53 protein-coding genes and 1 tRNA gene (2 of these 54 cut by a window edge) are annotated in these 56492 nt (G+C 66.9%); 27 read left to right on the top strand and 27 right to left on the bottom strand.

Annotation, left to right across the window (positions count from 1 at the left end; translation table 11 throughout):
- The 7 genes from NCW75_10390 to NCW75_10360 form a co-directional block, all read right to left on the bottom strand.
- Positions 1 to 1063, bottom strand: the 5' portion of a protein-coding gene (locus NCW75_10390; GenBank protein ID UYV11705.1) for an AAA family ATPase. 1076 nt of this gene lie to the left of the window's left edge; only the first 1063 of its 2139 coding nucleotides appear in the window; the start codon lies at positions 1061 to 1063; its stop codon lies beyond the left edge, outside the window.
- Positions 1060 to 1773 carry an EpsI family protein gene (locus NCW75_10385; protein UYV11704.1) on the bottom strand — a complete coding sequence of 238 codons (714 nt, stop codon included), beginning with the start codon at positions 1771 to 1773 and terminating at the stop codon, positions 1060 to 1062. The genes NCW75_10390 and NCW75_10385 overlap by 4 nt, the downstream gene beginning before the upstream one ends.
- A 20-nt stretch (positions 1774 to 1793) precedes the next feature.
- Complete coding sequence (locus tag NCW75_10380) at positions 1794 to 2684, bottom strand: exosortase/archaeosortase family protein (protein ID UYV11703.1); 891 nt, start codon at positions 2682 to 2684, stop codon at positions 1794 to 1796.
- Positions 2681 to 3901 (bottom strand): glycosyltransferase, encoded by a 1221-nt coding sequence (locus NCW75_10375; protein ID UYV11702.1) that lies wholly within the window; start codon positions 3899 to 3901, stop codon positions 2681 to 2683. Before NCW75_10375 ends, NCW75_10380 begins: the two co-directional genes overlap by 4 nt.
- Before the next feature lie 3 nt (positions 3902 to 3904).
- Positions 3905 to 5269, bottom strand: coding sequence for a nucleotide sugar dehydrogenase (locus tag NCW75_10370; protein ID UYV11701.1), 1365 nt, complete (start codon positions 5267 to 5269; stop codon positions 3905 to 3907).
- Between the two features lie 71 nt (positions 5270 to 5340).
- Complete coding sequence (locus tag NCW75_10365; GenBank protein ID UYV11700.1) at positions 5341 to 5829, bottom strand: hypothetical protein; 489 nt, start codon at positions 5827 to 5829, stop codon at positions 5341 to 5343.
- Entirely contained in the window at positions 5826 to 6299 is a 474-nt protein-coding gene (locus tag NCW75_10360) for a hypothetical protein (GenBank protein UYV11699.1), read from the bottom strand. The genes NCW75_10365 and NCW75_10360 overlap by 4 nt, the downstream gene beginning before the upstream one ends.
- 184 nt (positions 6300 to 6483) lie before the next feature.
- Between NCW75_10360 and NCW75_10355 the strand changes: the two genes are divergently transcribed.
- Together NCW75_10355 and NCW75_10350 are read left to right on the top strand one after the other, a co-directional pair.
- A tRNA-Phe gene (locus NCW75_10355) sits at positions 6484 to 6556 on the top strand.
- A gap of 126 nt (positions 6557 to 6682) precedes the next feature.
- Positions 6683 to 8053: a hypothetical protein gene (locus tag NCW75_10350; GenBank protein ID UYV11698.1), complete on the top strand. Its 1371-nt coding sequence runs from the start codon at positions 6683 to 6685 to the stop codon at positions 8051 to 8053.
- 82 nt (positions 8054 to 8135) lie between these two features.
- On the opposite strand, the gene NCW75_10345 is transcribed toward NCW75_10350, so the two are convergent.
- The 3 genes from NCW75_10345 to NCW75_10335 all read right to left on the bottom strand — a co-directional run bounded on the left by NCW75_10345 (position 8136) and on the right by NCW75_10335 (position 9964).
- Positions 8136 to 8921, bottom strand: coding sequence for a spondin domain-containing protein (locus NCW75_10345; protein UYV11697.1), 786 nt, complete (start codon positions 8919 to 8921; stop codon positions 8136 to 8138).
- Between the two features lie 120 nt (positions 8922 to 9041).
- Positions 9042 to 9332, bottom strand: coding sequence for a hypothetical protein (locus tag NCW75_10340; GenBank protein UYV11696.1), 291 nt, complete (start codon positions 9330 to 9332; stop codon positions 9042 to 9044).
- On the bottom strand, positions 9329 to 9964 hold the full coding sequence (locus NCW75_10335; protein ID UYV11695.1) for a sigma-70 family RNA polymerase sigma factor: 636 nt from the start codon (positions 9962 to 9964) through the stop codon (positions 9329 to 9331). The genes NCW75_10340 and NCW75_10335 overlap by 4 nt, the downstream gene beginning before the upstream one ends.
- 102 nt (positions 9965 to 10066) lie before the next feature.
- On the opposite strand from NCW75_10335, the gene NCW75_10330 reads away from it, so the two are divergent.
- Both NCW75_10330 and NCW75_10325 read left to right on the top strand, forming a co-directional pair.
- Positions 10067 to 13714 (top strand): mechanosensitive ion channel, encoded by a 3648-nt coding sequence (locus tag NCW75_10330; GenBank protein ID UYV11694.1) that lies wholly within the window; start codon positions 10067 to 10069, stop codon positions 13712 to 13714.
- A complete protein-coding gene (locus NCW75_10325; protein UYV11693.1) occupies positions 13711 to 14712 on the top strand; it encodes a hypothetical protein in 1002 nt (333 codons plus the stop codon). The genes NCW75_10330 and NCW75_10325 overlap by 4 nt, the downstream gene beginning before the upstream one ends.
- Here NCW75_10325 and NCW75_10320 read toward each other — a convergent pair.
- Together NCW75_10320 and ligA are read right to left on the bottom strand one after the other, a co-directional pair.
- Positions 14709 to 15233, bottom strand: a complete 525-nt coding sequence (locus tag NCW75_10320; GenBank protein ID UYV11692.1) for a hypothetical protein — start codon at positions 15231 to 15233, stop codon at positions 14709 to 14711. The genes NCW75_10325 and NCW75_10320 overlap by 4 nt on opposite strands.
- A gap of 78 nt (positions 15234 to 15311) precedes the next feature.
- A complete protein-coding gene (ligA, locus tag NCW75_10315) occupies positions 15312 to 17513 on the bottom strand; it encodes an NAD-dependent DNA ligase LigA (protein ID UYV11691.1) in 2202 nt (733 codons plus the stop codon).
- A gap of 28 nt (positions 17514 to 17541) precedes the next feature.
- Here ligA and NCW75_10310 point away from each other — a divergent pair, with 28 nt between their 5' ends.
- Positions 17542 to 18417: a bifunctional 5,10-methylenetetrahydrofolate dehydrogenase/5,10-methenyltetrahydrofolate cyclohydrolase gene (locus NCW75_10310; protein ID UYV11690.1), complete on the top strand. Its 876-nt coding sequence runs from the start codon at positions 17542 to 17544 to the stop codon at positions 18415 to 18417.
- Positions 18418 to 18423: 6 nt separating this feature from the next.
- Here NCW75_10310 and NCW75_10305 read toward each other — a convergent pair whose 3' ends face one another.
- Positions 18424 to 19101 (bottom strand): hypothetical protein, encoded by a 678-nt coding sequence (locus NCW75_10305; protein ID UYV11689.1) that lies wholly within the window; start codon positions 19099 to 19101, stop codon positions 18424 to 18426.
- Between the two features lie 146 nt (positions 19102 to 19247).
- Positions 19248 to 20261, bottom strand: a complete 1014-nt coding sequence (locus tag NCW75_10300) for a tetratricopeptide repeat protein (GenBank protein ID UYV11688.1) — start codon at positions 20259 to 20261, stop codon at positions 19248 to 19250.
- 371 nt (positions 20262 to 20632) lie between these two features.
- Between NCW75_10300 and NCW75_10295 the strand changes: the two genes are divergently transcribed.
- Together NCW75_10295 and NCW75_10290 are read left to right on the top strand one after the other, a co-directional pair.
- Complete coding sequence (locus NCW75_10295; protein UYV11687.1) at positions 20633 to 21337, top strand: hypothetical protein; 705 nt, start codon at positions 20633 to 20635, stop codon at positions 21335 to 21337.
- A 21-nt stretch (positions 21338 to 21358) separates the two neighbouring features.
- On the top strand, positions 21359 to 22126 hold the full coding sequence (locus NCW75_10290) for an SDR family NAD(P)-dependent oxidoreductase (GenBank protein UYV11686.1): 768 nt from the start codon (positions 21359 to 21361) through the stop codon (positions 22124 to 22126).
- A gap of 57 nt (positions 22127 to 22183) precedes the next feature.
- Here the strand turns inward: NCW75_10290 and NCW75_10285 are convergent, their stop codons facing one another.
- Both NCW75_10285 and NCW75_10280 read right to left on the bottom strand, forming a co-directional pair.
- Complete coding sequence (locus NCW75_10285; GenBank protein UYV11685.1) at positions 22184 to 22525, bottom strand: FKBP-type peptidyl-prolyl cis-trans isomerase; 342 nt, start codon at positions 22523 to 22525, stop codon at positions 22184 to 22186.
- Positions 22526 to 22594: 69 nt separating this feature from the next.
- The gene (locus tag NCW75_10280; GenBank protein ID UYV11684.1) at positions 22595 to 24334 is read right to left on the bottom strand and encodes an FKBP-type peptidyl-prolyl cis-trans isomerase; all 1740 of its coding nucleotides are present in this window, start codon (positions 24332 to 24334) and stop codon (positions 22595 to 22597) included.
- Positions 24335 to 24435: 101 nt separating this feature from the next.
- Here NCW75_10280 and pdxA point away from each other — a divergent pair, with 101 nt between their 5' ends.
- Positions 24436 to 25452: a 4-hydroxythreonine-4-phosphate dehydrogenase PdxA gene (gene pdxA / locus NCW75_10275; GenBank protein ID UYV11683.1), complete on the top strand. Its 1017-nt coding sequence runs from the start codon at positions 24436 to 24438 to the stop codon at positions 25450 to 25452.
- Between the two features lie 31 nt (positions 25453 to 25483).
- Positions 25484 to 26902: an MATE family efflux transporter gene (locus NCW75_10270; protein ID UYV11682.1), complete on the top strand. Its 1419-nt coding sequence runs from the start codon at positions 25484 to 25486 to the stop codon at positions 26900 to 26902.
- A gap of 131 nt (positions 26903 to 27033) precedes the next feature.
- On the opposite strand, the gene NCW75_10265 is transcribed toward NCW75_10270, so the two are convergent.
- The gene (locus NCW75_10265) at positions 27034 to 27765 is read right to left on the bottom strand and encodes a hypothetical protein (protein UYV11681.1); all 732 of its coding nucleotides are present in this window, start codon (positions 27763 to 27765) and stop codon (positions 27034 to 27036) included.
- A gap of 185 nt (positions 27766 to 27950) precedes the next feature.
- Between NCW75_10265 and NCW75_10260 the strand changes: the two genes are divergently transcribed.
- The gene (locus NCW75_10260) at positions 27951 to 28889 is read left to right on the top strand and encodes a tetratricopeptide repeat protein (protein ID UYV11680.1); all 939 of its coding nucleotides are present in this window, start codon (positions 27951 to 27953) and stop codon (positions 28887 to 28889) included.
- Between the two features lie 251 nt (positions 28890 to 29140).
- Here NCW75_10260 and NCW75_10255 read toward each other — a convergent pair whose 3' ends face one another.
- Entirely contained in the window at positions 29141 to 29434 is a 294-nt protein-coding gene (locus NCW75_10255; protein UYV11679.1) for a (2Fe-2S)-binding protein, read from the bottom strand.
- On the bottom strand, positions 29434 to 30045 hold the full coding sequence (locus tag NCW75_10250; GenBank protein ID UYV11678.1) for a sulfur transferase domain-containing protein: 612 nt from the start codon (positions 30043 to 30045) through the stop codon (positions 29434 to 29436). Before NCW75_10250 ends, NCW75_10255 begins: the two co-directional genes overlap by 1 nt.
- Positions 30046 to 30110: 65 nt before the next feature.
- Between NCW75_10250 and asnS the strand changes: the two genes are divergently transcribed.
- Complete coding sequence (gene asnS, locus NCW75_10245) at positions 30111 to 31508, top strand: asparagine--tRNA ligase (GenBank protein ID UYV11677.1); 1398 nt, start codon at positions 30111 to 30113, stop codon at positions 31506 to 31508.
- On the opposite strand, the gene NCW75_10240 is transcribed toward asnS, so the two are convergent.
- Positions 31505 to 32860 (bottom strand): bifunctional folylpolyglutamate synthase/dihydrofolate synthase, encoded by a 1356-nt coding sequence (locus tag NCW75_10240; GenBank protein ID UYV11676.1) that lies wholly within the window; start codon positions 32858 to 32860, stop codon positions 31505 to 31507. The genes asnS and NCW75_10240 overlap by 4 nt on opposite strands.
- On the opposite strand from NCW75_10240, the gene NCW75_10235 reads away from it, so the two are divergent.
- From NCW75_10235 to NCW75_10225, 3 genes are all read left to right on the top strand, one after another.
- The gene (locus NCW75_10235; protein ID UYV11675.1) at positions 32859 to 33692 is read left to right on the top strand and encodes a TIGR00730 family Rossman fold protein; all 834 of its coding nucleotides are present in this window, start codon (positions 32859 to 32861) and stop codon (positions 33690 to 33692) included. The two genes, NCW75_10240 and NCW75_10235, sit on opposite strands and share 2 nt — an antisense overlap.
- Positions 33693 to 33843: 151 nt before the next feature.
- On the top strand, positions 33844 to 34287 hold the full coding sequence (locus NCW75_10230; GenBank protein ID UYV11674.1) for an integration host factor subunit beta: 444 nt from the start codon (positions 33844 to 33846) through the stop codon (positions 34285 to 34287).
- A gap of 158 nt (positions 34288 to 34445) precedes the next feature.
- A complete protein-coding gene (locus NCW75_10225; GenBank protein ID UYV11673.1) occupies positions 34446 to 34709 on the top strand; it encodes a ferredoxin family protein in 264 nt (87 codons plus the stop codon).
- Positions 34710 to 34721: 12 nt separating this feature from the next.
- Here NCW75_10225 and NCW75_10220 read toward each other — a convergent pair whose 3' ends face one another.
- From NCW75_10220 to NCW75_10210, 3 genes are read right to left on the bottom strand one after another with little or no spacing between them, the layout of a single operon-like run.
- On the bottom strand, positions 34722 to 35246 hold the full coding sequence (locus NCW75_10220; protein UYV11672.1) for a DUF421 domain-containing protein: 525 nt from the start codon (positions 35244 to 35246) through the stop codon (positions 34722 to 34724).
- Between the two features lie 42 nt (positions 35247 to 35288).
- Entirely contained in the window at positions 35289 to 35855 is a 567-nt protein-coding gene (locus NCW75_10215) for a hypothetical protein (protein UYV11671.1), read from the bottom strand.
- Positions 35856 to 35914: 59 nt separating this feature from the next.
- The gene (locus NCW75_10210) at positions 35915 to 36172 is read right to left on the bottom strand and encodes a hypothetical protein (GenBank protein ID UYV11670.1); all 258 of its coding nucleotides are present in this window, start codon (positions 36170 to 36172) and stop codon (positions 35915 to 35917) included.
- Between the two features lie 243 nt (positions 36173 to 36415).
- Between NCW75_10210 and NCW75_10205 the strand changes: the two genes are divergently transcribed.
- The 3 genes from NCW75_10205 to NCW75_10195 are packed head-to-tail and all read left to right on the top strand — an operon-like array spanning position 36416 to position 37781.
- The gene (locus NCW75_10205; GenBank protein UYV11669.1) at positions 36416 to 37060 is read left to right on the top strand and encodes a hypothetical protein; all 645 of its coding nucleotides are present in this window, start codon (positions 36416 to 36418) and stop codon (positions 37058 to 37060) included.
- On the top strand, positions 37060 to 37314 hold the full coding sequence (locus tag NCW75_10200; GenBank protein UYV11668.1) for a hypothetical protein: 255 nt from the start codon (positions 37060 to 37062) through the stop codon (positions 37312 to 37314). Before NCW75_10205 ends, NCW75_10200 begins: the two co-directional genes overlap by 1 nt.
- Positions 37311 to 37781: an LEA type 2 family protein gene (locus NCW75_10195; GenBank protein ID UYV11667.1), complete on the top strand. Its 471-nt coding sequence runs from the start codon at positions 37311 to 37313 to the stop codon at positions 37779 to 37781. The genes NCW75_10200 and NCW75_10195 overlap by 4 nt, the downstream gene beginning before the upstream one ends.
- A 6-nt stretch (positions 37782 to 37787) precedes the next feature.
- Here the strand turns inward: NCW75_10195 and glgP are convergent, their stop codons facing one another.
- Positions 37788 to 39650, bottom strand: coding sequence for an alpha-glucan family phosphorylase (gene glgP / locus NCW75_10190; GenBank protein ID UYV11666.1), 1863 nt, complete (start codon positions 39648 to 39650; stop codon positions 37788 to 37790).
- A gap of 61 nt (positions 39651 to 39711) precedes the next feature.
- A complete protein-coding gene (locus NCW75_10185; GenBank protein ID UYV11665.1) occupies positions 39712 to 41589 on the bottom strand; it encodes a glycosyltransferase in 1878 nt (625 codons plus the stop codon).
- 309 nt (positions 41590 to 41898) lie between these two features.
- Between NCW75_10185 and NCW75_10180 the strand changes: the two genes are divergently transcribed.
- The 8 genes from NCW75_10180 to NCW75_10145 all read left to right on the top strand — a co-directional run bounded on the left by NCW75_10180 (position 41899) and on the right by NCW75_10145 (position 51882).
- Positions 41899 to 42342, top strand: a complete 444-nt coding sequence (locus NCW75_10180; protein UYV11664.1) for a DUF2934 domain-containing protein — start codon at positions 41899 to 41901, stop codon at positions 42340 to 42342.
- Positions 42343 to 42446: 104 nt separating this feature from the next.
- Positions 42447 to 44408 carry a 1,4-alpha-glucan branching protein GlgB gene (gene glgB, locus NCW75_10175; protein ID UYV11663.1) on the top strand — a complete coding sequence of 654 codons (1962 nt, stop codon included), beginning with the start codon at positions 42447 to 42449 and terminating at the stop codon, positions 44406 to 44408.
- Complete coding sequence (locus NCW75_10170) at positions 44405 to 46090, top strand: 4-alpha-glucanotransferase (GenBank protein UYV11662.1); 1686 nt, start codon at positions 44405 to 44407, stop codon at positions 46088 to 46090. Before glgB ends, NCW75_10170 begins: the two co-directional genes overlap by 4 nt.
- Positions 46087 to 48501, top strand: coding sequence for a DUF3536 domain-containing protein (locus tag NCW75_10165; GenBank protein ID UYV11661.1), 2415 nt, complete (start codon positions 46087 to 46089; stop codon positions 48499 to 48501). The genes NCW75_10170 and NCW75_10165 overlap by 4 nt, the downstream gene beginning before the upstream one ends.
- 78 nt (positions 48502 to 48579) lie before the next feature.
- A complete protein-coding gene (locus tag NCW75_10160) occupies positions 48580 to 49575 on the top strand; it encodes a UDP-2,3-diacylglucosamine diphosphatase (GenBank protein UYV11660.1) in 996 nt (331 codons plus the stop codon).
- Between the two features lie 21 nt (positions 49576 to 49596).
- Positions 49597 to 50238, top strand: coding sequence for a 5-oxoprolinase subunit PxpB (gene pxpB, locus NCW75_10155; protein UYV11659.1), 642 nt, complete (start codon positions 49597 to 49599; stop codon positions 50236 to 50238).
- A complete protein-coding gene (locus tag NCW75_10150; GenBank protein ID UYV11658.1) occupies positions 50235 to 51119 on the top strand; it encodes a biotin-dependent carboxyltransferase family protein in 885 nt (294 codons plus the stop codon). The genes pxpB and NCW75_10150 overlap by 4 nt, the downstream gene beginning before the upstream one ends.
- Before the next feature lie 4 nt (positions 51120 to 51123).
- Positions 51124 to 51882 carry a LamB/YcsF family protein gene (locus NCW75_10145; protein ID UYV11657.1) on the top strand — a complete coding sequence of 253 codons (759 nt, stop codon included), beginning with the start codon at positions 51124 to 51126 and terminating at the stop codon, positions 51880 to 51882.
- 17 nt (positions 51883 to 51899) lie between these two features.
- Here the strand turns inward: NCW75_10145 and NCW75_10140 are convergent, their stop codons facing one another.
- Positions 51900 to 53612 (bottom strand): acyltransferase family protein, encoded by a 1713-nt coding sequence (locus NCW75_10140; protein ID UYV11656.1) that lies wholly within the window; start codon positions 53610 to 53612, stop codon positions 51900 to 51902.
- Between the two features lie 351 nt (positions 53613 to 53963).
- Between NCW75_10140 and NCW75_10135 the strand changes: the two genes are divergently transcribed.
- A complete protein-coding gene (locus NCW75_10135) occupies positions 53964 to 54488 on the top strand; it encodes a hypothetical protein (protein ID UYV11655.1) in 525 nt (174 codons plus the stop codon).
- Complete coding sequence (locus NCW75_10130) at positions 54485 to 54952, top strand: DUF4085 domain-containing protein (protein UYV11654.1); 468 nt, start codon at positions 54485 to 54487, stop codon at positions 54950 to 54952. Before NCW75_10135 ends, NCW75_10130 begins: the two co-directional genes overlap by 4 nt.
- Positions 54953 to 54964: 12 nt before the next feature.
- Here the strand turns inward: NCW75_10130 and NCW75_10125 are convergent, their stop codons facing one another.
- A protein-coding gene (locus tag NCW75_10125) for a hypothetical protein (protein ID UYV11653.1) crosses the window boundary here: on the bottom strand, positions 54965 to 56492 show its 3' portion. Its footprint extends 590 nt past the window's final position; 1528 of the gene's 2118 nt are visible here — the last part of the coding sequence; its start codon lies off the right edge, out of view — the gene reads right to left on this strand; the stop codon is at positions 54965 to 54967.

The raw sequence follows: 56492 nt of genomic DNA, 5'->3' as shown, positions 1-56492 counted from the left end.
AAGCTCGGATCGCTCGCAGCGCGTCATAACGCTGGCGGGCCCCGCCCAGGCCGGTGCCGCCGGTTGGCATCTCAAGCCCAGATTCCTTGAGGAAAGCCATATGCTCGTCGATGCTCAACTGGACAGCGGCCAACTGGGCCTCGTAGTCGAGGTAGTCCGGGTGGATCTCCGTCACGCGTGAGAGCAGCGCGGACATGTCCTGTTCGATGGACCGACGGCGGCCGACGAGCCCGTTCATGTGGGAGTCGACAAGGGCATAGTCCTCGGGGGTCAGGTCGCGTACGGGCACATCGGCATCGTCCTCGGGCCGTTCCTGGAGCAACGTTGGCACCTCGATCTCGAGTGCCTGGATCTGCTTCTCCAGAGTCTCAACCTGGCTCTGGACGAACATCCTGCGCCGTTCCAGATCGACCAGCCCTCGCGCCTCGGCCAACTCTCGGGCCGACCTGAGGTATGAGTCTCGATCGCTGCGGGTCGTGGATGCGATCTGTTCGATGGCGTATTCCTGGTCGTCCCAAAAATCGGACGCTTCATCGGTGGCGATCGACTCGTAGGACGTGAGGATCGTCTGGGCCACGTCCTTGGCAAGCCGGGGGTCGGCCATCGTGACGCGGACGTAGATCTCGCGGCCGCCTTTGGGAACCGAAACGGTGGTGGCCCGCTGGAGGCGTATCCAGTTGCCCGGGTCGGGAGGCAGCAGCGATTGCTCGGCCAGCTTGGTTGCGGCATCCTGGAGAACACGGGGGCTCTCGACCATGGTCGCCTGCGAACGAACATATGACTCGAACGAAGCGATCTTCTCCGTAAATTCGTTGGTGTAGATCAGCCTCCGGCCAGCCGGATCGATGTTGATGATGCCCATGCTGGTATACACCGGCGGCATCAGCTTGTACCCGACCAACGCCCCGGGGATGGCAAGCACCACGCCAATCACGATCGCCAGGAGATACCGCCCGCGCAGCGCGCGGTGGACCAGCAGCACAGGGTTGATGGTGTGCCCCTGCTCCTGCGGCTCCTCGGTCTCCATCCAGGCGTCCAGATGCGGGTCCTGATGGCTGCTCACGTGCTCTCCCCTTCACCTTCCCGGCCCCGGGCGATCGCCCCGATGAGCCCCTCTAACTCGTCGGCGACGCTCCGCTCGATCCGCTCCCGCGTGGCCGGGTCCATCTGGGCATTGGTGATGATCTGGACCTGGGCCGCCCCGAGCCCAGAACTCCACCGTGTCCGCGTCACGCGATCCAGGGCGCGATCATCGCGCCCCAGTGGGTCATCGGCTCGCGGGACCACGAACGTGTTCGCGATCACGCGAGATACCCTCGCCTCGCCATCGCCGCGGCTGACGTGGTAGCGCGTGATGGGTATCGGACCGCCCACGGAACGGTCGATGTGCTCGCCGTTCACGCTGTCCACGTCCCAGCCGTTGCTCGGATAGCACACGGGAGGGTAATGTCCCATCATATCCCGAACGTCGCCGCAATGGACGACGAGGATCGAGAATCGCGATCCTGTCAACGGATCCTTGTACTCGCGCTGGAGCAACTTATTCGGTCGGAGCAATTCAACAGCGGCGGCGAGCGCTGGCCTGTCCTCGCCGATGTAGCTGTCGATCTGGTCGGGTAGGGCTTCGATGGCCGTGCGGACGTTCGCGAAATACGCGTCGCTGCCGCTAGGCCGAATCGAGACAAGGGAATACACCGACATCCCGGCAAGGATGAGTGCCGTAAGCGGTGCGGCCAGCATGGCCAGGGCGGGTTTTCGCGATTCGCGGGCCATTATCCTCCGCAGCACTATCGTCAGTCCGGACGCTTGGGTTCGATCGGCACCTCGAGCCAGCGGCACAACGCCACCGAGCCCCATAACACGCCCAGCGCGACCAGCAGGACGGCCCAGCCGCTCACATCATGGGCGAAGTCGGCAACCTCCCGGTCGGTGTGTCCATAGAACAACACCGTGGGCCCCAGCCGCAGCACATTGGCGAGCAAGGCCACGAGAGGGCTCAGCGCCAGGATGGCAATCCGAGCCCAAGGCCGCAGGGGCATCGAGAACGCGAACGCGTAGGCCACCAGCGCGAGCGCCACGACCATGCGCATGCCGTTGCACGCCTCGGCCACCGCCACGTCGACACCGTTGATCTGCAGGACGTTGCCCATCCGAATCACGGGCTGGCCGATCAGGTCCATCAACCACTCGGTGATGGATGCCGAGGCGTCTTGCAAGGGCAGCGCGATCTGCTGGCGCACGCGGCCCGGCACGGGAACCAGGAACAGCAAAGCGCCGAACGCGGGCAGTGCCTTCAGCGGCCAGCGCCACCCGGCAACCGCGACAACAGCGGCCATGAGCAGGACCACCATGCCGAGGTCTTTCAGAACGTCAATCTGGGTGGCGAATCCGGCGAAGTCCATCCCGACACCCAGCGCCGCTATTGCCACGCCCCACATCGAATACGTGGGAACCACGGCCGAAAGCGACTCGCGCCGCAGCCAGAGCAACAACCCGACCACCGGGAGCACCAGCAGGATGTGGGAGTACTCCGAACTCCGCAGCGCCAGGTCGAGCACGTTCTGCCACGAGGGCAACGCGGCAAGCACGGCGAGCATGAGGAGCACCACGAGCCACCCCAGGCGGGCGGTGGTCCAGCCGCTGACGGTCTCGGTCTTTGGGATGGTCGCGGCCACCGAGGTCATGCTGATTCCGTATGCGAGATGCCACGCTCGCGTAACGCTCCGAGCACCGCGTCGGCCTTGGCCGTCCACGTCTGCTCGCGCACGCGATCGCGGCCCGGCGCGGGGTCAAAGCTCTCGGCCAGTGCCACACGCACATGCCCGGCGAATTGTTCGGCCGTCTCGCCCACACGCACCAGCCCGTCGTACCGTTCCAGTTCGGGGAAGGGCGTGCTCACGATTGGCCGCCCCACCGCAAGATACTCCTTCAGTTTCACCGGGTTGCACGCACGGATCCACTCGCTGCGGTTCCACGGCATGATCAGCACGTCGGCCGCGGCCATGTAACCGGGGACTTCGTTGTAGGGCCGCTGCCCCAGCAGCCGCACGTTGGGCAGCTCACACCAGTCCTCTGGCAGGCTACACCCGCCCACGAGCATGAATGTCGCCTCGGGCACGGCCTTGGCGACTTCGAGAAACAGGTCAGGGTCGAATGTGTGCGCGTCGATGCCGCCGATGAAACCCACGACCGGGCGTTGCAGGCAATAGGTATCGTCCGGCGGCTCGGTCTCGCCCGTGCCCGCGGCCTCGAAGGGCGCGTAGTCGACCCCATGATCCACGAACGCCGCCTCGCGCGGCTGCTCGCGTTCCTGGCCCATCAGCCAACTCGAGCAGAAGAGCGTGACGTCGGCCCGGTCCTTGAGCAGCCGATCAAACCGCGAGATGCGTTGCGGGTCGACGCCCTTGAATTCTTCGAAACGATCGGTGCGCTGGTATACCACGCCCACGGGATCGAGCGCATCGACCACCGGCTGGCCGGGCGGGCACGCGACCCACACCAGCGGGTTCGTTATCCCAGCCTTGCGCGCGGCCCGGCGGACCTGCCAGACCAGCGCCTTCTCGTTCGCGCCCGAGCCCATGCCCGCCGGCGCGACCACCGGGCTGAGCACCCAGAACGTATCGCGCACGCGGGTGAGGCCGTGCTTCAGGCTCTTGAGCTTGCGGAGCACGCGCTTGGCGAACATGCCGCCCTTGCCCGGCCTGGGCACACGCATGCCGATGGAGTTGATGTACAACACGGGCACGTGCGCGCTGAGTTCTCGCATCATCTGCAGGTCGTAGTGCCCGCGGTTGTGGTACCACCAATCGACCCCGCCGAAGCAGATCACGCCATCGAAGATGCGCATGGCTTCGGGCTGCATGCTCACCTCGTGCGTGCGTGTGCTGGCCAGGGCCGCCACGGGTCAGGCCTTCACGAGCCGGTCGCCCATGCTGCCGGCATGGGCGGCCATGGCGTTACGCGTGTCGACCACGAGCGACCCGTGCTGCGCGATGGCGTCGTAGTCGAAGGCCTTGTGGTTGGTCACCACGACGACGGCGTCGTACTTCTTGATGTTCTCGGGGGTGAGCTCCACCGAGTGCATCTGCAGGTCGTGCTTGCGTACGGGCACGGTCTTGGCCACGTGCGGGTCGCTGTAGTCGACCGATGCGCCGCGTTCGCGGAGCAGCTCGATGACCTCGAACGACGGGCTCTCGCGCGTGTCGTCGACGTCGGGTTTGTAGGCCAGGCCCATCACAAGCACCTTCGACCCATGCACTGGCTTGCCGGCCGAGTTGAGGGCGGCGGCTAAGCGATCGATCACGTACGCGGGCATGGCGTGGTTGATCTCGCCGGCCAGCTCGATGAACCGCGTGACGTGCCCGAACTCGCGGGCCTTCCACGTGAGGTAGAAGGGGTCGATCGGGATGCAGTGCCCGCCCAGCCCCGGGCCGGGGTAAAAGGGCATGAACCCGAACGGCTTGGTGCTGGCCGCCTCGATGACCTTCCACACGTCGATGCCCATGCGCGTCAGGATGAGCTTCATCTCGTTGACCATCGCGATGTTGACCGCCCGGAAGATGTTCTCCAGCAGCTTGGCCGCCTCGGCGATCTCGGCGCTGTCCACGCGGTGCAGGTTGTCGATGCCCTTGGCGTACATCTGCATTGCCAGGTCGGTCGCGGTGTCGTCGAGCCCGCCCACCAGCTTGGGGATGGTGCTGGTGCTGTGGCTCTGGCGGCCGGGGTCCTCGCGCTCGGGTGAGTAGGCCACGAAATAGTCGGTGCCGCACTCGAGGCTCACGCCCCGCTTGCTCGCCTCGCGCTCGATGGCCTCAAGGAACTCGCCCCGCGTCGTCCCGGGGTAGGTCGTCGACTCGAGCGCGATGAGCTGCCCGGCCCGCAGCGTGCGGCCGATCTGCTCGCCCGCGACGACCACGTAGCTCAGGTCGGGCTCGTGGTGCTTGCCCAGCGGCGTGGGCAGGCACACGATGATCACGTCGGTATCGGCAAGGCGGCCGAAGTCGGCGGTGGCCTCGAAGCGGTCGCTGCCCGAGAGCGTCCGGGTCATCTCGTCGCCCAGGTGCTTCAGATAGTTCTCGCCACGCCCGAGCGACTCGATCTTCGACGAGTCCACGTCGAGGCCCAGCACGGGCAGGCCGCCTTCGTGCAGGCTGGCCGCCAGGGGCAGGCCCACGTAGCCCAGGCCGATGACGCCCACCAGAGCGGTGTTCGTCTCCAGTTTGGTCTTGAGATCAGCCGCCGCTGTCGCTGCCATCGTCGCTTCGCTCATTTGAAGGTCCACTCCAGGAGTACCCCCGGGCTATCGGCCATCACAGGGGCCGGCATGATCGTATCAGTGGGCTATCGGTCCTGGCTTGGAAACACCACGCCACGCACGGCGGCGATGAGTGAATCCTGGGCATAGGGCCCGATCGTCCCGGTTGACGCAAGGTCGTCCAGACGCCCCAAACGCTCGACGAGTTCGGTTTCGTCCATCGCGACGGCCACCTTGCCCAGTTCGCTCAGCCGCTGGGCGGTGGCGATCTGGTGATCGTTGCGGGTCTCCCGTAGATCGCCCCGCCGCGGCATCACCAGGATGGGCTTGCCCATCGTCAGTGCCGTGATGATCGACCCCATGCCCGCGTGGGCCACGATGACGCTGGCGGCCCGGGCCCGCTCGGTGAACTCGGGAGGCTCCAAAAAGCCCACGTGCTCGATGTGCTCGGGCGTGTACTCCGCGGGCCCGATCTGGGCGAATACGTCGCTTCGGCCGGCGTCCTTGGCCCACTGGTCAACCGCGCGGACCAGGCGGTCGAAGGCCATCTGGGCACCCACGGTGACGAAGATCACAGCACGCTCCCGTGGCAGGTTGGACCGTCGTCTTCGGCCAGATGCGGCCACTGGGTCAGCCACAGCGACGCCTTGTCCTTCACCAGCATCCCGGTCATCGACATTTCCTCGACGTTGGCGATGCTGTCGAGCCAGATGGTTCGGGCACCCAACAACTTGCCCAGCCGGATGGCGAAGTAGCCCGGGGCCGCCCCGGTCGAGATCACCACGTTCGGCCGGACCCGGAGCATGATGAACACCAGCCTCAGGGCCATCTTGAGCAGGCCGACCTTGTCCCACCGCGTCGCGTCATTGATGGCGATGAACCGCTCGCCCGGCACGTCGCTGGCGTAGGCCGGGCGAACGCTCACGTAAGTGACCCTGGCCCCCTCGAAGGCCGGCCGAAGTCGCAGGAGTTGCACCCAATGCCCGCCGCCCGAGGCGATCGCCAGAACACGCGGGGTCTGTTTGGATGCTTTCTCATCTGCCAACGCCCATGGCCCTCCTGCCCGACCGGCTATCGGCCGTTGTCCAATCTGCCTTGAGCCCCGGACATGAGGATACGACCGATCGTGCCACCGTCCCCCGAATCTCGCCCGGCAGATCGCTTCCCGGCGGCTCCCACGGGGTGTATACTGGCCCCTGAGGCCGCCGGGACCAGTTCCGGCGGCCTTGGGGCAGATAGCTCAGTTGGTAGAGCACGGCATTGAAAATGCCGGTGTCCCCGGTTCAAGTCCGGGTCTGCCCATTGCCCGAGAATATTCGCTGCTTTCCGTTACTTCGTTTGGGCCCAACGATAAAGGAAGGTGCGGGCGTGGATACATCAGGTTTGAAGCTTTTTCGACGTTGGGCATGGCCTGTTGTCGCCTGTGCGTTGACACTCCCCGCCTGCCACGGCCCGCGAAGGGCCGACCTCGCCGCCATCTACAACACCCCCGCCCAGCAGATCGGCGACGCACGCACGCCGGTGGTGGTCATCCCGGGCATTCTGGGTTCGAGGCTCGAGAACCGCACGACCGGCCAGAAGGTCTGGGGCGCGTTCACGTACGGTGCGGCCGACGCGGACACGCCCAAGGGTGCCCGCGAGATGGCGCTGCCGATGGCCATGGGCGTGCCGCTGAAAGATCTGCGGGACGACGTGTACAGCCCGGGCGTGCTCGACCTGGTCGTGGCCGACGTCACGCCCTTCCGCCGGATTCGCATCGGCGCGTACGTCGACATCCTCACCACGCTGGCGGTGGGAGAGTACCGAGACGAAGAACTCGGCAACAGCGGGGCCATCAACTACGGCGGGCTGCACTACACCTGCTTCCAGTACGGCTACGACTGGCGGCGCGACGTCTCGGAGAACGCCGCCGAGTTGCACCAGCGCATCCTCGACGGCCAGCAGCAGGTGCGCGAGGGGCGTGACCTGCCCGCCGACGAGCATGTCAAAGTCGATGTCGTTGCGCACTCCATGGGCGGGCTTGTGCTGCGGTACTACCTGCGCTACGGGCCCACGCCGTTGCCCGAGGACGGCTCGCTGCCCGAACTGACCTGGGCCGGTGCCAAGAACGTGCGCAAGGCCATTCTTATCGGCACGCCCAACGCCGGCTCGGCCAAGGCCGTCGAGCAACTCGTCAAGGGGCTCAACCTCAATCCCCTCTTTCCGAACTACCGCCCCGTGCTGCTGGGGACCATGCCCGCGATCTACCAGCTCATGCCGCGCACACGCCACGAGAGCGTCATCGATGCCGAAACCGGCGAGCCCATCGACATGCTCGACGTGGCGACCTGGGAGAAGTACGGTTGGGGCATGGCCGATCCGATGGCCGACAAGGTGCTGGAGTGGCTGCTTCCCGAGGTCGAGTCGCCCGAGGAGCGGAGGGCCATTGGTATGGACCACCTGGCCAAGTGCCTCGCACGGGCCGACCAGCTCTTCCAGGCCATCGACATCCCGGCCGCTCCGCCCGAGGGCACCGAAATCTCCATCTTCGTCGGTGATTCCGAAGCCACCCCGGCGATCCTGAGCGTTGATGCCAAGGGCAAGCTCAAGGTGGCCCAGAGAGCCCCGGGTGATGGCACGGTCGTCCGAGCCAGTGCCCTCATGGACGAACGGCAAGCGATGGAGTACTCGGTGGGCCTGAACTCGCCCATCGACTGGCACCGCGTGCAGTTCATCGGCGCCGACCACCTCGGCCTGACCCGCTCGCACGACTTTGTGAACAACATGCTCTATCAGTTGCTCGAAGAACCGGTCGAATGAAAACAACCGCGGCCACACGTCCCCTGGTGCGGCCGCGGTCGGAAAGACCAAGGCTGTTTGAAGAAGTCGAGTCGCGGACGAATCAGCGGCGGCGACGCGCTGCCAGACCAAGCCCGGCCAGCAGACCCACGCTGGCCGCGCCTGGGGCGGGCACGATCGTGATCCGGCCGATCAGGTCGCTCTCGGTGAACACGCGTGTGATCTCGTCGCCCGGCGCGGTCGTCGTGCCGATGATCGAGTCGAGGTAGCTGTCGGCACCTGGACGCGAGAAGAACAATTGGATGTCCTCGAACTCGTCGGTGCCAGCGGTGGCATCGATACCCGCGACAAAGGCGGGGCCATCGGTGATGTCGTTCACCTCGGTGCCGTTGTCGTACACGCTGCGGCCGAAGATGTCGATGGTGATCGGGCCCAGGAAGGTGCCGCTGTCGTCGAAGATCTCGCGGCGCACATCGTTGCCCACGAACAGGTCGTTGGTTGGCACGACCATCGAGGCGTAGTTGAAGTAGCGGTTGACGCTGGCATCGCCCACGTCGATGCTCATCGTGGCGCTCTCGCCCGGACTGAACACCGGCGGGCCGCTCGGGTCGGCGAACGTGGTGTCGACGCCCATCGGCTGCTCCATCGCGAAGCGTGCTGTCAGCGGGCCGGTGTCGCCCAATTCGGCGATGGACGTGATGCCACCAGAGGCGGGCGACCCCCCATCGAACACGTCGAACGTGCCGTCATGGAAGCCGACCCAGAATGGCGTGAACGCCATCCCGCCGGGCTCCTGGAGGTTCTCGATCCGGATATCAACAGACTGCGCCATCGCGGGCGCGGCGGTCAGAGCCGCGAGCCCGAGCATCAATACGGTGTTGCGATTCATGTTCTGCATCTCCTAGGTTGGGCCTCTCTCCGGGCCTATGTGAAGCGACGCGATAGCCGCCGCCCTGATGGGTCGGTCGGAACGTTTGCGCCTTGCGTGGTTTCCAAAGAAAATTGTGGATTACTTGCCGTCGCGCTCGCGGAGGCGTTCCACCATGCGTTGGCGGGTGTCATCGGGCATGGGCGTGGGTTGGGCAACGCTGTCGAAATCGTCCAGAGCTTCCCCAATCTGCCGCATCGCCCGCCGTGCCGCGCGGCACGAGCCGCACATGGCGCTGTGCATCCGCTCGCCGGCCTTCTGCGCGCGGGTCGTGGCCGGGTCTGTGAAGTTCGCGCGGATGCGGTCGGCCTCCTCGCAGCGAAGGGTCAGGACATACCAGAGGGTGGGGAAGAACGAGATGAGACGCTTCAAGGCTCGCCTCCCTTCTTCTCGACCCCGCGGCTCTTGCTCGAGTGGTCCTCGCCGCCAAGCTCACGCCGCAGCCGGGCCTTGGCCCGGTGGACGAGTGTCCAGACTTGCGAGGCGCTCACGCCCAAGGCTTCCCCCAGTTCCGCCGAACTCATGCCGTCCACCTCCCGCAGCACCAGAACGGTGCGCATGGGCTCGGGCAAACGCTCTACCGCCGCCGCCACGAGCCGGGCAAACTCGGCCCGCTCCATGGCACCCGAAGGCGAGGCGTCTCCGCCTTGGTCGTCCAAGGCACCCAATCCTTGCTGGTGCACACGCCACGAGCCATCGGAAAAGTCCTCCATCGGGCCGGAAACCATCGCCGAGAGGTCGGCCGCGTGCTCTTTCCGGCGATATCGGGCCCGCAGCGTGTCGAGCACCTTGTGCTTGAGGATGCCCATGAGCCAGGTCTTCTCGGCCGAATCGCCCGCGAAGGCCCGCGAAGTGCCGAGGGCCGCCGCGAGGCATTCCTGCACGGCGTCCTCGGCGTCGGTCGACGAGCCCAGCCGCCGGAGGGCGTAGGCATACAGAGCGTCGCCGTAGGCGTCCACCCACAGGCTCGGATCGGTGCTCGCGTTGGCATGCTTCGACTTCATGGTGGTGCGGGCCGACCGATGATCGCCCGCGGCGTGTTTTAGGCGTCCCCCTCGGCGATTGGTTGGTTCGTTGTGGGTACGCATCTTGCTTACACTGCCCCGATGCCGAAACTCCTGAATCGTACCATTGGCTTGGTTGCGCTCCTGTTGATCGCCGGCGTGGCTCTGGGCCAGGATAGTGGCGAATCCCAGGCGCGGCCCCCTGCCCAGCCCGAGGCGGTCGTGAGCGCCCCGGTGGCTCCCGTTGACGCCCCAACGATCACCCAGGTCCAAGAGCGCATCGCCGAGGTCGAGGCCAGTACCGATCTCGACCAAGCGGCCAAGGACGCCCTGCTTGATCCACTGAGCGCGGCGCTGTCCGTTCTCCAACGCCGCGACACAGCACTCAAAGAGCGCCAGCAATTCGCCGATGCCTCGGCTTCGGCCGCAGGCACTCAGGAGCAACTCAGCAGGGAACTCGACCAGCCCGCCACACTGCCGCAGCCCGAGGACTTCTCCCAACTGTCACCCGACGCGGCGCTCGACGCCATCAGGGCGTTGCTTACTGATGCGCAGGCCCGGCTCGATGCCGCGAAGGCCGAAGAGATACGTTTGGAAACCGAGGCCACAACCCGCGAGATGCGCCTGGCCAGCGCGCCGACGCAACTAGTCGAGTGGCGTGAAGAGTTGACCGAGGCCACTACCGAGCTAGCCGCCCTTCCCGCGGATCCGACCGACGCCGCAGCAACGGCCCGGCGCTGGGAGAAGCGGGCCGAGGCCGCCGAGAAGGCCGCCCTCATCGCCCGGCTCGAGGCCGAGACCGCCAGCTACACGGCCCGGCGCGAGGTGCTGCCGCTCCGCCAGAGCCTGGCCCAACGCAAGGCCGACCTCGCCTCGCGCCAGATCGACCAGCTCCGCGCCGCCGAGACCGCGGCGGCCAACCGCAAGGCCCGCCAGGCCCAGCAAGATGCCCAGCAGCAGGCCGCCGACGTGGCCGACCCAGAGCTGCAACGCATCGCCAAGGCGACCAGCGAGTACGCGACCAAGCGGCTGGGCAAGGACGGAACGCTAGCGCGTCTCGAGCACGTGCGCGCCGAGCACGAACAGGCCAGGCAGAAACTCGACGACCTCCAGCGTCGCGCGCGCAACACCGCCGCCCGTGTGCAGGCCGCCGGGCTTACCGAACTTGTTGGCCGCGCCCTACGCGACGAACTGCGCAACCTGCCCGAGATCGACCCCGATGCCAGCGAGCTTCTGAGCACGCGGATGGGCCAGGCCCAGTACGAGTTGATCGCCATCGAAGACGAGCTTTCAGAATACGGCGACGCCCAAGCGGCTATCACCCGCGCACGAGATCGCTTGACTGTTGGTGATGAACCGCTCTCGCCAGAAGTCGAACGCCAGATCTCCAGCATCATCAACGCCTACGTCGACATCCTGAACGAGGTCCAGGGTGATTACCTTGCCTATTACGACGCGGCGCTCAACCTCGAGACCAAACGATCGACCCTTGCCGAGACAACCAAGGCCTTCCGGACCTTCATCGAAGAACGCATCCTCTGGACCCGCAGCGTCCAGGGCTCGGCCATCCCCAGCGTCGAGAGCCTGACCCGCGGTGCGGTCTGGCTGCTGGGCGGCAAGCAAGCGACCACGACCGCGAGCGAGGAGCCGATCGGTTCACAATGGCTCGCCGCCGTGCTCGATTTCTGGCCACCACCGTTCCTGGTTGGTCCGGTTTTTCTCGCGCTGTTCGTGTCGTACTGGGCGCGAGCACGGGCCAAGCGGGCCCTCAATGCCACCGCCACCCAGGTCCGCAAGTTCGGCACCGATCGCATGGGCCTCACGATCAAGGCCATCCCCCTCACGATCCTGATGGGCCTGCCGCTACCGATCAGCCTGACACTGGTGGGCCTGCTGCTCACCGGCACGCAGGTCGAGGCCGCCCAAGCCGTTGGCAAGGCGTTGTTCGACACGGCGGTGCTGGCCTTTGTGCTGGAGTTCACTCGCCACGCCTCGCGCAATGATGGGCTCGTTGACGCTCATTTCCGCTGGCGACGCGAGGGGCTGACACACTTCCGACGGCTCGTGTACCTACTCGAGTTCACGATCCTGCCCCTCGCGGTGATCGCTCGCGCAATGGGCCACCAGCCCGACGTGGTGATGAACGACGCACTCGGCCGGATGGCGTTCATCGTGGCCGAGTTGGTGCTTGCCATCTTCACCGCCTGGCTGTTTGCGCCATGGCTGCCCTTCGTGCGCAGCCATCTGGCCAAGCACCCCAAGAGCTTCGTGAACCAGGCGCGATGGGTGTGGTACCCGCTGCTGGTGGCGGCGCCCATCACACTGGCCGTCCTGGCCGCCGTGGGGTACTACTACACCGCCGCCCGGCTCGACGAACGCCTGCACCTGACGGGCTGGCTGGTGGTGGCCGCAACCATCGCGTACAACCTGGTCCTGCGGTGGCTGTTCATCGAACGCCGAAAGCTGCTGGTCAAGCGAGCGCAACAGAAACGAGAGGCCGAACAAGCCGAGCGAGCCGCGACCGGCGATCCCGAGAGCGTCGAGCTCGAAGCGCCCGCCGAGCTCGACGCGGCCGAGGTCGACACGCAGACGCGGCGTGTGCTGGTTGCCGCGGTCATCGTGGGCGTGGTGGTCGGCATGTATGGCTTGTGGGCCGAGCAGCTCCCGGCCCTGCGCATGCTCGAGCGGGTGCAGCTCTGGCCCTCCGTGGACGTCATCGACACCGAAGCCACGCCGGTGATCGCGCCGAGCCTGAGCGAGCCGCCGCCCGAGCCTGGGTCAAGGCCCGATTCGGGCGATGCCGAGCAGCAGGCTTCGGCCGATCCCAACCCCTTCGGTCCGCTCGACCTGAGCGGCGGCGACTCGGGCGAGAGCGAGCCCATCCGGTCCATCACGCTGGCCGACGTTGGAGCGGCCTTCCTCTTCTTCCTGCTCACCTGGGTGCTGGCGCGCAACCTGCCGGGCCTGCTCGAGATCACCATCCTCAAGCGGCTCCCGCTCGATTCGGGTGCCCGATTTGCCGTCACGAGCATCCTGCGGTACTTCATCGGCATCATCGGAATCCTGCTGGCCTTCAGCGCCATCGGCATCGGCTGGTCGCACGTCCAGTTCCTGGCCGCCGCGCTCACATTCGGTCTCGCGTTCGGATTGCAAGAGATCTTCGCCAACTTCATCTCGGGCCTGATCATGCTCATCGAACGCCCCGTCCGTGTGGGCGACACCGTAACGGTCAACAACGTCAACGGCCGCATCACGCGCATCCGCATGCGCGCCACCACCGTGCTCGACTGGGAGATGCGCGAGCTCATTCTGCCCAACAAGGTGTTCATCACCGAGCAGTTCATCAACTGGACGCTCTCGGACCCGCGCCTGCGCGTAACCATCCCGGTGGGCGTGTCCTACGGCTCGGACGTGCGCCTTGTCGAACGCACGCTGCTGGAGCTGGGCCAGAGCCAGGACCACGTGGTGCCCGAGCCCAAGGTGCGGGCCCTTTTTCTGGGCTTCGGTGATAGCACGCTGAACTTCGAGCTCCGGGTATTCGTGGAACACTTCGATTACTTCGTCGAGGCCCGGAGCGTGCTGCACACGCGCATCGCCGAGCGCTTCCGCGAGTTGGATATCGAGATCGCTTTCCCGCAGCGCGACCTCAACATCAGAGACATCGGGCCGCTGGCCGAGGCGATGGAGCGACGCTCACGCGACGCCCGTGCTCTGCCCGATACTCCCCAAAACCCCGAGGGCCCGCGATGACCACGATGAAATTCACGGCCATGGCGCCCGAGTCGGGCGTGCTGATCTCAGCCTCGCCCGCGGGCGTCGAGCGGAACCCCGACGCGCCCATCGAGCAGATCATCACGAGCGAGACCGCGTGGCGGTGGCTGCACCTCGACCACAACCGACCCAATGCCGCCGAGTGGCTCCGCCTCCAGGAAGACCTGCCCGAGGACGTCGCCGACGCCATGCTCGCGACGCAAACACGGCCACGTTGCGTGCAGTGGAAGGGCGGCTTGCTGTTCATCGGCCGCGGCGTGAACCTCAACGCCGAGTCACTACCCGAGGACATGATCTCGATCCGTGCGTGGCTCACACCTGGACGGCTGGTCACCGTCGTGCGCCGCCGCCTGCGCGCCGCCGAGGATGTCGCCACCGCCGTCGAGCAGCCGAACCCCAAGGTCCAGGTTGAGGCCGCCGGCGAGCTGCTGCTCATGCTGCTGGAGAACCTGCTCGAACGCATGACGCCCACCGTCACCGAGAGCGGCGAGCAGATCGACGACTACCTCGAGGGCGTCATCGACGAGGAAACAAAGGTTGATCGCCGCGACATCGCACGACTGAGGCTGCGCATCATCACCATGCGCCGCTACGCCCTGCCGCTGCGCGAGGCCATCGCCGAGCTCCGGCTCGCGCCGCCCACGCTGATGCCCGCCGACCTCACGCCCGCGCTCATCGAGGTTGCCGATCGCGTCACCCGCATCGTCGACGAGCTGGACAACCAGAACATCCGGGCAGAGCTTGCACGGGCCGAGGTCGCCGGCATCGAATCCGAAACCCTCAACCGCCGCCTCTACGCGCTCGCCATCGTCACGGCCATCTTCCTGCCGCTCTCGTTCCTCACCGGCTTGCTCGGCATGAACGTCGCGGGCATCCCCTTCACCCAGCCCGACTGGTCGATCTGGGTGTGGGGCGTCGTGTTCGCGACCGTGCTCGCCGGGCAGCTCTGGCTGCTGCGTCGCCTCGGCTGGCTCTAGCCAATAATCCGCTCGGGCTCGAGCGCGTCGAGCATACTGGCGTAGGTGCCCGTCACCGGTTCGCCGAGCGTGGGCCCGAGGATGTGCCGCAACTCGCCGATGTTCTCGTGGCAGCGGGCGACGTTGAACACCCGGCTTACCGCGGCCTCGAACACGCAGAACTGGCCAAGGCCGTCGATCTCGTCGAACTTGATGCGCACGTTGGCCCGCATGAGTGCCACGCGCGTCTTGGTCACCGTCCGCCACACGGGCGGGTCGGTGCGGCCATACCGAAGCCGCATCTGCGCCTCGTCGTACACGGTGAACTGGCACAGGTGCGGCGCGAGCCGATCGCGCCGATCGTAGAAGATGTACTCCACCGGCTCATCGGGCGCCTCGCGCTTCTTGAACACGCCACTGGGCACGCGGAAATAGGTGTCGCGCAGCTCGAGGGTGGTCAGCGGCGTCGCGCCCGCGCGCAAGAGCGCGGCCATCGCCATCTCCGGGTCGCGCAGTTCGCATCGGAACTCGAGATTCTGCATGCCTCGCGACTCCCTCCAACGCGCACCGATCGCGCCCCGGGCAAGTATCGGGCCGCTCGCAGATCCGCTTGATAGGGATCACCCAGGAACATGCTCTGGCGGCAACTCATTGAGCAGTTTTGGCTCGTCCCATATCTCGACGCCCAGTTCCCGGGCCTTGTCGAGCTTGCTGCCGGCCTTCTCGCCGGCGACGAGGACGTCGGTGTTCTTGCTCACCGAGCCCGACACCTTCGCTCCCAGACCTTCGAGAATGTCCTTGAGCGCCCCACGCTCGAAGCGTTCGAGCGAGCCGGTCATCACGAACTTGCGGCCGGCAAAGGCACTATCACTACCCGCTTCCACACGTGCGGCCGGATCAACGTAGTCCTTGCTCGATAGATCAACGCCCACCGATCGCAGGTCATCGAACGTCTGGCGTGCCGCCTTGGAGTGCAGGTACTCGTGCACGACGGGCGCGGTCAGCGCGCCCAATCCCGTCTCGGGCGGGTCTTCCAGTTTGTCAGTCGAGCCTATCAACCGCTTCCGCTCGGCTTGGCTCATGGAGTTCAGGGCCGTGGGCATGAGTTGCCACACTTCGGCTTCCAGCAAGGCATCGACCGACGGGAACACACGCGCGAGCGCCTTGGCCGTGCTCTCGCCAACATGGCGCATGCCCAGCCCTGCCAGCACGCGCGCCATGCCACGGTTCTTGGAGTCTTCGATGCCCTTGAGCATCAAAGCCACCGATTTTTCGCCCAGCCCTTCGAGCTCCTTCAGCGTGTCCTCGTGCTCGTGTAGGCGGAAGATGTCGGCAAAGTGCTCCAGCGGGATGTCAACGTTCTCGCGGATCAGGTCGATGGTTTTCTCGCCCAGCCCGTCGATATCCATCTGCCGCCGCCCCACGAACCACACCAGCTTCTCGCGCACCTGTGCGGGGCACTCGGGGTTCACGCAGCGGCGGGTGGTCTCCAGCTTCGGTTCATCCTCGGCCTCGGCCGGCTCGACCTCGACGACACCCCCGCACGCCGGGCATTCCTTTGGCGCCTTGATCTTGGTGCTGTCCTTCGACCGCGCCGAAGCGACCACCCCCAGCACGTATGGAATGATCTCACCCGCCTTCTCGATCTCGACCGTGTCGCCGATGCGGATGTCCTTCTGGGCGATCTGGCCGTAGTTGTGCAGCGTGGCGTGTTGCACGGTCGTGCCCGCCAGCAGCACGGGCTCCATGGTGGCGCGGGGGGTGATCTTGCCCGTCTTGCCGACCTGGTGTTCCACACCCAACATGACCGTGTGTGCGCGCTCGGCGGCGTACTTGTACGCGATGGCCCACCGCGGGCTCTTGCTGGTCACGCCCAGCTTCTCCTGCTGCGCGAAGCGGTTGACACGCACCACCATTCCGTCGGTCAGGTAGTCCAGGTCGTGGCGATCAGTATTAAATTGCTCGATCGCCGCCAGCACCGCCTCGGCGTCGCGCGCGGTCGTCGACATCGGGCTCACCGCCACGCCCATCGCCTTGATGGTGCCCAGGAACTCGGTAAACGATTCGGCGAACCCGCCATCGACCTCGCCCCGGCCGTGGGCGACAAAGCCGAGTTTGCGATCGGCCGCCACGGTGGGGTCGAGCATCTTGATGGTGCCCGCCGTCGCGTTGCGGGGGTTCATGAGCGGGGCCTCGCCGGCCTCGGCCCGCTCGCGGTTGATGCGGGCGAACTGCGACAGCGGGATGAACAGCTCGCCGCGGACTTCGAGCACGTCGGGCAGCTTCTTCTTGGGTGCATCGAGCCGCAGGGGGATGGCCCGCACCGTGCGCACGGTGTGGGTCACGTCGTCGCCGCGTGTGCCATCGCCACGAGTGAGCGCGTGGGCCAGCTCGCCCTTCTCGTATCGGAGGCTGACGGCGACGCCGTCGACCTTGGGATCGCACACGAAGCGGTTGGCCTCGGCCGAGCCCTCGCCGTCATCTTTCAGGGCCTTGGAGATCCGGACGACCCAGGCCCGAACTTCGGCCTCGTTGTAGGTGTTGTCGATGCTCATCATGGGCCGGGCGTGGTCGCGGGTGACGAAGCCCTCGATGGGCTCGCCGCCCACGCGCACGGTTGGGCTGGCGGGGTCGGTCAGGTCGGGGTGCCGTTCTTCGAGGCCGGCCAACTCGTCAAGCAGGCGGTCGAACTCGGTGTCGCTCATGACCGGGTCGGCGTCGACGTAGTACGCCCGGTTGGCCCGTGTCAGCAGGTCGCGCAGTTCGGCGATGCGAGCCGGCTCGTCGGGCTTGGGTGCTCCCTTTGGCTCACTCTTTGCCATCGTGCCCGCAGGGTAGGTACGATGCGCCGTGAGCGAAGCACAGATCATCGACGGCAGGGCCCTGGCCGCCCGGTATCGCAGAGAGATCGCCGAGCGCGTGGCCGCGCTCAAGGCCCTCGTGAAGACCGTCCGGCTTGATGCCCTGCTGGTGGACGACGGCGACAGCGCCGCCAGGCAATACGCCGACAGCCAGCGGCGGACCTGCGAGAAGCTGGGCATCGAGTACAAGCTGCACAGCCTGCCGGCAACGTCTGGCTTCGACGATATCGCCGGCCGCGTGCTGCTGCTGAACACCCAGGACAGTTGCCACGCCATCATGGTGCACATGCCCATGCCCGAGGGCGTGGATCCATACGAGGTGCAGCGGCGGATCGATTCGGACAAGGACGTCGAGGGCGTGAACCCGGCCAACATCGGCAACGTGGTCTACGGCCGGAGCAGCCTCGCGCCGTGTACGGCTCTGGCCACGCTGCGGATGATCCGATCAACTGGTGTGGACCTCAAGGGTGCTCGCTGCGTGGTCGTGGGGGCCGGGGACGTCGTGGGTAAGCCCATCGCCGTCTTGCTGATGCAAGAGGAGGCCACGGTCTTCAGCTGCAACGAGCACACCGAGGGCATCGAAGATCTAGCACGGTCGGCCGACGTTCTGATCGCTGCCGCGGGCGTGCCAGAGTTGGTCAAGGGTGATTGGATCAAGCCCGGCGCGGTCGTGGTCGACGTTGGCGTGAACCGCGTGCCCCACGCTGGCGGCTCGGCGCGCACCGTGGGCGACGTGGCCTTCGACGAGGCCAAGAAGGTTGCGGGGTTCATTAGCCCCGTGCCCGGGGGTGTGGGGCCGATGACGGTGGCGATGCTGCTGCGCAATGTTGTTGCCGCCGCCGAGGGTGGCGCGAGCGACCTGTAGGGCCGACTACGGGCAGCCGGCGTCGAACTCGTTCTGGAACGCCAGGAAGTCGAAGAGGGTGAGCGAGCCGTCGCCGTCGAAGTCGGCGGCCAGGTCGCCCGCGACGAAGAGGTTCTGGAACGCCAGGAAATCGAAGATCGTGAGCACGCCGTCGCCGTCCAGATCGGCGCGGCAGGTGTCGCCCGCTTCGACACGGATCGCGCCGGTCATTCCGGTGTGGAACGCGATGGTGCAGGTGTAGAAGTAATTGCCCACGTCGTCGGCCGTGGGCGTCCACTCGATGAAGTCGTCGGTGGGGGCGGGGTCGGCGGTGAAGTCTTCGATGGGCTTGAGCGTCGCGTCGTCGATGACATCGGTATCGAACGTGACACGCGAGTAGGTGCCGTCGCCGCCGGTGACCTCGAGCGTGTCGTCGGTGATGGCAAACGGGTGCGAGGAGCTGACGCGCCGGAAGATGTACGTCTGGCCAGCCGTGAGGATGAGCGTGGGATCCACGATGTCTACGAACATGCCGCCGCTGTCGCTCCAATCGAAGCGGTAATCGTTGGCTCCGAAGTGGTTGAGCGAGAACTCAACGCCGCCGGGCACCCGATAGACGTTGGGGTCGGGCTGGGTCGTCTGGGCCAGGACGGGGGCGCTGGCGGCTGCCAGGAGCACTGTCGCGACAATTATGCGGTTGGGCATCGGAGTCTCTCCTTCTCGTGGGGCCAGGCTCGTGAAGCCAAGGCTATCCCCCTGGCCTAGGTCGACCGTGGCCCGAGCGTTGCACCGCGCACGAGAAAAGTGGGCCAGTTCTGGTTGACCCTCGCGGCGATCAGGATTTCCAGTGTTCAACTGAAGCGGCTGAGCAGTTCACGGACCTTGGGCTGGCGGTGCTCGATCCGGAGGCTCTTGCGGAAGTTCTCCAGGGCCTGCTGCAGGGCGGTGGTGTCGGTATTCTCGCTCTGGATGAACTGGTTGAGGCGGAGGACGGCCAAGCCGTTGAGGGCGGGGTAGTGCTCGGCGTCGATCTCGAGGGCCTGCTCGAAGCTGCTCGTCGCACCGTCGTAATCACCCAGTCGGAACATCGCGGCGCCGCGACGCTCCCAGGCGAGCGCCGATTCGTTAGTACGCAGCAACTGGTCGAGCACGTTGATGACCTGCGCGTCTTCGCCCAGCGATCGCAGGCTCTCGGCCAGGTTCACGAGCAACTCGGGTGAGATCGGATCGACCAATTCCGCGGCCTGCTGGTACTCGTCCACAGCGCGGCGGTGTTCGTCCATGGCGGCGTAGATCGAGCCCAGATTGATGCGGGCCGGCGCGCTGTTGGGGTCGAGGAACACGGCGCGTTCGGCAAATGGTCTTGCCCGGCTCGGTTCTTCGGCTTGCATGTAGGCGACCGAGACGTTGATGTTGGCCAGTGGATCGGTAGGGTCGAGTTCGAGCGAGGTGAGGTACGCGCGGATGGAATCGCTGACGCGGCCCAGCATCTGCAGAGCCCGGCCCAGATGGAAGTGGTTTCGCGGGTTGTTGGGGTCGAGCCTGACCGCCCGAGTCAGGTACTGCTCGGCCGATGCGGCGTCATCGAGGTCCATTGACGCGAGCCCGGCGCCAACGTAGGCCCGAGTGAGCAGCGGATTGAGCTCGATGGCGCGCTCGAACTCTGCCAGGGCGGCCTCGGGGTCGCCTAGCCGGACGTGGGCGACGGCCTGGTCGGCGGCGTCCTCGGCGGCTTGCGACTGGGCCTGTTGCCTGGGCGACGGGCCCGAACTGCATGCCGTCAGGCAGAGGCCAGCACCAACCAAGGCCGCCAGCAGGGCCACCTTGGTTGAGGTCTGTCGTCCGCGAGCCTGCCTGTCGATCATCCACTGCCCCTTCCCAACGCGACCGGTGCCGTCGGCGAGTTGCCGAGCCCTTCCAACGATCGGCAAGCCGGGCGGGTTCGGCCCAACACACCGGCAGAGCCCATTATCGCACCCATCGAGTCCCCAGGTGAGGTGCTGCGCCCAGCTTTGGCCATCTGTGATCCCGATGCGCAATTTCGGCCGATAAGAGTTCGATGGCTTGGTGCCATTCTTGGGAATCCATACTCACAAACGACCCCGACTTCCGCAAGGGCTATATGTCTCCGATGCCATCGTCTATCTCCGGCCTCAAGATCAGCCTTGCTGGTTTTGTGAGGTTTTTGATCGTTGCTTTATTCGCAGGTTCTTGGGTCGTTTCAGCGACGGGCTGCATGCGGAAGTCCGAACTGCCGGTGACCCTGAGCTTCCGCAACGTGCGGGCCGTGGTGGTGCAGGGCGACAGCACCGGCGGGCGGGCCCGGGTGACCCGCAGCGAGTGGGACCAGATCTGGCCGGTGGTCATCCGACACCACAAGGTGAGCAATCGGATGGCGATGAAGCCCAGCTTCGATGCCGGCCCGCCCACGATGGATTCCATCGCGGGCGTGGAAGTGCGGGATTACACAGCCACGATCGTCGTGGACAGCTTCAAGGGGCTGTCAAAGCTGCACCGGAGCCTGGAAGACCTCCAGGGCCAGCCGATCGCGCCGGGCCGCCGATTGCAGCTTTCCCTCAGCGAGGTGTCGCTCGGATTCTCGGGCAACTTCATCAGTGCCCGCCGCACCGAGATGCTCCAGGGCCGGACGCTGCCGGGCGCCACGGTCGTGCTGTACGACCGAGATCCCGATCGGCCGCGCATCGTGCGAGCCGACGAGACCGGCGAGTGGATGGCCCCGATCGTGACCAGGCCCGACCAGCGATCCGTCGTGGGCTACAGCGTGCCGCCGGGCGTGCGAGACCGGCCCGAGACGCGGCGGTACTTCCGCATCGACCTGCGCACCAATATCGGTGAGGACATCGACGAGCGCCGCTTCAACAACGAGATCGAGGCGATGCGCGGCGGGATGGGCGCCTTCATCAACCGCATCACCGGCTGAGCGCGGCGCTACCGTCCGCCCATGAGCGAATTCAAGGATCGTGTGGCCATCGTCACGGGCGCGAGCGCGGGTATTGGCCTGTCGTGCGCGCGCATGCTGGCAGAGGGCGGGGCGGTGGTCGTGGTGAACGCCCGGCGGACGGGCCGGCTGGACGAGCTGGTCGAGATCGATCACACCCGCGTGAGGCCCGTTGCGGGTGATGCGGCCGAGCCCGATGTGATCGAGGCGATGCTCGAGGCCGCCAAGGCGGTCGGCGGGCGTGAAGCCGACCTGGTCATCGCCAACGCCGGGCGTGGGCTGCGGGGGTCCCCGTTGGATTCCGACGAGGCCGAGTGGGAGGACGTGCTACGCATCAACACGCTGGCGGCGGCCAGGCTCATGCGGGCGGCCATCCATCGGATGTTCGCCGAGGTGGGCGAGTATCAAGGGCCTCCAAAGCAGCCGCGCGACGTGGTGGTGCTGGGCTCGACGGTGGGGCGGAACCTGAGCCCGTTCAGCAGCTTCTACGGCGCGGCCAAGGCGGCGGTCCACATGCTGGCCGAGGCGATGCGGCGCGAGGCCGGGCCCAAGGGCGTGCGCGTGACGACCATCGAGCCGGGCGTGGTGGCCAGCGAGTTCCAATCGGCGGCGGGCTACGACCCCGAGGCGTTCGGCGAGTTCATGGAATCGATGGCGCCGGTGCTGACGCCCGATGACGTGGCGCGGGCGATTCTGTTCGGCTGCGCGCAGCCGGCGGGGGTCCACCTGAGCGAGATCATGCTGCGCCCGACGCGGCAGGCGTATCCGTGAGCTTGCAACGAAAAGCCCGGGCTTGCGCCCGGGCCTCGTGCTGATCTCAGGTCCTGGTTACTTCACTTCGAGCAGTTCGATGTCGAAGACCAGGTTGGCGCGCGGGGGGATGCTTGGGGGCGAGCCGCGCTCGCCGTAGCCCAGGCTGTAGGGGATCTCGAGGCGGCGCTTGCCGCCCTCCTTCATGCCGGGGATGCCGATCTGCCAGCCCTGGATGAGGTTGCGCAGCGGGAACGTGATGGGCTCGCCGCGGTCGTAGCTCGAGTCGAACTGGGTGCCGTCCTCGAGGGTGCCGCGGTAGTGGACCTTGACGGTCGCGCCGGGCGGGCACTCGGTGCCCCCACCAACTTCAACGTCTTCGGCCACCAGTCCACCGGCGAGTTCTTGTCGTTCAGTCATTCGAATCGGGTCCTTTCTGCCCGGGCGTTCCCGGGGCGGTCGTTATCGATGTGTTGGGGGTGGCGGGGCTTATTGCACGGCGGCCAGTTCGATCTCGAACACCAGGCTGCTGCCCGGCGGCACCATGGGCGGGTTGCCCGCTTCGCCGAAGCCCTGCTCGGCGGAGAGTTCGATACGGCGCACGCCGCCGACCTTCATGCCCACGATGGCCTTGCGCAGGCCGGGCAGGGGCGGCTGCCCGTCGAGGGGGATCGGCTGCAGGTCGTCGGTGGCGAACGTGTTGGCGACGACCTCGCCGTCGGGCAGCTTGGCCATCATGTAGACGAAGGCCTGCTGGCCGGCGGTCGCCTCGGGGCCCGCGCCGACGGCGACGTCGCGGATGGTGATGCCCTCTTCGAGTTCGGTGGGTTCGCCCGCGAACTCGGTTGCGAATTCACGCGGGGGCTCCCACGAGACGAGTTCGATCTCGAAGGTCAGCGTGGCATTGGGCGGCACGACGGGCGGCCGGCCCTCCTCGCCGAAAGCCAAGGCGGGCGGTATCACGATCTGGCGTGTCTCGCCCGGCAGCATGCCGACCATGCCCTCGCGCCAGCCCTCGATGGTGAACTCCATGGGGAGCTTGATGGGGGCGCCCTGCTCGAAGCTCGAATCGAAGCGGGTGCCGTCCTCGAGCACGCCCAGCGTGTGGAGCGTGACGACCGACCCCTCGGGCAGGGGCTCGGCGTCGGGGTCGCCTTGCTCGACAATGCGGACGACCAGGCCGTTGTCGCGCGTTTCTTCGCTGATCCACTCGGTGCTGAGCTCGCGCTGGTTGATGAAGCTCAGGACCTCGACCTCGAAGACCAGGTCGGCGTTGCCGGGGATCTTGGGTGGGCTGCCCTGCGCGCCATAGCCCAGGGCCGCGGGGATCTCGATGCGGCGTTTGCCGCCGGCCTTCATGCCCAGGAGTCCTCGCGAGAAGCCCTCGATGAGCGCGCCGGGATCGAGCTTGAACTTCGCGGGTTCGCCGCGGTCGTAGCTGGCGTCGAACTGCTCGCTGGTGTCGGCCAGCACACCCCGGTAGTGGACGATGGCGGTCGCGCCGGGCTTGAGCTCTTCCTGGCCCTGGCCCACCTCGATATCGCGCACGACCAGGCCGTCGCCAAGATCCTGGGGCTCGCCCGCGAACTCGCTGGCCAATTCGGGCCTCTCGGGCGGCTGGGGGTTGCGCACGTCGACCAGCTCGAGCTCGAAGACAAGGTCCGAGCGCGGCGGGATCACCGGCGGGCGGCCCTGGGCGCCGTAGGCCATGGCCCAGGGGATCTCGATGCGGCGTTTGCCGCCAACTTTCATCCCTAGCAGGCCCTCGGAGAAGCCGGCGATGACGCCGGTGAGGGGGAACTCCGAGGGTTCGCCCCGGCTATAGCTCGAATCGAACTCTTCGCCCGACTCGCGGAAGGTGCCCCGGTAGTGGACGGTCACGGTCGCGCCCGGCTCGACGGCCTGGCCTTCACCAACGACGGTGTCGGTGATGCCAAGCTCGGTGAAGCCCTCGGAGGCCACCGGCTGGGCTGGGGTTTCGTCCGCAGGCTCGCCGGGTGATTCGGCCGCGGGCTCCTCGCCACCGGGCTGCTCAGCGGATGGCTGCCCATCGGGCGTTCCAGCCGCGGGCTGCTCGTCTTGGGGCTGCTCGGGCTGGGCCGTGGTAGAGGAATCGCCCGAGGGCGCTTGCGGGTTCGAGTTGCCGCAGCCGCCGACGAGTGTGGTTCCGGCGATCGCCAAGAGCGTCAGGACGCGGGTGGGTGTGGTCGAGAACTTGGTGTAATCCATCGAGAATGGTAGCCGGCGGCCCGGTTGGCCCGGGTTTGGGATGAGTTTTGGTTCATGGTTTCCCGGCGATTGGGCTCGTTGGTCGGTCACTACCATCGCCGGTGACCACCAGCGATCCCGCCAACCTCCCATGCATCGCCGTTTCGATGGGCGACCCCGGCGGCATCGGGCCCGAGGTGCTGTGCGCGGCCGTGCGAGGTGGGGCGGCCGAGGGGGCGCGGGTCGTCATCTACGGCCCATCGCGGGCGCTCGGTCGGCACGAGTGGCCCGTGGTCCACGAATTGGCGGACATTGACCAGAGCGAGCCCGTGGTCGTGTGCCAGCTCGGTGACGACGACGGCCAGCCGTTCGATCACGACTCGACGCCCCGAGGTGGGGCCGTCAGCCACGCCCAGGTGCTGCACGCCATCGACGCGACCAGGCTGCCCGAGGGCCACCCGGCGAAGGCCCACGCCATCTGCACCGGCCCCATCAGCAAGGCGGCCTGGGTGGCGGCGGGGCACGGGCGGCACCTGGGCCACACAGAACTGCTGGCCGAGCGGCTGGAGGCCGGCCGCCACGCGATGGCGTTCGTGAGCCCGAACCTGCTCGTGGCGCTGGTGACGGCCCACATCCCGCTACGGGAGGTGGCCTCGGCCATCACGACCGAGCGCGTGGGCGAGGTCATCGAACTGGCCGCCGGGCTGTGCCGCGATCTGGGCATCGAGGATCCCAGGGTTGCTGTTGCGGGGGTGAACCCACACGCGGGCGAGGGCGGGGCTCTGGGTACCGAGGACGACGCGATCATCGCGCCCGCTGTCGAAGCGGCCCGGGCAAGCGGTATTGACGTTGCGGGGCCCTTGCCGGGCGACACGGTCTTCCGCGACGCCCGCCGGCCCGCCGGGAAATTCGACATCGTGGTGGCGATGTTCCACGATCAGGCCCTGGCACCGCTGAAATTGGTCGCCTTCGACAGCGCGGTGAACATAACCTTGGGGCTCGGCGTGCCCCGGACCAGCCCCGACCACGGGACCGCCTTCGGCATCGCCGGGCGGGGCGTGGCCGACGCGGGATCGATGGCCGCCGCCCTGGCGCTGGCCGCACGGCTCGCCGCCGCACGTTCGACCTCCCCCACGTAGCGGCGCTCGCGAGTGTCGTGGAAGCCCTCCCATGACCCTCCCCGGCGCTCCAGAAGAACAACGCCTGCTGCTCCGGCACCCGCTGCTGGACATGCTGTTCATCGCCGCGCCCAGCATCGTGCAGATGGTCAGCTACTCGGCGATGCAGTTCGTCGACATGCAGATGGTGACCCAGTGGGGCGACGACCCGGTATACGTCTCGGCCCAGGGCAACGGCGGCATGGCCGTGTGGATCCCGCTCTCGCTGATCTTCGGCATGTCGGGCGTGGTGTCGAGCTTCGTCTCGCAGAACCTGGGCGCGGGCTCGCCGCGCAAGGGTGCGCAGTATGTTTGGGCGCAGTGGTGGATCGCGCTGGCGACGGCGGTAGTGCTGCTACCGATGGTGTTCGCGCTCCCCCCGGTCTTCGCAAAGATGGGACACTCGCCCGAATTGGTTGATCTGGAAACGGGCTACGCCAACATCCTGATCTACGGCGCGATCCTGACGATGGGCGCGCGGACCGTCGCCCAGTACTTCTTTGGTATGCACAAGCCGCTGGTGCCGATGGCCGCGGCCCTGCTGGGCAACGTCGTGAACGTGCTGGCGAATTTTGTGCTGATCTTTGGGTTGCTGGGCTTCCCCGAGCTTGGATTGATGGGCGCGGCCCTGGGCACGGTCATCGGCAGCGCGGTCGAGATGCTCATCCCCGCGGCCATGTTCCTGATGCCGCACTGGGCGAAGAACTTCGACACCCGCACCGCGTGGAAGCCGGCCTCCAAGCCCATCAAGGAGATCCTGCGCGTCGGCACGCCCGCGGGCCTCATGATGGTCAACGAGATGGTCTGCTTCGGCTACCTCATGGTGGGGCTCGGCGGCCGCTTTGGCGAGGCCCAGCAGGCCGCAGGCTGGGTCGCGCTGCGGTACATGAGCCTGTCGTTCATGCCCACGGTGGGGCTGTCGATCGCCATCACCGCCATCGTCGGCCGGCTCATCGGCATGGGCCGGCTCGACCTGGCCGAGAAGCGGGCCTGGCTTGGCATGGGCCTGGGCATCGCGTACATGGGCACCTGCGCCACGTGCTTCATCGTGTTCCGCGAGCAGCTCATGGGCCTGTTCGTGACCGAGGACATGGACGCCGAGAGCGCCGCCGAACTCGTGCGCGTGGGCTCGATGATCCTGATCGCCGCGGCGGTGTTCCAGACGTTCGACGCCGTGGCGGTGACGATGACCGGCGCCCTGCGCGGGGCGGGCGACACGCTGGTGCCCAGCGTGCTGACGATCGTGCTGTCGTGGCTGCTCATCGTCGGCGGGGGGCACTTAGCTGTCGCGGTGAAGCCCGAGTGGGGTGCCGTTGGCCCCTGGATCTTCGCCTCGGCCTACATCGTGGTGCTGGGCGTGGCGTTGCTGGTGCGCTTCAAGCTGGGGGCGTGGAAGCGGATGAAGCTGTCGGGGGACGAGATCGAGGTGTGAGGGGCGGGGAAGGCATCAGGGATCCGGCACCAGGCATCAGGGAAGAGAAGAGGCCACGAAAAAGGGGAGAGCGCCCAACCGCTCTCCCCCTGATGCCTGATGCCTGATGCCCAGTGCCCGATGCCTTCTTCCTACTCACACCCCGCGTCGAACTCGTTCTGGAAGGCCAGGAAGTCGAACAGCGTGAGCACGCCGTCGCCGTCGAGGTCGGCCGCGAGGTCGCCGGCGGCGAAGGCGTTCTGGAAGGCGAGGAAGTCGAAGATGGAGAGCGAGCCGTCGCCGTCGAAGTCGGCGGGGCAGCCGCCGTTGACGCGGATGATGGTTGAGCCTTTCGTCACAGCCGGAGATTCGGCAAACACGCCACCGCTGCCGCCGAGACAGCCCGAAACGTGACGCAGCGAGATGGTTTCGAGCTCGAGGTTTCGTGGCGTGAGATCATCGATCGTGATCTGCACGTCCATGATGTGGAGCGGGTTGTCGAATAGGAAGATGCCGCCGCCGCCTTGGATGTACGCGAAATCTACGATGCGAACACCGTATGCTCGTGCCGGTCCACCCGAATCGCACGCGTCATTAAAACCGAAAGACGGCAGTGCACAATCCACGATTATCGCCGACGCGTAGTCGACCACGGGATGGCTCAACTGCATCTCGAACCAACCGCCGTACACGAGCGGTTCGCCCTCCGAGCAGCCGATGCCGGTCCATGAGTTGATTCGCACGATAGCGATGGGATCTGCCGCATCTGGGTGCCGGAGAACGTCGAGGATGTAGCTAGCCTCAAAGTCCTGGCCGGTCGCGAGATCCGCGATAGCGAGTATGCCCAGTGCCATGGTGCCAATGCGGCGGCGGTGTGGGATCATGCCGATGTGCCCTCCGCATTGCTCATATGGGCACTATGACCGATATCGGGTCGCAAGTCAAGGGCACTTGGGCTTCGTCCGCCGGGAGCGGTCGGGAATAGGGTCCATTACCCGGCGGGAGTCACCTCGGCCTAGAATCGTGATCCCGCAATCCCCTCGATTTGCCAAAGCCCGGAGGTCTCGCCTTGAGTTCCAGCTCGTCCCCTAGTGCGCTCGATATGGTCATTGGTTCTGGTGGAGACTCGGCCCTGGCCGGCCGGCTGCTCGGGGAGGCCCGCGAGCAGGCCGCCGCGGGCGATCGGCTGGATGCCATCGGCACGCTCCGAAAGGCCGTGCAGGCCGACGCGGGGCACGACGAGGCGGCCTTCCAGCTTGCCTACCACCTCGACCTGGCCGGCGAGGAGGACGAGGCTATCAGTCTCTACGAGCGGCTGTGCGACAAGACGCCCGCTCCGGTGAACGCCCTGCTGAACCTGGCCGTGCTGTACGAGGACCGCCAGGAGTACAACCGGGCCGAGCGGTGCCTGCGGCAGGTGCTCGATACCGACCCGAACCACCCCCGGGCCCGGCTTTACATGAAGGACGTGGTGGCCAGCCGCGACGAGGGCACCATCGAGGACTCCGAGAGCGACCACATCAAGCGTCGCCAGGAGATGGAGATGGCGGTCACCGACTTCGATCTGTCGGTGCGCACGCGGACGGCCCTGAAGCGGATGAACATCCGCACGCTGGGCGACCTGCTGCGGACGACCGAGGCCGAGCTGATGAGCTACAAGAACTTCGGGGACTCGAGCCTCGACGAGATCAAGAAGATGCTGTCTGGCAAGAACATGGCCCTGGGCCAGGGCGTCGACGATGGCCACCGCTCGGGCCGCCGGACCGCCCTCGACCGCTTCCGCGGCACCAGCCAGGAGGCCATGCTGAACAAGCCCGTGACGGATCTGGCCCTCAGCGTGCGTGCCCGCCGGGCGCTGCAATTGCTGAACATCCAGAGCCTGGGCGACCTGGTGAGCCACACCGAGGCCGAGCTGATGGGTGTGAAGAACTTCGGCGCCACTTCACTTACGGAGGTGAAGGAGCGGCTGGTCGAGATCGGTATGGGGCTTCGGACAATCGAAGAATAAGGGATTTTACTTATTATTGTCGCCTTGCAGCGGCAAGATTTGCGCGAAAACACAGGCTCACCCCACCTCAATCGGGTGTTGGGTGAGTTTTTTGTATGGAATGAGCAAAAAGGCCTTTACAAGACCCCGTGGTTTCGGTTAGTCTGCACTCGTTCCGGGCAAAGTTCCGGGATGCATTCCTCGCAACAGGCGACCCGGCGTCTCGTGGAGTCGGGTCGCCTTTTTTGCGCTCCTATGCCTTCAGGAATGTTCTACGACGACTCTCCGCCATCGGATGCGGTCTCATCCGGCCTTTCCCCGGTCTTCTGGTAGGATCGGCGGCCGCCGGCGTAGATCTCTGGGTCAACCCGTACTTCCATCGGCTCGCCGGCCTGGTGTTGGCGGTGGAGCTGTTTGAGCACCGGGACGCACCAGCCGCAGCCGGTGCCGGCCCCGAGGCACTCGCTGATAAGCGAGGCCACGGGCGGGTCTTCTCGCTTGACGTAGGCCCGGATCTTGCCCAGTGGGACGTGGAAGCACAAGCAGACGTTGTCGTCTGGGCCCATCACGGCTGGTCGGCTTCCGGCTCGGGCAGGGGCTCTCCCAGCGTGTAGTGGAGGCGATGCCCGAGCAAGCGTTCCATCACGGCTGGTCGGCCGCCGACCTCTTCCATCCGGAGCATCGCCTCGTTGAGGGGGATGCCTTCTTCCTCGACGAAGTAGGCGGCCCACAACATGCGGGCGCGGCCACCCGAAGCGCAGTGGATCATGATCGGCCCCTCGACGCCATCGATGGCATTGGTAAACGCATCGAGTTGGTCGGGCGTGTATCCGTTGTCGCCGCCCATCGGGATCGCGACGTAGGCCATGCCGCGGCTCTCGACCTCTTCGCGCGGGTCGAATTCGAGGCGATCGACCTCGGGCTGGGTGCGGAGGTTGACCACCAGCGTGGTGCCTGCCCGGGCTTGCCGCTCGTAGTCGCCCGGCATGGGCTGGCCGGCGATGCGCCAGCGGTCCCACTGGTGGACCTCGATGGGCTCGGGCTCGGCGGCGGCCATGCTGTCGGGCGTGGCGGCCGGTTCTTCGGTGGTGGCGCACCGTTGGCAGGCGCAGCCGCCGGTAGCAATCAGCCCGGCGATACCAAGGCACAGGACAACGGTCTTGCGTGGTTCGATCATGCGTAAGCGTACCATGCCCGCCCCGCTGGCGTTTCGTGGCGGCGGGACGTGAAAGGACGGCGGCGATGAGCTCGATGCGTGTGAAGGATGCCCTTCTGGCCGAGGTTGGGGCGGGCGTGACCCTCAAGGGCTGGGTGCGGACCCGGCGGGACTCGAAGGCGGGGCTGAGCTTCATCCAGTTGCACGACGGCTCGTGCTTCGACCCGATCCAGGTCGTCGCCAAGACCGACCTGCCGAACTATGAGAACGAGGTCCTGCACCTGACCACGGGGTGCGCGGTCGAGGTCGATGGCGAGCTGGTCGAGAGCCAGGGCAAGGGCCAGCGCGTGGAAGTGGTCGCGAAGGAAGTTCGGGTCGTTGGCATGGTCGACGACCCGGATACGTACCCGGCCAGTGCCAAGCGGCACAGCTTTGAGTACCTGCGTGAGGTGGCGCACCTGCGACCGCGCACCAACACGTTCGGCGCGATGGCGCGAGTTCGGCATCGCCTGGCGTACGCCGTGCATAGCTACCTCGAGCAGAACGGGTTCTATTGGATCCACACACCCATCATCACGACGAGCGACGCGGAGGGCGCGGGGCACCTCTTTCGCGTCAGCACGCTGGACGCGATGAACCCGCCGCTGACCGAGGACAAGCGGGGTGTGGACTGGACCGAAGACTTCTTCGGCAAGCAGGCGTTCCTGACGGTATCGGGGCAGCTGAACGTCGAGACGTACTGCTGTGCGCTCAGCCGGGTCTATACGTTCGGGCCGACGTTCCGGGCGGAGAACAGCAACACGAGTCGGCACCTGGCCGAGTTCTGGATGATCGAGCCCGAGATCGCGTTCGCCGACCTGAACGACAACGCGAAGCTGGCCGAGGGGTTGCTCAAGCACGTGTTCGACGACGTGCTGACGCACTGCGCCGACGATGCCAAGTTCTTCGACGAGCGCATCGAGAAGGGGCTGGTCGATCGGCTGAAGCACGTGATCGCGTCGCCCTTCCGGATGCTGCCCTACACCGAGGCTGTGGACATCCTGCAGAAGTGCGGCAAGAAGTTCGAGTTCCCCGTCGAGTGGGGCACCGACCTGCAGAGCGAGCACGAGCGGTACCTGACCGAAGAGAAGTTCAAGCAGCCGGTGGTAGTGGTGGACTATCCCAAGGACATCAAGGCGTTCTACATGCGGATGAACGATGATGGGAAGACAGTAGCCGCGATGGACGTGCTGGTGCCGGGCGTGGGCGAGCTGATCGGTGGCAGCCAGCGCGAGGAGCGGCTGGACGTGCTGGACAGTCGCATCGACGAGATGGGCCTGCCCAAGGACGAGTACGGCTGGTATCGCGATCTGCGCAAGTATGGCACCGTGCCGCACGCGGGCTTCGGGCTGGGCTTCGAGCGGCTGGTGATGTATTGCACGGGGCTGCAGAACATCCGCGATGCGATCCCCTTCCCGCGGGCGACGGGGCAGGCGACGTTCTAGACCATCGCCTTGGTGGCTCCGGCCAGCATGAACGAGCCGCAGGCGAGTACGAGACCCGTCGGGCCAGCCGTTGCGCGTGCGTGCTCCAGGGCATTGGCGGGGTCGGCCAGTGACTCGCACTCGGGCTTGTAAATCGACGCGAGTTCATCGGCCGGGCGCGAGCGTGGGCCGGCCTGGGTGAAGACGACGCTGGCGTTGGTCTCGGCCAATTGGTCGAGCATGCCGGCGGCGTCTTTGTCTCGTGCGCAGCCGAAGAGGATGACGAGGGGGCCGTCGTGCGCGGGTAGGGCAGCGAGGGTGGCGCGTAGGGACGCGGGTGTGTGGGCGCCGTCGATGATGACGGTCGGATTAGTTGCGATGGTCTCCATGCGGCCGTCGCGGGGCGTGCGTTGGAGGCCCTCGGCGATGGCGGCGTCGGTGAGATTTTCGCCCAGCAGCACGGCGCATGCGGCGACGGCGGCTGCGGTGTTGGCGGCCTGGTGGGCACCGGGCAGGGGGCTGCGGACATCGGTATAGCGTCGGTTGTTGGCGGTCACGCCGACAATGGCGTGGCCCGCGTCCAGGCGTTGGGTGAACGGCACGTCTTGGCCCAGCACGAGGAGCGGAGCGCCGGCTTGGGCCGCTTGGTCTCGGAAGGTGTCCAGCACTTCGGTGGGCTGGGGTACGCAGATGGCCGGCACCCCCGGCTTGAGGATGCCCGCCTTCTCGTGCGCGATCGCGGCCAATGTGTCGCCCAGGATGTCGGTGTGCTCGAGCTCGATCGACGCGAGCACGCAGGCGGCCGGTTGCACGATGTTGGTCGAGTCGAGGCGGCCGCCCAGGCCGACCTCAAACACGGCGGCGTCACAGCGGGCTTGGGCGAAGTGGTCGAAGGTGGCGGCGGTGATGGCCTCGAAGTATGTGGGCGAGCCGAAGCGGTCGATGACGTCCTGTGGCAGGTTGGCTTCGGCCTGGGACACACGCCAGAGCGCGGCGCCAAGGTCGGTGTCGCCGATCGGGCGGCGGTCGACGGCGATGCGCTCGTTGGGCGTGATGAGGTGTGGGCTGGTGAACGCGCCCGTGCGCAGGCCCGCCGAGCTGAGGATGCTGGCGGCCATCCGGGTGATGCTGCCCTTGCCCTTGCTGCCGGCCACGTGGATGGCCGGGACCGCCAGGTGCGGGTCGCCCAGGGCGGCCGAGAGGGCGCACATGCGGTCGAGCCTGAGGACGCGGGCGGCCAGGTCGCGGTTGGGCTGACGCTCGAAGTTAACCCTTGAGTTGAGCCAGGCCAGGGCGGCGTCGATGGACCAATCTTGGGGTGGTTTAGGGGGCGGAGCTTGCTTGTGGCCGTCGGGGGCCGATGATCCGGGCATGGCCGAGCATAGTGATGGACATCCTGGCGTGAAATTCGGTCCGTTCCCCGAGTCGCACCCCGACCGCGGGCACGACTCGTGGCGGGTGCTACGGATCATGAGCGAGTTCGTGGATGGGTTCGACACGCTCGAGCGGCTGCCGCCGGCGGTGACGGTGTTCGGGTCGGCCCGCACCAAGCCTGACGACCCGATGTACGAGGCGGCCCGGGAGATGGGACGGGCGCTGGCCGAGTCGGGACTGACGGTCATCACCGGGGGCGGGCCGGGCATCATGGAGGCGGCCAACCGCGGGGCCTACGAGGCGGGCGGGCGATCGGTGGGCATGAACATCGCGCTGCCGATGGAGCAGGCCCCCAACCCGTACCAGACCGACGAGTTGGATTTCGAGTACTTCTTTGTGCGGAAGGTCATGCTGGTGAAGTACGCCCGCGCGTTCGTGATCTTCCCGGGGGGCTTTGGCACGCTCGACGAGTTCTTCGAGGCGATGACGCTGATGCAGACGCTGAAGGTCAAGCCCTTCCCGCTGATCCTGTACGGATCGGAGTTCTGGGCCGAACCGGTGCGGTGGATTACCGAATCGATGTGTAACAAATTCCGAACGGTCTCGGAGAGCGACCTTTCCCTGTTTCACTTAGTGGACGGGATCGGTCAGGCTATGGACTTTGTAAAGCAAGCGATCGAGGGAACATACGAGACGGCGTTGCCCGACGTTGTCGGCACGGCGGCGCGGGAAACCGGCGAGGGAACCCGCCGTGGCGTGCATCCCAGGCGGGGTTCTCCACCATCCGAGGGAACTGCATCAAAAACTCCTCGCCATTTCGAAGCAGACTGAGTTGATTCTTGATCGGAAATCTGGGATACTGCCCGTCCGGGGCGCTCGTATCTCTTGCGAGAGCCCCGACTAGGCTCTTATCGGCCGAGACTTTCGTGGGGATCGGCCACTCATTGCCCCATCGCGGGTCGACACCCATCCAGGAGTCGCCATGGCTTCCACCGGCAATGCGAGTATCCAGAACGACAAGAACGTGACCAAGAAGCACCTGGTCGACCAGATCACGCGGCGGACGAGCCTCTCACGGCATGACGTGCAGGCCGTGGTCCAGGGCGTGTTCGACGAGGTGATCGACGCGGTCGGTCAGGGCAAGCGGATCGAGATTCGTGATTTTGGTGTGTTCGAGGTGAAGTCTCGGGCCGCCCGGACCGCCCAGAACCCGAAAACACTCGAGCCCGTGCCCGTGCCGCCCAAGCTGGCGGTGCGGTTCAAGCCCGGCCGGCTTATGAAGGCGGCTCTCGAGATCGAAGCCGCCCCCGTACCGATTTCCTCGGTCGAGCCGTCGCTCAATGGGCACGCCCATGCCGGGGACGAGTCACCGATGGTCGAGGTGCCCGCTCGCGAGCGCGTGCCGGCGGGCGTGGGTCGCGGCTGATCTGGCTCTCGTGACGGCTTCGGGATTCCTCCTGGCCGGACCTTGCCGCGGGTGACGCGGGCGGGGTGGCTTGTATAATCGCGCTCGATCGAACTACTTGCCGGGCTATGGGCGAAGGAGTCTCGCCGCCGGCCCGTTCTTGATTCTGGAGCCTTGCCATGCCGCACATCATCGCCGAGCCCTGCATCGGTACGAAGGACACCTCGTGCGTCGAGGTGTGCCCGGTGGATTGCATCCATCCGGGCAAGGACGAGGGCGACTTCGAGAACGCCACGCAGCTCTACATCGATCCCGACACGTGCATCGACTGCGGGCTGTGCGTGGACGAGTGCCCGGTGCAGGCGATCTTCCCCGAGGAGGACCTGCCCGAGCAGTGGAACAAGTACGTCGAGCTGAATCTGGATTTCTACAAGGACAAGTAGGCCAGGGCCGCGTCAAGCGGTGGGTGCCCCAACAACGCCATCGAGACTGGACTTACCTTTTTGTTCACCCTGCGGTAAGACCGTGAACGTGCCATCTGTTTCCAGAACCACGGCGTGGGCGTTCTGCATGCCCTGGAGGCCGGCCCCGCGTAACGCCATGTGGACTTCATCGGGAGTGACGCGGGCACGCTTAAGAGCGTCGTCGAGGAGCTCGCCGTTGTAGAGCAGGAGCAGGGGCTCACCGGTGATGGCCCTACGGACCCACCGCGCACGAACGCTGATCCATGTTACGAGAAACTGCAGCCCCACCAGAGTGCCCACCGCGACGGTCCCCTCGGCGAGCGTGACTTCCTTGCTCAGCAGGATGGAAGCGAGGGTCGATCCAAGGGCGATGGTGACGATGAAGTCGAACGCGTTCATCTTCGAGAGCGTTCGCAATCCCGACAGCCGCAGATAAGTCACGATCATCACGTAGGCAAGGATGCCAAGGATCAAGGTACGGACGATGCCTTCCCATCCGTCGAAAAAGATGTGCATTTTGCGTCTCCCTCCCCGCATGGTACGGAGGGGAGAACCAAATCATGCGACCTTGTCGTCTTTTCTGAAGGCCGCGCGGGCGGCGGCGTGGCGTTGGAGTTGCTTGTCGGTGCGCACGTTGTGGGGCGCTTGCGGCGGCTCTGTCCAGTCCTCGGCCCGGCCCAGGTCGACCGCGGCGTTCTGCACCTTGCGATAGCCCAGCAGGCGGATGATCTCGAGCACGTCGCTCCAGGCGGGGAAGGTGACCTGGTTGCCCTTCTTGAAGGCGTCGATGGCCATCAGGAACATGAACTGCTCCTGGGTCATCTCGCCCTCTTCGGCGGCACGGTGGGCGTCGCTCAGGCGGCGGCCGCGGCCGCGGCGGCGTTCGAAGCCGGTGGGTGCCACGTCGCCTCCGGGCATGTCCCGGCGGTCGAGGCCCAGACGGCGGTCGACGACCTCGGCGCGGCGGGGCTCGGGCGGGGGTGGTGAGTCGTCGCCGTCGATTTCTTCGGTGCCGGCAAGCGGAGCGATGGCCTCGTCGAGCGAGGCGGTCTCGGCCTCGTCGAGTTCGTATTCATCGACTTCGGGCCGGGCGGGCTTGGGGTCTTGGTTTTGCTTGCGTGGCATGGCCGGCGTGCTCCTGGCCGCCGGCAAGCCGCGCTGAGGGTGCGGGCGGGCCTTGGGCCTTAGAGGTCTTCGTCTTCCTCATCGGCATCGCTGTCGTCGTCGGCCACATCATCATCGTCGTCGTCGTCGAGGAAGTCGGCGTCGTAGTCCTCATCTTCCTCCTCATCGTCGTCGTAGTCGAGATCCTCAAACTCGTCATCATCGTCATCGTCGTAGGCGACAACGTCCGAGTTGCCGCGCCACGAGGGGGCACCCTCGGTGGCCCGGCCGGGCAGGGCCCAGATAACTTCGTCGGTGTTCAGTGTGAGCGTGGGCATTGTCTTCTCGTCCGCGTCGGTGGGGGGCACTGGTTCCCACCGGATGTCCAAAACGGGCCGTTTCACCGGTTGCTCTGCGAGGCTCGGTGCCGGATGGCCCCGTCCGTTGGGGTGTGCCGGCGCGCTCGGGGAGCGCCGCAAGGCTACACCCCTTGCGGGCCGTGTCAACCGGGCTCCGCAAGACCCGGCGGCGGCCACCGGGGGGTGGGCACTTCGGGGGGCCCTGGGGCTACCATCGGCCGCATGTCCGACGCGCCCGCAAGCCCACAGGCCGCTCCATCCGCCGATGCCACCAAGGCGGGCGATTCCCGGTTCGTGCCGGGAGCCGAGCGATTCCATCCGGTGGCCGGTGTGGCGGGGCTCGTTCTGCCGGGCCTGGGTCATGTGCTGCTGGGACAGCCAAGGCGTGCGGTCGCCATCGCGATTGGCGTGCTGGGGCTGTTCTTCGGCGGGCTGCTGCTGGGCGGCATCGATACCGTGGACAGCCGCGAGGACCGCCTGTGGTTCTACGTCCACGCCTTCGTGGGGCCGCTGGCCTTCGGGGCCGACTGGGTGAACCAGAACCGATTCAAGGCCTGGTCGATGGACCCCAACACGGCCGGTCGGCTCGAGCCGACGTTCCGCTCGGCGTATCCCGGCGAGGTGCGCGTGGCGTCGGATCAGGGCGATGGGATGCCCCATCCGCAGCTCGTGCAGACGCCCCAGTGGGGCGACGCGAACCTGTACCAGGGCACCGCGGGTGCCGGCAAGTCGGTCGGCAAGGTGAACGAGGTGGCGCTGCTGATGTGCGCTCTGGCGGGCATGCTCAATCTGGTGGCCGTGCTCGATGCGCTGTTCAACCGCCGCTTACCCGAGTCCGAGTTGTACGGCTCGGGAGGCGCCTCGTGATGGTGCAGATGCTCGCCTGGCGGCCGTTGATCGACCCCATCGACGCTCATGCGTGGTGGTTCATGCTGCTGCTGCCCATCGCGTTGCTGGTGAGCCTGGCGTGGAAGGCCGTGCGTGTGGATGACATCAAGCGGTTACCGCGGCCGGTGATCGTGATGACGGTGCAGGTGATCCTGGCGATGCTGGGGCTTGGGCTGGCGGCGTTCGTGGGGCTCGTCGTGGTGCTGCCCATCCTGATGGATGTCGCGCGATGACTGCCCGGCCGGTGTCCCTGCTGCTGGTGCTCCTGAGCGGGCTTTTGCTGTGCGGCTGCGTGACTCGGCCCACGGCCGGCGTCGAGGCGGGCGCGGCCACGCAAGCGACCGACGAGGCCATCGTTCTGACGTTCACCGTCGTCGCCAGGAACCGGGGCGAGACCGAGTTGCCGCTGCGGATGGTCGACTACAAGCTCGTGGTCGATGGCAAGCGGGTGTTCCGCGGTCGACGCAGCGCCGAGGCCACGCTGTCGCGTCAAGACGAGCAGCGGATCGAATTACCCGTGCCCGTCAAGTGGGAAGATCTGCCCGAGGGTGAGTCGAGCTATCGCCTGAGCGGCGAGTTCGCCTACACGCTGCCGGGCATCTTCTGGCAGGCGATGTTCGACGCGGGGCTCTATCGGCCCGGCGCGGATTTCGAGCTCGAGGGCACGCTCGATCCGGCGGTGCTGCGCGGCGGCGGCTAAGCGAACTTAGACGAAGTACAGGCCGCTGACGTACTCGCGCACCATGCGCTGTGTGGTGAAGTGGGCGCCGTTGAGCGCGATGGTGTTGGCCATGATGCGGGCCCACTGGGAGCGGTCCTCGTACGCGGGCAGGATCTGGTTTTCGAGCTTGTTGTAGATGTCTTCGGCGTGCTGCTTGTCCTGCGTGTTGGTGGTGGGGGCCTTGCGCTTCCGAGTGGGCGCGAAGTCGTCCTTGCCGATGGCCCAGCCGGTGAGGCCCTCGACGCAGCCCTCGATCCACCAGCCGTCGAGCGTGCTCAGGCTGGGCACGCCGTTGATGGCGGCCTTCATGCCGCTGGTGCCGCTGGCCTCAAGCGGGGGGCGCGGGGTGTTGAGCCAGATGTCGCTGCCGGCGGTCATCAGGCCGCACAGGTCCATGTTGTAGCCGGGCAGGTAGACCACGCGGGCGTGCTTGAGGCGCTTGGCCTTGCGCAGGGTGTCGACGATCATGGCCTGGCCGGGCTCGTCCTTGGGGTGGGCCTTGCCGGCCAGCACGATCTGCATGCCGCCGTGCTTCTCGGCGATCGCGTCGAGGGTCTTGGGGGTGCGCAGCAAGAGGGTGAGCCGCTTGTAGGCCGTGGCGCGTCGGGCGAAGCCGATGGTGAAGGTCTCGACGTCGAAGCCGGCGTCGGTGAGCTCGTTGACGCGGTCGATCAGGGCGACCTTGGCGCGCAGGTGGGCCTTGAGCAGGGACTTGGGATCGAAGTCGAGGGCGAAACGAAGCTCGGAGTTATCCTGGCGCCAGGCGGGGATCTCTTTGTCGAAGAGCTTGGCCATATCGCCGCAGACCCAGGTGCGGGCGTGGATGCCGTTGGTGACCGACTGGATGTCGTCGCGGCCGAACATCTTGCGTGACACCTCGGCGTGGCGGCGGGCGACGGCGTTGATGCGGCCGCTGCCCCAGAAGCCGGTCAGGGTCATGTTGAGCGTGCCCTCCGGGGGCGGGGGCGGTTCGGCCACGGCGGTGCCGCCGTAGCGGCGGCTGGCTTGCTGGCCGACGGCCTGGGTCGCCTGCGGAGCGGCCGTTGGATTGGCGTCCATCGGCGCCTCGTGCATCGCGCCCTCGGGTTCGGCGTGCAGCAGCGCGAAGATCTCGGGGTCGAGGATCTGGTGGACCATCTCCATCGGGAAGCGGTCGTGGCCGGCGGGCACGGGCGTGTGCGTGGTGAAGACGCACTTTTCCTTGACCTCGGCCAGCACGGTGGGGTCGGTGGGCTTGCGATGGGTGTGTCGTGCGATGTGGCGGGTCAGCTCGGGCACCAGGAGGCTGGCGTGGCCCTCGTTCATGTGGTAGATCTTGAGATTCGAGCAGCTCAGCGCCTGGAGCATCCGCACGCCGCCGATGCCCAGGATGGCCTCCTGACGCAGGCGCAGCTCGTCGTCGCCGCCGTAGAGGCGGTTGGTGATCTTGCGGTGGTCGACCTTGTTCTGGGGCAGGTCGGTGTCGAGGAAGATGACCGGTGTCTGGTAGTCGTCGTTGACGTTCTTGAGTGTGGTTTTCCACGCGCCCACGCGCACGGTCCGGCCGTCGAGTTTGACGCTGATCTCGGTGGGCAGCCGCTGGAGTTGCTTCTCGGGCTGCCACTTGATGGGCTCGTCGTGCTGGGTGCCGTCCTTGTCGAGGGTCTGCTTGAAGTAGCCGCCGCGGTGCAGCAGGCTGACGGCCACGACCGGCACGTGCAGGTTGGTGGCCGAGCGGATGGTGTCTCCGGCCAGCACGCCCAGGCCGCCCGAGAACGTCGGGAGCCGGTCGCTTAGGGCGATCTCCATCGTGAAGTAGGCCACGCGGGGATCGATGCCCAGATGCTGGTTGTAGCTGGTCGGCGACATGCGGTGATTCCTTCCGATAATCGAGGCTCGGGCGTCTGGGAGAGCCGGTTGCCGGGCTCGCTTATTCCACTTCGGCAGGTTGGGGCCCGCGGTGCAGCGCAAGATCGTGGGCCTGGGCATACGCCTCGCCCATCTCCATCCAGTCGAAGAGCCAGGACCGCTGCTCGGCGGCGTTGCGGACGCGGATGCGCTCGCGCTGGGTGAGCTGGCAGTACTCGAGCATCCGCTGGGCCAGGGCCTCGACGGCCTGGTCGGCGGTCTTGTGCTTTCGGTGCAGCACCCACGGGGCCCAGCCGGCGGGCTGGGCGTGGCGTTCGGTCACGAAGTCGCCGAAGCCCGACATGTCGGTGGTGATGGCCGGTACGCCCTGGGCGAGGCATTCCAGGGGCGTGTAACCCCAGGGCTCGTACGTGCTGGGGAAGACGCCCAGGTGGCAGCCGCGCACGAACTGGTCGTACTCCATGCCCCACAGCGGGTTGGTCGGGCTGATGAACTGGGGGTGGTACACGATCTTGACGCGGTCCTCGGGATCGTTGCGAAGGCCGGCGACGGCGATCTCGCTGAGGATCTCGTCGCGCGGGTCGCCTTCGAGCGTGTGGGTGATGACGCTGGGCCAGCCCCGCGTGCGGAAGGCCGCCTGCGTGCGCTTGAGGCGGAGCATCCAGTACTCCTCGGTCATCGCGTCGAGGGAGACGCGGCCCTCGCTGGCGGCGGTGCGGAAGAGCCGCTCACGCAGGTCGTCGGCGATGTGCTCGCAGGTGTCCTCGAGTTCGTCGAGCACGGCGCGGTTCTGGAGCACGACCGGGTCGATGGAACGCACGTCGCGACGCGTGATGATGAACGAGACCACCGTGTGGGGGTTGTTGGTCTCCTTGAGGAGTTCGTTGAGGCGCGCATTGGCGCGGATGAACAGGTCGAAGCCCTTGTTCCGCGGCTCGTATCGGCCGCTGGTGAAGAAGTAGAGCGTCTGGTCGAGTTCGATGGGCCGGGTGGGGAAGAAGTGGCCCATCGTGAAGTGGTGGACCTTGTCCTTGAACACCGCGTGCAGGGTCTGGAACTCGTGGCCCACGCTCAGGCGGCCGATGTCCAGCCCGTTGGGCAGGATGGCGTCGGGCTTACGGCCCAGCAGGTGCTCGCACTCCACGCCCGTGAGCGGGCTGATGGTGGTCATCACGTCGCAGTCGCGGGCGGCCAGGCACTCATAGTCGTGGCGGGCGCGGATGCCGAAGCGGTCGGCCTCGGCGCCCGGGTCGAGCCCTTCGACGGTGTCGGGCGGGTTGTCGCTGCTGGCCAGATACCGCCCCAGCAGGGTGGCATGGGTCGTAAAGACGGTGGAGATGGGCTGTTCTTCGCGCTTCATGAGCGGGATGGCCAGACCGCCCATCCACTCGTGGAAGTGGGCCATGACGCGGCGGGTGTGCCGGCGGGCGGGGCGCTGGTCCCGCCAGGCGGTGTCGACGGCGCGCATGAAGTGCCTCGTGACGTCGGCGAAGGCGATCACGCCGTCGACCATCTCGTCGCCGGTGGGCGAGCCCACGCGCTCGTGCTGCCAGAGGTAGAACTTCTCGCTGTTGATGCGCTCCTGGGGCAGGTCGATGTCGAGCAGGACCACGCGGGGGCGCCCCGGTACCAGCCAGCGCCCGGTGTGGCAGGTGATGCCGATCTCGTCGAGGGCGGCCACGGCTCGGGCCAGCCAGCCGGTGGGCCGGCGGGGTTCCATCTCAAGGGCGGCCTGATCGGCGACGTACGGCCCGAGCATGAGGTAGCGGTCGTCCCAGTGGTCGACCATGGTGGCCGCCTTGGAGCGGAGCACCTGGTAGATGCCGCCGATGGGGTTGCAGACCTCGAAGCCGGACTCGATGAGCAGCACGCCGGGCGAGCCCCGGCCGCCGGGCAGGGTCGGGCGTTCGAGGTCGTTGTCTGTCCTGATGGGGACCACGTCGCTCTCCGTGCGAGGCATCACCTTGCCCGTGCGCAATCTATGCGCGTCGCGGGTGGCTGGGCGTTTCTTGGGCTCCGTGCCGGGGGAGGAGCGTCACAGCACTATCGGCCCATGCGCGGGGTGGCCTGAGTGAGAATGGCCCTGGAGGGTCAAGGGCGATCGGCTGTTCGCAACTTGCTCGTCAGGGTTTGATGAAGTTTCGGATCCAGGGGGACCAAAGTCGGTTCTTTCGCTTGTCGATGAATCGAGAGAACGTACGATTGTGGGCAGAGGCGGCCTTTTCCTTGGCTGCCATGGAGGTGGGCCGTGATCGGCTCCAACAGCACAGCGCTCCGCCAGCACGCCTACTCGGTGTTCACCGCATCGAGGCGTGAGCGCGAGACCCGCAGCGACGTCCCCGAATCGGTCCTCAACCACATGGCCGCGAACCCGCCCCAGCGGGTGCCCACGAGCACGATGCCAGGCCGGGCCGACCGCGCCGCAGAGGCCAAACCGGCCGGGCTCGAGCGCGCCGCGATGGCGGCGCGAACCGGGGTGCTCCACACGGTGGCACGCGTGAGCAAGACGCCGGCACCTTCGACTGAGGCCTACGCCGATCTGCCCCAGCCCGGTACCGGCGAGCCCACGCAGGACGAGATCCGCCGGCGGGCCCACGAGATCTACGAGGCCCGCCATGGCGCTTGGGGAGACCCGGTGGCCGACTGGCTGCGGGCCGAGGCCGAGCTGCGCCGCGAGCGCGGGCTGGCCTGAGAGGGCTCGAATGGGGAGTCCCCTGCTCCGAATCGGTTGGACGGGAGCGGGTTTTCGGTCGATCTGGACTCTACGGGTGTGCCTACCCCTCGGAGAGCCCAGACGTGACCAACCATCTCCTGATGATGCCTCCTAACGCCCAGCAGGCCTTTGGCCAGCCCCAGAACCAGGACGCCGGCTGGATTTCGGCCGACGACCAGTACTGGTTCAACGAGGGCACCCATGCGCACCTCTATGAGAAGCTCGGGGCCCATCCGCTGCCAGGCGGGCAGGGCGTGCGGTTTGGTGTGTGGGCACCCAACGCCCGGGCCGTGTCGGTGGTGGGGGATTGGAACTACTGGTCTCCCGGTGCCGACACGCTGACGCCGGTAGGCCGCAGCGGGCTCTGGGTGGGCATAGCCGCCAACGCGCGCGAGGGGGCGCACTATAAGTACGTCATCGACTCGCACGCCGGCGGGCGGCGGCTGGAGAAGACCGACCCGTTCGGCTATCTCCAGGAGCAACCACCGCGCACGGCGTCGATCGTGCATGGCCTGGACTACCAGTGGAACGATGAGGACTGGATGCAGAGTCGCGGCGAGCGGCACCGCGTCGACAAGCCCATGAGCATCTACGAGCTGCACCTGGGCTCGTGGCGGCGCGTGCCCGAGGACGGCAACCGCAGCCTGAACTACCGGGAGCTTGCGCCGGTGCTGGCCGAGTATTGCAACCGGCTCGGGTTCACGCATGTTGAACTCATGCCGGTGATGGAGCACCCGCTGTACAAGAGCTGGGGCTACCAGACCGTGGGCTACTTCGCCCCAACGAGCCGGTACGGATCGCCGCAGGATTTCATGTTCCTCGTCGACACGCTGCACCAGGCGGGCATCGGCGTAATCCTGGATTGGGTGCCCAGCCATTTCCCAGGCGACGAGCACGGGCTGGCGCTCTTTGATGGCACGCACCTGTTCGAGCACGCCGACCCGCGCGAGGGCTTCCATCCCGATTGGAAGTCGATGATCTTCAACTACGGGCGGCACGAGGTCCGCAGCTTCCTGATCTCCAGCGCGATGTTCTGGCTCGACAAGTACCACGTCGACGGCATTCGCGTCGATGCGGTGGCGTCGATGCTGTACCGCGATTACTCGCGCGAGGAGGGCGAGTGGGTGCCCAACCAGTTTGGCGGGCGTGAGAACCTGGAGGCGATTAGCTTCCTGAGGCAGCTTAACTCGACCCTGTACGGCGCGTTCCCCGATATCGTGACGTTCGCCGAGGAATCGACAGCGTGGCCCGGCGTGTCCCGCCCCGCGCACCTGGGTGGGCTCGGGTTCGGGTACAAGTGGGACATGGGCTGGATGCACGACACGCTGCGGTACCTGGGGCACGAGCCGATCCACCGCAAGTACCACCACAACGAGATCAGCTTCCGGGCTGTGTACCAGTTCAGCGAGAACTACGTCATGCCGCTGAGCCACGACGAGGTGGTGCACGGCAAGGGCTCGCTGCTCGGGCGCATGCCGGGCGACGAGTGGCAGCGTCTGGCAAACCTGCGATTGCTGTACGGGTTGCAATGGACCCAGCCGGGCAAGAAGCTGCTGTTCATGGGTGGCGAGCTGGCGCAGGTACCCGAGTGGGACCACGACAGCAGCGTGGAGTGGCACCTGGAAGGCGTGCCCCAGCACGCGAGCATCGCGGCGCTGGTTGGTTCGCTCAACGAGTTGTACAAGTCTCAGCCCGCGCTGCACGAGCGCGATTGCGACTCGCGCGGGTTCGAGTGGGTTGATTGCACGGACTCGGAGGACACGGTCATCGCCTATCTGCGTCGGGGCAAGACGCCCCACGACACGGTGCTGGTGGTGGCGAACTTCACGCCGGTGGTGCGCGACGGGTATCGGCTTGGCGTGCCGATGGGGGGCACGTGGCAAGAGGTGCTGAACACCGACGCCGAGTGCTTCGGTGGTTCGGGCGTGGGCAATCTTGGTAGCGTGCAAGCCGAAGAAACAGCTTCGCACGGCCGGCCGTTCAGTGTTGGCCTGACGCTGCCGCCGCTATCGGTGCTCGTGCTTCGGTGCGAGCCGCAGGAATGAGCGTGCGGGAGCCCGACTCTCGAAACCCGGCGCTGCTGCGCCTTGCGCAGGCGCACGGTGTTCTGACCGAGCACGAGAACGGCATGGGTGTGTGGTGCTTGCCGAGCGAGGCGGCGCTGACGGCGGTGTTGCGAGCGTTGGGTGTGGATATCGAAGAGCCCGCCGATGCCGAACGCATCGAGAGTTTGACCCCAGGCCAGCCGGTCAAGACCTTCTGGCGTGATGATGAGCGCAAGCTGGGCGTGTTCGGACCGTTGTATGCGGTGCGATCGGGACGCGGTGGTGGGGTTGGTGATCTCGAAGACCTGGCCAGATTGTGCGAGTGGGCCGGCGGGCTGGGCGCTTCGCTGGTAAGCACGCTGCCGCTGCTCGCCGGCCGGTACGCAACGCCGATCGATGGCTGCCCGTACGCGCCGGTGAGCCGGAGTGTGTTTAGCGAGTTGTTCCTTGATCTCACCTCGGCGATGATCGACGGCGAGCGGGCCGAGGCCGAGCGGCTCGGTCAGGCGTCGCTGATTGATTACGAGGCGAGTTGGAATCTCAAGCGGTGTGTATTGGAGCGAGAGGCGGCGAACGCCGATGCGGCGGCCGTCGAGGCGTTTCTTAGTCGCGATCCGTTGATCGCCCAATACGCCAAATGGCGTGCACTCGAGAGTGGCGATCCGTCGAAGGAGCGGCTGTATGGGTACGCCCAGATGCTTCTGCACCAGCAACTGTCGAGCGTGCGGAATCGTGCCGAAGCGGCTGGGTGCGGGTTGTATCTGGACTTGCCGGTTGGTGTTGTCGCCAGCGGCTTCGACGTGCATCGCCAACCCGATCTGTATGCCAAGGGCGTGGCCGTGGGGGCGCCGCCGGATGCCTACTTCCCCGAGGGCCAGGTGTGGGGCTTCCCGCCCATGATCCCAGAGCGGGTCCGGCTGGGCGGGCATGTGGAATTGGCCGAGGCGACGCGGCGGCACCTTCGATATGCGAGCACGCTCCGGCTCGACCACGTCATGGGGCTGTGGCGGTTGTACTGGATCCCCGAGGGCCACGGCGCGGACGATGGCGTGTACGTGCGTTACGACGCCGGCGGCGCGCTCGACGTGCTGGCCGATCTCTCGCACGAGCACCAAGCGACCTTTATCGGCGAGAACCTGGGCACCGTGCCGCCCGAGGTGGACGCGGCGATGATCGAGCGCAAGCTCATGGGCATGACGGCCGCCCAGTACGACGGCGGTGATCAGGCCATGGCACCGGGTGCGGCCAAGCACGAACTGCTGGCCGCGGCGAACACGCACGACATGCCGACTTTCGCGGGGTATCTCGAAGGGCGGGACATCGACCTGCGACGGGCGTTGCGGTTGCTGGATAAGTCGTCGGCCAAGTACGACGCGCGCCTGCGTGAGGCCGCGGTGGAGCGATTGCACGAGACACTGGGCGTGCGTGGCGAGGGCGAGCTCTTTGATGCGCTGATGAATCGATTGTGTGGGTCGCCCGCTCCGGTTGTCATGCTCGCGCTCGAGGACTTGTGGGGTGAAGCCGAGCCGCAGAACATCCCCGGTGTCAGCGAGGGCTACCCGTGCTGGCGTCGGCCGATGCGCGTGACGCTTGAAGAGCTGCTGGCCGACGATAGCATCGCCACCCGCGTGCGGGCGTGGGCGGGGCGAGTTGCCGAACGATCGGGGGCCGGCGTTTCATGAGTCGCTACGTGTGCATCCACGGCCACTTCTATCAGCCGCCGCGCGAGAACCCCTGGCTCGAAGCGGTGGAGGTGCAGGACTCGGCGTACCCCTATCACGATTGGAACGAGCGGATCACGGCCGAGTGCTACCAGCCCAACGGGCAGGCACGCATCCTCGACGAGCAGGGCTGGATCGAGCGGATCAACAACAACTACGCGCACATCAGTTTCAACTTCGGGCCCACGCTGCTGTCATGGATGCAGGAGCACGCGCCCGAGGCGTACGAGGCGATCCTGGAGGCCGACCGGCGGAGCCTGGAGCTGAACGCCGGGCATGGGTCGGCCATTGCCCAGGCGTACAATCACGTGATCATGCCGCTGGCCAGCGAGCGCGACCGGCGGACGCAGGTGCTGTGGGGGATTCGTGACTTCGAGCACCGGTTCGGCCGCCGGCCCGAGGGCATGTGGCTGCCCGAGACCGCGGCCAATCGCGACACGCTGGACGAGCTGGCCAGGCAGCGCATCGCGTACACGATTCTCGCACCCCGGCAGGCGATGCGGTACCGCAAAATCGGGACCGACCAGTGGATCGACGCCACGCAGCACGGCATCGATCCCCGGCGGTCGTACCTGGTTCGCCTCGAAGACGGGCGGAGCATCGCGGTGTTCTTCTACGACGGCCCGCTGTCGCAGGCGGTCGCGTTCGAGCGGCTGCTTGGCAACGGCGAACACTTCGCCCGCCGGCTCTTGGGCGGCATCGATCCACAGCGCCAGGAGCCGCAACTGGTGCATATCGCCACCGATGGCGAGAGCTACGGGCATCATCACCCGTACGGCGACATGGCGTTGTCGTACGCCGTCCGCCACATCGCCGATGGCAACGAGGCCACGCTGGTCAACTATGGCCGCTATCTGGAGTTGCACCCTCCCCAGTGGGAGGCGGAGATCATCGACAACTCGTCGTGGAGCTGCGTGCATGGTGTGGGGCGATGGAAGGAAGACTGCGGGTGCCATTCGGGCGGGCATCCGAACTGGAACCAGGGCTGGCGCAAGCCCCTCCGCGACGCGCTCGATTGGCTGCGTGACCTGATGGCCGAGCGGTTCGAGCGCGAGGCCAGCACGCTGCTGATCGATCCCTGGGCGGCGCGCGATGAGTACATCCAGGTCATCCTCGATCGTTCACGCGAGCGGGCTGTCGAGTTCATCGAACATCACGTGGGGCCGCACGACGGTCCGGTCGACTATACCCGCATCCTCCGATTGCTCGAACTGCAGCGCAACGCGATGCTCATGTATACCAGCTGCGGCTGGTTCTTCGACGAGCTGACGGGCATCGAGACGGTGCAGATCCTGCAGTATGCCGGCCGGGTGATCCAGATCGCCGAGGGGTTATTCGAGGAATCGTTCGAGGAAGAGTTCCTGAATCGACTCGGCAAGGCCCGGAGCAACCTGCCCGAGCACGGCGACGGGCGGCAGGTCTATATGAACATGGTGCGGCCGGCCAAGGTCGACCTGCTCAAGATGGCCGAGCACTACGCGGTGATCTCGCTGTTCGAGGATACCGACGACAAGAGCGAGGTGTATTGCTATACCGTTCGCAGCGAGGAACGGCACGAGCTGACCGCGGGACGCACGCGGCTGCGCGTGGGCCGGGCGACGCTGACGAGCAAGATCAGCCTCAATAGCCAGCGCGTGACGTACGCGGTGCTGCACCTGGCCGACCACATCATCACTGGCGGTGCTGGGCTTGATGTCAGCGAAGAGGCGTTGGCGGCGTTCTTGAAGGAGTCGCGCCAGGCCTTCGACATGGCCCAGTACGGCAAGCTGCTGCGGCTGATCGAACGGGATTTCGGCGCGTCTACGTTTTCGCTCGCGTCGCTGTTCAAGGACGAACAGCGGATGGTGGCCGAGCAGGTGCTCGAGGGCGCGCTCGATAGTGCCGAGGCGACGTATCGGCGGATGTACGACGACCAGGCGCCGCTGCTGCACTTCCTGCATGCGCTGAAGATTCCTTCACCCAGAGCGCTGTACTTCCCGGTCGAACTGGTGCTGAACGCCGACCTGGTGCGAGCGTTGCGAGACGAGCACCCGGACGTGGCCCAGGCCGCGCAGATTCTGGAGCGGGCCGAGCAGGCGGGCGTGGACCTCGACCGCTCGACGCTTTCCTATGTGGCCGAGTCGGCCATTGCCCGGCTGAGCGAACGGCTGTCGGCCGACCCGGCGGACCTCGAAGCCCTGCGGGCGATCGGCGCCTTGGTGGAGATGGTCCGGGTGGCGCCCTTCGAGGTGCGGCTCGACGTCGCCCAGAACGCGGTGTACCGGGTGCTCCAGGATCGGGATCGCGTGGCCGTCTCGGACAGCGTGGCCGACCCGCAGGGTTGGCAAAGCGCGGTGGGCCGGGTTGCCGAGCTCTTGCGAGTCCGTTCGTAACCTGTTCCTAAAGAAACATTCACGCAAAACCGTGCTTCATGAGACGGAATTCAGTTGTCGACTGCCGAAGAATACTGCATGGAGGAACCGCGAGACACTTGTGACATTGGAACTCCGCCCGGGGCCAATCCCGCCGGGGCGGTCTGGACCGAGCCGGCGGTGGTACGCGACCCGGTGACCGGGACCGAACGCCTCGACCTCCGGTACCGCACCATCTTCCTAAGCGACCTGCATCTGGGCAGCAACGGCTGCCAGGCCAAGGAGCTCAGCGCCTTTCTCAAGTGCGTGCGCTGCGAGACGCTGTATCTCGTGGGCGACGTCATCGACATGTGGCGCCTGAAGAGCAAGTGGTACTGGCCGGGCAAGCACAACCGCGTCATTGGCCGAATCCTGAAGATGGCGCGCAAGGGCACGCGGGTGGTGTACATCCCGGGCAACCACGACGAGGGGGCGCGGCAGTACGCCGGGCTGAACTTTGGTGGGGTCGAGTTGATGCTCGACGCCGAGCACCTGACCGCCGACGGGCGACGGTTGTACATCAGCCACGGCGACCAGTTCGACATGGTGGTCAAGCACGCCAAGACGCTTTCGATGCTGGGGTCGGCCAGCTACGAGCTGCTGCTGCGGCTCAACCGGCACTACAACCGCGTGCGCAAGCTGCTGGGCCTCAATTACTGGAGCCTGAGCCAGTTCCTGAAGCTCAAGGTCAAGAGCGCCTGCACCTACATTAGCAAGTTCGAGGACGCCCTGACCGACGAGGCCAAGCGCAAGGGCTTCGACGGCGTGGTGTGCGGGCACATCCACAAGGCCGAGATCCGCCCCGACGCCAGGCACGAGGGCATGATGTACTACAACTGCGGAGACTGGGTCGAGAGCTGCACCGCCCTGGTCGAAGATTTCGACGGGTCGATCCGCCTGCTGGACGGCAAGGCCGTGGTCGAGCGGATGAGGCAGTACGGCCAGCTCTCGACCAAGAAGGGTAAACGCGAGCGGCTCCGCCGGCGCGTGATCCCCGCCGCCCTGCGAGCCGACACACGGCCTACTTATCTGCCTGCGGTCGCCACGGCACAGTGATCGGAGCTACTACTCTTGGTCATGGCCGGGCCAGGGGATTTCGACATCCAATGGACGAGCGAGCGCAGCCTGCGCGTGTCCGGTCCGATGCCCGCGCACGCGGCCGCCGGAGTGTTGCGGGGCGTCTCGGGGATCCGTGACGTGGTGCCGACCGAAGGGGCGGTGTACCTGACGGTCGATCCGTTGGGGGATGTCACGCCGGACAAGCTCGCCCAGAAGTTGAAAGGTGTTGAGGGTCGTCCTGCACCCGAGCCCCGGGTGCATGAGATCGCGGTGTGCTACGAGCCGCCGCACGCGATGGATCTTGCGGAAGTTGCCAGGCTCTCGGAGATGGCCGAGCACGAGGTTGTCGAGGCGCACACCTCGACGGAGTTCACGGTGGCATTCCTCGGGTTCGCGCCCGGGTTTGGGTACCTCACGGGCTTGCCCGAGCGATTGCACGTGCCGAGGCTGGCGTCGCCACGCACGCGGTTGGAGGCCGGGAGTGTGGGGGTGGCGGGCCCGTACAGCGGCGTGTACGGGCTGCCCGGCCCCGGCGGGTGGCGCATCATCGGGCGCACGAAGGCGGTCATGTTCGGCGTGGAACGCGAGGAGCCCGCCCTCTTGCGCGCGGGAGACGTCGTGCGGTTCAGGTCGATTACGGCCCGCGAGTTCGACGCATGAGCCTCCGCGTGGTTGAGATCAGCGGCGTGGCGAGCGTGCAGGATCTGGGCCGGCTCGGACACGCGCACGAGGGGGTGCCGACAAGTGGCGCGGCTGACCCACTTTCGTTGCGTGTAGCGAATCGGGTCGTGGGCAATGCCGATGGAGCGGCCGGCGTCGAATTGGCGATGGGGCGGATGAGGGTCGAGGCGATGCGATCCATCGCGGTCGTCTGCTCATCCGGGGGCCGGGCGTTCGAGGCAATCGAACTTGAAGCCGGTGCGTCGATCGAGTTTGGCCCAGATGATGGCTTGTGCCGGGCGTATCTCGCGGTCGCGGGTGGCTTGGATGTGCCGATGGTGCTGGATTCGCGGTCGACACTCGCGAGCGCCGGATTTGGAGGGCTGCAAGGCCGGTCGCTCGGGGCTGGTGATGAGTTGCCGATTGGCGGTGCGATGCGCGGGCCCAGCGCTCTTCCCTCGCACGTCCGCGCGATGTTGGAGCTGGCTTCGAGGAGTCGTGTGCTGCGGGTGGTTGCCGACGGTGCCGAAGCCGAGCCGCCCGCCGGGCTGTTGAGGGTGTCGCCGAAGGGTGATCGTGTCGGTATACGCCTCGATCGCGCCGGCGAGGGGAACGCCGTCGAGACCGGGCCCAGCCGGGGCGTCATGCACGGCACCATCCAGGCACCGTCGTCGGGCGAACTGGTGATCCTGGGTCCCGATGGACCGACGACCGGCGGCTACGCGACCGTGGGCACGGTCATCGCTGCCGACCTGCCGGCGGTGGGGCAGTTGGTGCCCGGGCAGTGGGTGAGATTCGAAGTTGTGGGACGGGAGGACGCACGCGAACTGCTCGTGCAGCAGCGTTTGACTCTCGATGCCGCGATCGCTCCCGTACAGTGACAGCATGGACGATGCGAGCCTGCTTGGACCCGCGATTGACCTGAACGCCGACGCGGGCGAGCTTGATGAGCTGCTCGAGAGCGATCTCGAATTGCTCGGCGTGGTGTCGTCGGTCAACATCGCCTGCGGCGGGCACGCGGGGTCGCCCGAGTTGATGCGCGGCGTGCTGAGGCGGGCGGCCGACCGGGGTGCGGGGCTCGGGGCCCATCCGGGGTACGCGGATGTCGAGGGATTCGGGCGGCGCGAACTGGGGCTGGACTCCAGCGCCATCTACGCGTTGTGCCGCGAGCAGGTCGCGCGATTGGCGCGCGTGGCGGCGGAGACGGGGCTCTCGCTCTCGCACGCCAAGCCGCACGGGGCGTTGTACCACCGGGCGATGGCGGACGCGGAGGCGGCCGAGGCCGTGGCGCGCGGGTGCCTCGATGCCGTTGCCGAGGTCACGGGCGATCCGTTCGCGGACCTGGTGTTCTTTGGTTTGCCAGACACGGCCGGATTCGGGCAGTGGTCGGAGATGGACCTGCGCGTGGCGCGCGAGGGGTTCGCGGATCGTGGGTACGCCGATGGTGCGCTTATCCCCCGGGACCAGCCCGGCGCGGTGCTGGCCGATGCGCAGGAAGCCGCCGAGCAGGCGGTGCGGCTCGTGCAGAGCGGGCGGTTCGACACGCTGTGCGTGCATGGGGACACGCCGGGAGCGCTGGCGATGGCGGGGGCGGTGCGGGATGCCCTGCTTGGGTGTGGGGTTCGGGTCGAGGGTGGTCGATAGCCGATCGATGCACGCGGCTATGGCCCCGTGCGACGCGTCCGCGGCCCGTTCAGCATCCGCCCGATCGCCGTGTATCGCACCATGAGCTGGTAGCTCGCGAGCAGCACTCCGGTCGTGATGAGCACGATGAGTGGCAGCTTGACCGCCGCGGGCAGGTCGAGGTTGCGCACCAGGATCTGGGCGGCGATGATGAGCGGCAGGTGGGCGACGTAGAGCCAGTAGGACGCGTCGGACAGGTAACGCACGCCCCCGGTCACGCCGACCCGTTCCCGGCTGAGGGCGCACTCGAGCAGGCCGATGAGGCCGAAGATCATGAGCCATGCGTAGAGCGATTGGCCAGCGACCGCCAGGACGTGGACGGTCGTCGCGTGCCCGGCCAGGGCCTGGGCGAGCGCCGGCGGCCAGGGGGTCTTCAGGCACAGCGACATCGCTGGCACGAGCACGGCGATGGCCAGGGGGAGCGTGAGCCACCAGCCCCGGCCGAGGCGGGCGGTCGCGCCGCGCGCGGTGTAGAGCATGGCGCCGGCGCCAAAGAAGATCGCGTAGTACGCCAGCACGCGGGGGATGGGCAGCAGCCCGGCCGAGGTATCCGGGCCGAAGCCGACCTGCGTGCCGCCGGCGTTCATGGGCCACTGGGCGAGCATCGTGAGCGGCACGAGCCAGAGCAGGCAAGCGGGCGGAGACGCGAAGACGGTGATCGCGCGTGGCAGGCGGATGCCCTTGAATGGCCGAATCAAGAGGGCCACAAGCGCATACCCCGGCACGAGCCAGCACAGGAACCACAAGAACCACAGGTGGTGGAACACCGGGAAGTCGAACAGCAGGCCCTTCACGAGGCGGATCAGTTGGTTTGGCGGCGGGCTGGTGTCGACGGGCGTCGGGCCCGCGGCCAGGATCGCCCGGATCTCCTCGCGGCCGGCCTGGACCTGCTCGAAGTCGACCGAGATGCGCAGCAGGCCGGCGATGAAGTCGGTCGTGCCCTTGCCGTGGCGCATCGTGTCGGCGGGGGTCTCGCCTGCCGGGCTGCGCACGTTAACGGGGGCGCCGGCGTCGATGAGCCGTTTTGCCGCGTCGGCCCTGCCGAAGAAGCAGGCGGTATGCAGCGGCGTGTTGCCGTCGCCGTACGCCGCGGCGGGGTCGGCCCCGGCTTCGAGTAAGTGGGTCACCGCGTCGGGCTGGTCGCCGACGACCGCCCAGGCCAGCGGGTTCATGCGATAGGTCGGGTCGAGCGCGTTGGGATCGGAGCCGTCCTCGTGGTGGCGGCGCAGGGCGTCGATGTTGCCGACAGCGGCGGCGGTCCAGATGTCCAGATCAGTGGCGGGTGCGCCCTCTGCGGTCTTGCTCGTGGGCGTCGTGGCGCTCGACTGGGCCCAGATCGACACGCCCCACACCAGCGGCACGACGGTGACCATGCCGACCGCCAGCGGCAGCGCGATGCGCTTCGCACGGTGCGAGAGCAGGCCAGCCAGCCCACGGCGCTGGGCCAGCATGGCGGTGAAGTAGCCGCTGAGCAGGAAGAACAGCGGCATGCGGAAGCCGTGGATGGCCATGACGACCAGGCCGAGCGCCGGCGCGCGGCTGCGGTCTTGCACCGGCCAGATTGGCGTATCAAAGAAGCTGAGGGCGGCGTGGAGGACGATGCCCAGCAGCATGGCCATGGCGCGCAGGGCGTCGAGGTCGTGTCGGCGGGGGGTGGCCGAAAGAGCAGGTTCGGGGTTGGGCGATGGCATCGGGCCAAGTGTACCGGCCGGGTTTGGACAAACTGGGCCGCGCAGTGCGGAAGTTAGGTAACCTTGTGCGCGATTCTGATGTTGTGTTGGTGGGTCGTGGCTGCGCGAACCGAAGAGGATCCGGACGATCCGCGGGCCGCGTCGCTCAACGCCGCCCGCGCACGATCGGGAGAGAGAGGGCGTGGCCATCCCGGCTGCGCCGTCCCCGAGGGGCCCATCGGGTCCCGTCCGAAGCCTGGAACGCAGTGTTGGAGAACCTTCCCGGCTTTCGGACGCCCAGGTGGGTGAAGCTGGGCGTGTTGGGTGTTGTGGGGTGTGAGTATGAGCCGGCTCACTCCGTACACTTCTCGCATGCACGTCGTCGTTCCATGGATCCACTACGTCCAGGACGTCTGGTGGCCCCAATTGCCGAACGAGGACGATGGCTTCCTCGTCATGTTCTCGCTGCGCCACGCCATCGCGGTGGTCGATGTCTCGTGCGAAGATCCCGAACCCCTGCGTCCGTTCGCCGCCGACGCCGAGCTGTCGGCCCTGCTCGAGTCGGTGCGTCGCTATCCGCCCGCATTCGCGCGGGCGCAGCATCGGGCGAATCAAGCTCCGTCGACCACGTCGCCCGAGGGCTTCTTGGAGATGCTCACGCGCGTGATCGCCGAGGAGTTGCAGCGTCAGCCCACCGACCGGGCGGCGCTGGTCCGCTCGAACGCCGAGGAACTGGGCTACCGGTCCAAGGGCGAGTACGTCTGGGCCCTGAGGCTCTCGCCCGATGGCACGCGGCTGGTATGGGCCTGCGACGATGGGAGTTGCTACACGGATGACGCGGCGGGGTTCGACCTCACCGACGAGCTGAGGCGGCGGCTGCTCGGAGATGGGTCTTGAAGTTCTTCACCTTCGGCTGGTGGTGGGGCGGGCAGAACCCGAATGGCCCAAACCCCAACGATGCCTCCAACGCCTACCGAGCCCACCTCGACACGATTCGCGACCGCTTGCCGGCCGACGTGCTGCGGCTGGAGGGTGAGCCGGACGAAGGCGTGTCGATCCACGACGCCCGGCTCGTCTCGCTGGGCATTGACGCGGCGGCACACACGCTCACGCTGGTGCTCGACGGCGATGATGGGAGCGGCGGCGCCCGCCGGTTCACGCTTGGCTACACCGGCGTGCGCTCCTTCCACAGCACGCAGAGCGACGCCCCCGCCCTGCCCGGCCCCACCGGCTACGGCGACCTGGGCTACTGGGAAGCGCACCTGGCCGAGGGGGCCTTCGAGCATCGCTTCCTGTTCTCGACGGGGATCGAGCTTCGTGTCGTGTTCGAGGGGCTCGGCCTCTCGCTGCGAGATGGGTGATGGGCCGCCGACCTACAGGCAGCCCTGATCGAACAACGTCTGGTATCGAAGGTAGTCGTTCAGGTTTGCGTCGCCGCTGTCGTCGTAGTCGGCGCTCGGGTCGCCGCGGTTGAAACGGTTGATGAATTCGAGGAAGTCGAAGACGTTCAGCCGGCCGTCGCCGCCCAGGTCGGCCGGGCAGCGCACGCACGGCGAGAAGTCGTGGAGCCGGACCGTCTCGTGGAACGTCGTTTCGAGCAGGGCGAACGTGTCGCCCTCGCCGCCACCAGCCCCATCGCCGATCCAGGCCACGCCGACGGTGTTGGGCTGGTGGATCGCGCCGGCGTAGACCGGCTGGGCGGGGTCGGCGATGGACCAGAACTGCAGGCGGCGGTCGAGCCGGTCGTGGCTGATCAGCACGTCGCCGCGGCGCGACAGCAGGTGGTCGTTGGCGGTCAGCATCTCGCTCTGGCCGATGACCACCGGTGCGGTGGGATCGGAGAGGTCGATGACGTCGATCTGCAACTGCACGACCGCGTAGAGCAGGTCGCCCGACAGCACCATGCCCCCGGCCACGGCGGCGGTGGGGTACCGAGCCAGCTCAATGGGCGTGGCGGGGTTCGAGACGTCGAAGACGACGATCTCGCGGTCGGTCCGCGTGTGCATGGCCAGCAGGTCGCCCGAGGCGGCCATGACTTCGGGGCAGCCCGGGTCGATGACCTGGCCCAGCACGCGAGGGGCGGCGGGGTCGGCGATGTCCAGGATCGCGATGCGGCCCGTGCATCGGACCGCCGCATACAGCCGGTCGCCGTCGATTGCGAAGGCGGTGACCTCGTCGCCGGTCATCAGCGACGAGGCGAGCACCGGGTTGGCGCGGTCGGCCAGGCTCCACAGCTCCAGGCGGTCGGGCAGGCCGAGCGCGAGCGTGTCGTCGTCGGCGGCCATCGCGCCCGCCGCGTCGTCCATAGGTATGTCGCGCACGAACTCGGCGGCGGCGGGATCGGTCGCGTCGACCACCAGGATGCCCGGGGGGTCGCCGGTCACGCTGGCGTAGAGGTACGAGCCCGAGGCGACCAGCGTGCGCGCCACCGGCCCGCGCGTGGTCGTGGCGATCGAGCGCTCCGAGCCGACCCCCGAGTCGGAGAGATCAAGGGTGGCCAGCCCGCGGCCGGTCAGGACGGCGTACTGGCCGATCAGCACCGGGCCGCCCGAGCCGGCCGAGGTGTACGCGCGGAGCGTGCGCAGGTCGGCCGGGTCGCCCGCGTCGAGCACGCGCAGCGCGCGGCGGCCGTCGGGCAACTGGCCGGGCTCGGCCGACTCGATCAGCAGCGTGCCGCCGCGCCGCACGATCGAGCGGCAGTCGGGTGCGTCGAGCGTGCCGACGATCTCCGGGCTTGTTGGATCGCTCGCGTCGACCACCAGCAGGCCCGGGTCGTCACAGCCGATGTACACGGTGGTGCCGTGCACCTCGATGGTGCGCGCTTGCGCCCCGAACGGCAGCGAGGCGAGCGGTCGCGGGCCAGTCGGATCGGCGATATTTAGGATCTCGAGCACGCCGTCG

Origin of the sequence: Phycisphaera sp., from assembly GCA_025916675.1 — a bacterium.
Classification (GTDB): domain Bacteria; phylum Planctomycetota; class Phycisphaerae; order Phycisphaerales; family UBA1924; genus JAHCJI01.
Note: the sequence above shows the minus strand (reverse complement) of the source record. Positions and strands in the feature narration are given on the sequence as shown.

Excerpts from the sequence above, each read along its gene's own strand:
- NCW75_10385 (UYV11704.1), bottom strand. The coding sequence starts at position 1,773 with ATGGCCCGCGAATCGCGAAAACCCGCCCTGGCCATGCTGGCCGCACCG.
- NCW75_10380 (UYV11703.1), bottom strand. The coding sequence starts at position 2,684 with ATGACCTCGGTGGCCGCGACCATCCCAAAGACCGAGACCGTCAGCGGC.
- NCW75_10370 (UYV11701.1), bottom strand. The coding sequence starts at position 5,269 with ATGAGCGAAGCGACGATGGCAGCGACAGCGGCGGCTGATCTCAAGACC.
- NCW75_10345 (UYV11697.1), bottom strand. The coding sequence starts at position 8,921 with ATGAATCGCAACACCGTATTGATGCTCGGGCTCGCGGCTCTGACCGCC.
- NCW75_10335 (UYV11695.1), bottom strand. The coding sequence starts at position 9,964 with ATGAAGTCGAAGCATGCCAACGCGAGCACCGATCCGAGCCTGTGGGTG.
- NCW75_10330 (UYV11694.1), top strand. The coding sequence starts at position 10,067 with ATGCCGAAACTCCTGAATCGTACCATTGGCTTGGTTGCGCTCCTGTTG.
- NCW75_10325 (UYV11693.1), top strand. The coding sequence starts at position 13,711 with ATGACCACGATGAAATTCACGGCCATGGCGCCCGAGTCGGGCGTGCTG.
- NCW75_10320 (UYV11692.1), bottom strand. The coding sequence starts at position 15,233 with ATGCAGAATCTCGAGTTCCGATGCGAACTGCGCGACCCGGAGATGGCG.
- ligA (UYV11691.1), bottom strand. The coding sequence starts at position 17,513 with ATGGCAAAGAGTGAGCCAAAGGGAGCACCCAAGCCCGACGAGCCGGCT.
- NCW75_10305 (UYV11689.1), bottom strand. The coding sequence starts at position 19,101 with ATGCCCAACCGCATAATTGTCGCGACAGTGCTCCTGGCAGCCGCCAGC.
- NCW75_10300 (UYV11688.1), bottom strand. The coding sequence starts at position 20,261 with ATGATCGACAGGCAGGCTCGCGGACGACAGACCTCAACCAAGGTGGCC.
- NCW75_10295 (UYV11687.1), top strand. The coding sequence starts at position 20,633 with ATGCGGAAGTCCGAACTGCCGGTGACCCTGAGCTTCCGCAACGTGCGG.
- NCW75_10290 (UYV11686.1), top strand. The coding sequence starts at position 21,359 with ATGAGCGAATTCAAGGATCGTGTGGCCATCGTCACGGGCGCGAGCGCG.
- NCW75_10285 (UYV11685.1), bottom strand. The coding sequence starts at position 22,525 with ATGACTGAACGACAAGAACTCGCCGGTGGACTGGTGGCCGAAGACGTT.
- NCW75_10280 (UYV11684.1), bottom strand. The coding sequence starts at position 24,334 with ATGGATTACACCAAGTTCTCGACCACACCCACCCGCGTCCTGACGCTC.
- NCW75_10270 (UYV11682.1), top strand. The coding sequence starts at position 25,484 with ATGACCCTCCCCGGCGCTCCAGAAGAACAACGCCTGCTGCTCCGGCAC.
- NCW75_10265 (UYV11681.1), bottom strand. The coding sequence starts at position 27,765 with ATGATCCCACACCGCCGCCGCATTGGCACCATGGCACTGGGCATACTC.
- NCW75_10255 (UYV11679.1), bottom strand. The coding sequence starts at position 29,434 with ATGGGCCCAGACGACAACGTCTGCTTGTGCTTCCACGTCCCACTGGGC.
- NCW75_10250 (UYV11678.1), bottom strand. The coding sequence starts at position 30,045 with ATGATCGAACCACGCAAGACCGTTGTCCTGTGCCTTGGTATCGCCGGG.
- asnS (UYV11677.1), top strand. The coding sequence starts at position 30,111 with ATGAGCTCGATGCGTGTGAAGGATGCCCTTCTGGCCGAGGTTGGGGCG.
- NCW75_10235 (UYV11675.1), top strand. The coding sequence starts at position 32,859 with ATGGCCGAGCATAGTGATGGACATCCTGGCGTGAAATTCGGTCCGTTC.
- NCW75_10240 (UYV11676.1), bottom strand. The coding sequence starts at position 32,860 with ATGCCCGGATCATCGGCCCCCGACGGCCACAAGCAAGCTCCGCCCCCT.
- NCW75_10230 (UYV11674.1), top strand. The coding sequence starts at position 33,844 with ATGGCTTCCACCGGCAATGCGAGTATCCAGAACGACAAGAACGTGACC.
- NCW75_10225 (UYV11673.1), top strand. The coding sequence starts at position 34,446 with ATGCCGCACATCATCGCCGAGCCCTGCATCGGTACGAAGGACACCTCG.
- NCW75_10220 (UYV11672.1), bottom strand. The coding sequence starts at position 35,246 with ATGCACATCTTTTTCGACGGATGGGAAGGCATCGTCCGTACCTTGATC.
- NCW75_10215 (UYV11671.1), bottom strand. The coding sequence starts at position 35,855 with ATGCCACGCAAGCAAAACCAAGACCCCAAGCCCGCCCGGCCCGAAGTC.
- NCW75_10210 (UYV11670.1), bottom strand. The coding sequence starts at position 36,172 with ATGCCCACGCTCACACTGAACACCGACGAAGTTATCTGGGCCCTGCCC.
- NCW75_10205 (UYV11669.1), top strand. The coding sequence starts at position 36,416 with ATGTCCGACGCGCCCGCAAGCCCACAGGCCGCTCCATCCGCCGATGCC.
- NCW75_10200 (UYV11668.1), top strand. The coding sequence starts at position 37,060 with ATGGTGCAGATGCTCGCCTGGCGGCCGTTGATCGACCCCATCGACGCT.
- NCW75_10195 (UYV11667.1), top strand. The coding sequence starts at position 37,311 with ATGACTGCCCGGCCGGTGTCCCTGCTGCTGGTGCTCCTGAGCGGGCTT.
- glgP (UYV11666.1), bottom strand. The coding sequence starts at position 39,650 with ATGTCGCCGACCAGCTACAACCAGCATCTGGGCATCGATCCCCGCGTG.
- NCW75_10170 (UYV11662.1), top strand. The coding sequence starts at position 44,405 with ATGAGCGTGCGGGAGCCCGACTCTCGAAACCCGGCGCTGCTGCGCCTT.
- NCW75_10165 (UYV11661.1), top strand. The coding sequence starts at position 46,087 with ATGAGTCGCTACGTGTGCATCCACGGCCACTTCTATCAGCCGCCGCGC.
- NCW75_10160 (UYV11660.1), top strand. The coding sequence starts at position 48,580 with ATGGAGGAACCGCGAGACACTTGTGACATTGGAACTCCGCCCGGGGCC.
- pxpB (UYV11659.1), top strand. The coding sequence starts at position 49,597 with ATGGCCGGGCCAGGGGATTTCGACATCCAATGGACGAGCGAGCGCAGC.
- NCW75_10150 (UYV11658.1), top strand. The coding sequence starts at position 50,235 with ATGAGCCTCCGCGTGGTTGAGATCAGCGGCGTGGCGAGCGTGCAGGAT.
- NCW75_10145 (UYV11657.1), top strand. The coding sequence starts at position 51,124 with ATGGACGATGCGAGCCTGCTTGGACCCGCGATTGACCTGAACGCCGAC.
- NCW75_10140 (UYV11656.1), bottom strand. The coding sequence starts at position 53,612 with ATGCCATCGCCCAACCCCGAACCTGCTCTTTCGGCCACCCCCCGCCGA.
- NCW75_10135 (UYV11655.1), top strand. The coding sequence starts at position 53,964 with ATGCACGTCGTCGTTCCATGGATCCACTACGTCCAGGACGTCTGGTGG.